68 protein-coding genes (2 of these 68 cut by a window edge) are annotated in these 54,742 nt (G+C 41.7%); 47 read left to right on the forward strand and 21 right to left on the reverse strand.

Annotated features, from left to right (window positions below):
* The 9 genes from ICN20_RS05630 to ICN20_RS05670 all read right to left on the reverse strand — a co-directional run.
* Positions 1-48: the start of a DNA-binding transcriptional regulator gene (locus tag ICN20_RS05630; RefSeq protein WP_216238672.1), read on the reverse strand. It extends 270 nt beyond the left edge of the window; only the first 48 of its 318 coding nucleotides appear in the window; it begins with the start codon at positions 46-48; its stop codon lies off the left edge, out of view.
* Positions 38-424 carry a type II toxin-antitoxin system RelE/ParE family toxin gene (locus tag ICN20_RS05635; RefSeq protein WP_216238673.1) on the reverse strand — a complete coding sequence of 129 codons (387 nt, stop codon included), beginning with the start codon at positions 422-424 and terminating at the stop codon, positions 38-40. Before ICN20_RS05635 ends, ICN20_RS05630 begins: the two co-directional genes overlap by 11 nt.
* A gap of 98 nt (positions 425-522) precedes the next feature.
* Positions 523-1,188: an adenylate kinase gene (gene adk, locus ICN20_RS05640; RefSeq protein ID WP_216238675.1), complete on the reverse strand. Its 666-nt coding sequence runs from the start codon at positions 1,186-1,188 to the stop codon at positions 523-525.
* 124 nt (positions 1,189-1,312) lie between these two features.
* Entirely contained in the window at positions 1,313-2,077 is a 765-nt protein-coding gene (gene kdsB / locus ICN20_RS05645) for a 3-deoxy-manno-octulosonate cytidylyltransferase (RefSeq protein WP_216238677.1), read from the reverse strand.
* A gap of 21 nt (positions 2,078-2,098) precedes the next feature.
* Positions 2,099-2,278 (reverse strand): Trm112 family protein, encoded by a 180-nt coding sequence (locus ICN20_RS05650; RefSeq protein ID WP_216238678.1) that lies wholly within the window; start codon positions 2,276-2,278, stop codon positions 2,099-2,101.
* Between the two features lie 52 nt (positions 2,279-2,330).
* Complete coding sequence (locus ICN20_RS05655; protein ID WP_216238680.1) at positions 2,331-2,948, reverse strand: hypothetical protein; 618 nt, start codon at positions 2,946-2,948, stop codon at positions 2,331-2,333.
* Positions 2,949-2,966: 18 nt separating this feature from the next.
* Entirely contained in the window at positions 2,967-4,058 is a 1,092-nt protein-coding gene (gene lpxK / locus ICN20_RS05660; RefSeq protein ID WP_216238682.1) for a tetraacyldisaccharide 4'-kinase, read from the reverse strand.
* Between the two features lie 25 nt (positions 4,059-4,083).
* Positions 4,084-4,575 (reverse strand): biopolymer transporter ExbD, encoded by a 492-nt coding sequence (locus ICN20_RS05665; protein ID WP_216238684.1) that lies wholly within the window; start codon positions 4,573-4,575, stop codon positions 4,084-4,086.
* Entirely contained in the window at positions 4,572-5,231 is a 660-nt protein-coding gene (locus tag ICN20_RS05670; protein WP_216238686.1) for a MotA/TolQ/ExbB proton channel family protein, read from the reverse strand. The genes ICN20_RS05665 and ICN20_RS05670 overlap by 4 nt, the downstream gene beginning before the upstream one ends.
* Before the next feature lie 313 nt (positions 5,232-5,544).
* Between ICN20_RS05670 and xseA the strand changes: the two genes are divergently transcribed.
* Positions 5,545-6,759 carry an exodeoxyribonuclease VII large subunit gene (xseA, locus tag ICN20_RS05675; protein ID WP_216238688.1) on the forward strand — a complete coding sequence of 405 codons (1,215 nt, stop codon included), beginning with the start codon at positions 5,545-5,547 and terminating at the stop codon, positions 6,757-6,759.
* A 34-nt stretch (positions 6,760-6,793) separates the two neighbouring features.
* Here xseA and murB read toward each other — a convergent pair whose 3' ends face one another.
* Entirely contained in the window at positions 6,794-7,831 is a 1,038-nt protein-coding gene (murB, locus tag ICN20_RS05680; protein WP_216238691.1) for a UDP-N-acetylmuramate dehydrogenase, read from the reverse strand.
* 137 nt (positions 7,832-7,968) lie between these two features.
* On the opposite strand from murB, the gene ICN20_RS05685 reads away from it, so the two are divergent.
* From ICN20_RS05685 to ICN20_RS05715, 7 genes are all read left to right on the forward strand, one after another.
* Positions 7,969-8,454 (forward strand): YajQ family cyclic di-GMP-binding protein, encoded by a 486-nt coding sequence (locus ICN20_RS05685; protein WP_215321476.1) that lies wholly within the window; start codon positions 7,969-7,971, stop codon positions 8,452-8,454.
* Positions 8,447-9,373 (forward strand): site-specific tyrosine recombinase XerD, encoded by a 927-nt coding sequence (gene xerD, locus ICN20_RS05690; protein WP_216238693.1) that lies wholly within the window; start codon positions 8,447-8,449, stop codon positions 9,371-9,373. Before ICN20_RS05685 ends, xerD begins: the two co-directional genes overlap by 8 nt.
* 17 nt (positions 9,374-9,390) lie before the next feature.
* A complete protein-coding gene (gene plsY, locus ICN20_RS05695) occupies positions 9,391-10,023 on the forward strand; it encodes a glycerol-3-phosphate 1-O-acyltransferase PlsY (protein ID WP_216238695.1) in 633 nt (210 codons plus the stop codon).
* A 25-nt stretch (positions 10,024-10,048) separates the two neighbouring features.
* The gene (locus ICN20_RS05700) at positions 10,049-10,420 is read left to right on the forward strand and encodes an MAPEG family protein (protein ID WP_216238697.1); all 372 of its coding nucleotides are present in this window, start codon (positions 10,049-10,051) and stop codon (positions 10,418-10,420) included.
* Positions 10,421-10,490: 70 nt separating this feature from the next.
* Positions 10,491-11,264 (forward strand): GTP cyclohydrolase I, encoded by a 774-nt coding sequence (gene folE, locus ICN20_RS05705; RefSeq protein WP_255534660.1) that lies wholly within the window; start codon positions 10,491-10,493, stop codon positions 11,262-11,264.
* 425 nt (positions 11,265-11,689) lie between these two features.
* On the forward strand, positions 11,690-11,998 hold the full coding sequence (locus ICN20_RS05710; protein ID WP_216238700.1) for a high-potential iron-sulfur protein: 309 nt from the start codon (positions 11,690-11,692) through the stop codon (positions 11,996-11,998).
* 192 nt (positions 11,999-12,190) lie between these two features.
* Positions 12,191-12,706 carry an HPP family protein gene (locus tag ICN20_RS05715; protein WP_255534661.1) on the forward strand — a complete coding sequence of 172 codons (516 nt, stop codon included), beginning with the start codon at positions 12,191-12,193 and terminating at the stop codon, positions 12,704-12,706.
* A 75-nt stretch (positions 12,707-12,781) separates the two neighbouring features.
* On the opposite strand, the gene ICN20_RS05720 is transcribed toward ICN20_RS05715, so the two are convergent.
* Entirely contained in the window at positions 12,782-12,928 is a 147-nt protein-coding gene (locus ICN20_RS05720) for a hypothetical protein (protein ID WP_216238702.1), read from the reverse strand.
* Positions 12,929-13,089: 161 nt separating this feature from the next.
* Between ICN20_RS05720 and ICN20_RS05725 the strand changes: the two genes are divergently transcribed.
* The 9 genes from ICN20_RS05725 (at position 13,090) to ICN20_RS05765 (ending at position 20,569) form a co-directional block, all read left to right on the forward strand.
* The gene (locus ICN20_RS05725; RefSeq protein ID WP_216238704.1) at positions 13,090-14,574 is read left to right on the forward strand and encodes a mannose-1-phosphate guanylyltransferase/mannose-6-phosphate isomerase; all 1,485 of its coding nucleotides are present in this window, start codon (positions 13,090-13,092) and stop codon (positions 14,572-14,574) included.
* 65 nt (positions 14,575-14,639) lie between these two features.
* Positions 14,640-15,770: a GDP-mannose 4,6-dehydratase gene (gene gmd / locus ICN20_RS05730; RefSeq protein ID WP_216238707.1), complete on the forward strand. Its 1,131-nt coding sequence runs from the start codon at positions 14,640-14,642 to the stop codon at positions 15,768-15,770.
* Between the two features lie 15 nt (positions 15,771-15,785).
* A complete protein-coding gene (locus ICN20_RS05735) occupies positions 15,786-16,760 on the forward strand; it encodes a GDP-L-fucose synthase (protein ID WP_216238708.1) in 975 nt (324 codons plus the stop codon).
* Between the two features lie 2 nt (positions 16,761-16,762).
* Complete coding sequence (locus ICN20_RS05740) at positions 16,763-17,389, forward strand: hypothetical protein (RefSeq protein WP_216238710.1); 627 nt, start codon at positions 16,763-16,765, stop codon at positions 17,387-17,389.
* On the forward strand, positions 17,382-18,014 hold the full coding sequence (locus ICN20_RS05745; RefSeq protein ID WP_216238712.1) for an HAD family phosphatase: 633 nt from the start codon (positions 17,382-17,384) through the stop codon (positions 18,012-18,014). The genes ICN20_RS05740 and ICN20_RS05745 overlap by 8 nt, the downstream gene beginning before the upstream one ends.
* Positions 18,011-18,739, forward strand: a complete 729-nt coding sequence (locus tag ICN20_RS05750) for a glycosyltransferase family 2 protein (protein ID WP_216238713.1) — start codon at positions 18,011-18,013, stop codon at positions 18,737-18,739. Before ICN20_RS05745 ends, ICN20_RS05750 begins: the two co-directional genes overlap by 4 nt.
* Complete coding sequence (locus tag ICN20_RS05755; RefSeq protein ID WP_216238714.1) at positions 18,736-19,065, forward strand: hypothetical protein; 330 nt, start codon at positions 18,736-18,738, stop codon at positions 19,063-19,065. The genes ICN20_RS05750 and ICN20_RS05755 overlap by 4 nt, the downstream gene beginning before the upstream one ends.
* 5 nt (positions 19,066-19,070) lie before the next feature.
* A complete protein-coding gene (locus ICN20_RS05760) occupies positions 19,071-19,790 on the forward strand; it encodes a glycosyltransferase family 2 protein (RefSeq protein ID WP_370624558.1) in 720 nt (239 codons plus the stop codon).
* Between the two features lie 8 nt (positions 19,791-19,798).
* Positions 19,799-20,569, forward strand: a complete 771-nt coding sequence (locus tag ICN20_RS05765) for a hypothetical protein (RefSeq protein WP_216238716.1) — start codon at positions 19,799-19,801, stop codon at positions 20,567-20,569.
* Positions 20,570-20,574: 5 nt separating this feature from the next.
* On the opposite strand, the gene ICN20_RS05770 is transcribed toward ICN20_RS05765, so the two are convergent.
* Positions 20,575-21,282 (reverse strand): DUF268 domain-containing protein, encoded by a 708-nt coding sequence (locus ICN20_RS05770; protein WP_216238717.1) that lies wholly within the window; start codon positions 21,280-21,282, stop codon positions 20,575-20,577.
* Positions 21,283-21,301: 19 nt separating this feature from the next.
* Positions 21,302-22,213: a WavE lipopolysaccharide synthesis family protein gene (locus tag ICN20_RS05775; protein WP_216238718.1), complete on the reverse strand. Its 912-nt coding sequence runs from the start codon at positions 22,211-22,213 to the stop codon at positions 21,302-21,304.
* Between the two features lie 185 nt (positions 22,214-22,398).
* Between ICN20_RS05775 and ICN20_RS05780 the strand changes: the two genes are divergently transcribed.
* The 24 genes from ICN20_RS05780 to ICN20_RS05895 all read left to right on the forward strand — a co-directional run bounded on the left by ICN20_RS05780 (position 22,399) and on the right by ICN20_RS05895 (position 43,356).
* Positions 22,399-23,787, forward strand: coding sequence for an O-antigen ligase family protein (locus tag ICN20_RS05780; protein WP_216238720.1), 1,389 nt, complete (start codon positions 22,399-22,401; stop codon positions 23,785-23,787).
* Positions 23,788-23,923: 136 nt separating this feature from the next.
* Positions 23,924-25,108, forward strand: coding sequence for a hypothetical protein (locus ICN20_RS05785; protein WP_216238722.1), 1,185 nt, complete (start codon positions 23,924-23,926; stop codon positions 25,106-25,108).
* 87 nt (positions 25,109-25,195) lie between these two features.
* Complete coding sequence (locus ICN20_RS05790; RefSeq protein ID WP_216238724.1) at positions 25,196-25,627, forward strand: bifunctional 2-polyprenyl-6-hydroxyphenol methylase/3-demethylubiquinol 3-O-methyltransferase UbiG; 432 nt, start codon at positions 25,196-25,198, stop codon at positions 25,625-25,627.
* Between the two features lie 113 nt (positions 25,628-25,740).
* On the forward strand, positions 25,741-25,947 hold the full coding sequence (locus ICN20_RS05795; RefSeq protein WP_216238727.1) for a hypothetical protein: 207 nt from the start codon (positions 25,741-25,743) through the stop codon (positions 25,945-25,947).
* 12 nt (positions 25,948-25,959) lie between these two features.
* Positions 25,960-26,541: a GNAT family N-acetyltransferase gene (locus ICN20_RS05800; protein WP_216238729.1), complete on the forward strand. Its 582-nt coding sequence runs from the start codon at positions 25,960-25,962 to the stop codon at positions 26,539-26,541.
* Between the two features lie 21 nt (positions 26,542-26,562).
* Positions 26,563-26,865, forward strand: a complete 303-nt coding sequence (locus ICN20_RS05805) for a hypothetical protein (RefSeq protein WP_216238731.1) — start codon at positions 26,563-26,565, stop codon at positions 26,863-26,865.
* Positions 26,862-27,581: an SDR family NAD(P)-dependent oxidoreductase gene (locus ICN20_RS05810; protein WP_255534662.1), complete on the forward strand. Its 720-nt coding sequence runs from the start codon at positions 26,862-26,864 to the stop codon at positions 27,579-27,581. Before ICN20_RS05805 ends, ICN20_RS05810 begins: the two co-directional genes overlap by 4 nt.
* Positions 27,582-28,253 (forward strand): MBL fold metallo-hydrolase, encoded by a 672-nt coding sequence (locus ICN20_RS05815; protein ID WP_216238733.1) that lies wholly within the window; start codon positions 27,582-27,584, stop codon positions 28,251-28,253.
* Positions 28,250-29,287, forward strand: coding sequence for a 3-oxoacyl-ACP synthase III family protein (locus ICN20_RS05820; protein WP_216238735.1), 1,038 nt, complete (start codon positions 28,250-28,252; stop codon positions 29,285-29,287). The genes ICN20_RS05815 and ICN20_RS05820 overlap by 4 nt, the downstream gene beginning before the upstream one ends.
* Positions 29,280-30,470, forward strand: a complete 1,191-nt coding sequence (locus tag ICN20_RS05825) for an SDR family oxidoreductase (RefSeq protein WP_216238736.1) — start codon at positions 29,280-29,282, stop codon at positions 30,468-30,470. The genes ICN20_RS05820 and ICN20_RS05825 overlap by 8 nt, the downstream gene beginning before the upstream one ends.
* Positions 30,467-32,248: an HAD family hydrolase gene (locus tag ICN20_RS05830; protein WP_216238737.1), complete on the forward strand. Its 1,782-nt coding sequence runs from the start codon at positions 30,467-30,469 to the stop codon at positions 32,246-32,248. The genes ICN20_RS05825 and ICN20_RS05830 overlap by 4 nt, the downstream gene beginning before the upstream one ends.
* Positions 32,238-32,480, forward strand: coding sequence for an acyl carrier protein (locus ICN20_RS05835; RefSeq protein ID WP_216238738.1), 243 nt, complete (start codon positions 32,238-32,240; stop codon positions 32,478-32,480). Before ICN20_RS05830 ends, ICN20_RS05835 begins: the two co-directional genes overlap by 11 nt.
* Before the next feature lie 4 nt (positions 32,481-32,484).
* The gene (locus tag ICN20_RS05840; protein WP_216238739.1) at positions 32,485-33,822 is read left to right on the forward strand and encodes a class I adenylate-forming enzyme family protein; all 1,338 of its coding nucleotides are present in this window, start codon (positions 32,485-32,487) and stop codon (positions 33,820-33,822) included.
* 33 nt (positions 33,823-33,855) lie between these two features.
* Positions 33,856-34,269 (forward strand): FdtA/QdtA family cupin domain-containing protein, encoded by a 414-nt coding sequence (locus ICN20_RS05845; RefSeq protein WP_216238740.1) that lies wholly within the window; start codon positions 33,856-33,858, stop codon positions 34,267-34,269.
* 2 nt (positions 34,270-34,271) lie between these two features.
* Positions 34,272-35,387, forward strand: coding sequence for a DegT/DnrJ/EryC1/StrS aminotransferase family protein (locus ICN20_RS05850; RefSeq protein WP_255534663.1), 1,116 nt, complete (start codon positions 34,272-34,274; stop codon positions 35,385-35,387).
* Positions 35,371-36,669 carry an O-antigen translocase gene (locus ICN20_RS05855; RefSeq protein WP_216238741.1) on the forward strand — a complete coding sequence of 433 codons (1,299 nt, stop codon included), beginning with the start codon at positions 35,371-35,373 and terminating at the stop codon, positions 36,667-36,669. The genes ICN20_RS05850 and ICN20_RS05855 overlap by 17 nt, the downstream gene beginning before the upstream one ends.
* Before the next feature lie 10 nt (positions 36,670-36,679).
* Entirely contained in the window at positions 36,680-37,645 is a 966-nt protein-coding gene (locus ICN20_RS05860) for a glycosyltransferase (RefSeq protein WP_216238744.1), read from the forward strand.
* A 28-nt stretch (positions 37,646-37,673) separates the two neighbouring features.
* Positions 37,674-38,777, forward strand: a complete 1,104-nt coding sequence (locus tag ICN20_RS05865) for an O-antigen polymerase (protein ID WP_216238746.1) — start codon at positions 37,674-37,676, stop codon at positions 38,775-38,777.
* Between the two features lie 79 nt (positions 38,778-38,856).
* Positions 38,857-39,786, forward strand: a complete 930-nt coding sequence (locus ICN20_RS05870; protein WP_216238747.1) for a glycosyltransferase family 2 protein — start codon at positions 38,857-38,859, stop codon at positions 39,784-39,786.
* Between the two features lies 1 nt (position 39,787).
* Positions 39,788-40,735, forward strand: a complete 948-nt coding sequence (locus ICN20_RS05875) for an NAD-dependent epimerase/dehydratase family protein (RefSeq protein ID WP_216238749.1) — start codon at positions 39,788-39,790, stop codon at positions 40,733-40,735.
* Entirely contained in the window at positions 40,735-41,358 is a 624-nt protein-coding gene (locus tag ICN20_RS05880; protein ID WP_216238751.1) for a sugar transferase, read from the forward strand. Before ICN20_RS05875 ends, ICN20_RS05880 begins: the two co-directional genes overlap by 1 nt.
* 434 nt (positions 41,359-41,792) lie before the next feature.
* The gene (locus tag ICN20_RS05885) at positions 41,793-42,050 is read left to right on the forward strand and encodes a hypothetical protein (RefSeq protein ID WP_216238753.1); all 258 of its coding nucleotides are present in this window, start codon (positions 41,793-41,795) and stop codon (positions 42,048-42,050) included.
* Positions 42,034-42,216: a hypothetical protein gene (locus ICN20_RS05890; protein WP_216238754.1), complete on the forward strand. Its 183-nt coding sequence runs from the start codon at positions 42,034-42,036 to the stop codon at positions 42,214-42,216. Before ICN20_RS05885 ends, ICN20_RS05890 begins: the two co-directional genes overlap by 17 nt.
* 192 nt (positions 42,217-42,408) lie before the next feature.
* Positions 42,409-43,356: an acyltransferase family protein gene (locus tag ICN20_RS05895; protein WP_370624559.1), complete on the forward strand. Its 948-nt coding sequence runs from the start codon at positions 42,409-42,411 to the stop codon at positions 43,354-43,356.
* 516 nt (positions 43,357-43,872) lie between these two features.
* Here ICN20_RS05895 and ICN20_RS05900 read toward each other — a convergent pair.
* Entirely contained in the window at positions 43,873-44,892 is a 1,020-nt protein-coding gene (locus tag ICN20_RS05900) for a calcium:proton antiporter (RefSeq protein WP_216860190.1), read from the reverse strand.
* A 102-nt stretch (positions 44,893-44,994) separates the two neighbouring features.
* On the opposite strand from ICN20_RS05900, the gene ICN20_RS05905 reads away from it, so the two are divergent.
* On the forward strand, positions 44,995-45,357 hold the full coding sequence (locus ICN20_RS05905; RefSeq protein WP_216238756.1) for a sirohydrochlorin chelatase: 363 nt from the start codon (positions 44,995-44,997) through the stop codon (positions 45,355-45,357).
* Here ICN20_RS05905 and cobA read toward each other — a convergent pair.
* The 3 genes from cobA to ICN20_RS05920 are packed head-to-tail and all read right to left on the reverse strand — an operon-like array spanning position 45,280 to position 48,475.
* Entirely contained in the window at positions 45,280-46,137 is an 858-nt protein-coding gene (gene cobA / locus ICN20_RS05910) for a uroporphyrinogen-III C-methyltransferase (RefSeq protein WP_216238757.1), read from the reverse strand. The genes ICN20_RS05905 and cobA overlap by 78 nt on opposite strands.
* A 20-nt stretch (positions 46,138-46,157) precedes the next feature.
* Positions 46,158-46,733, reverse strand: coding sequence for a DUF934 domain-containing protein (locus tag ICN20_RS05915; RefSeq protein WP_216238758.1), 576 nt, complete (start codon positions 46,731-46,733; stop codon positions 46,158-46,160).
* Complete coding sequence (locus ICN20_RS05920; protein WP_216240314.1) at positions 46,730-48,475, reverse strand: nitrite/sulfite reductase; 1,746 nt, start codon at positions 48,473-48,475, stop codon at positions 46,730-46,732. The genes ICN20_RS05915 and ICN20_RS05920 overlap by 4 nt, the downstream gene beginning before the upstream one ends.
* 180 nt (positions 48,476-48,655) lie before the next feature.
* Between ICN20_RS05920 and ICN20_RS05925 the strand changes: the two genes are divergently transcribed.
* The 3 genes from ICN20_RS05925 to ICN20_RS05935 all read left to right on the forward strand — a co-directional run bounded on the left by ICN20_RS05925 (position 48,656) and on the right by ICN20_RS05935 (position 50,650).
* Entirely contained in the window at positions 48,656-49,933 is a 1,278-nt protein-coding gene (locus tag ICN20_RS05925; RefSeq protein WP_216238760.1) for a serine hydrolase, read from the forward strand.
* 125 nt (positions 49,934-50,058) lie between these two features.
* The gene (locus ICN20_RS05930; protein ID WP_216238762.1) at positions 50,059-50,337 is read left to right on the forward strand and encodes a type II toxin-antitoxin system RelE/ParE family toxin; all 279 of its coding nucleotides are present in this window, start codon (positions 50,059-50,061) and stop codon (positions 50,335-50,337) included.
* A 10-nt stretch (positions 50,338-50,347) separates the two neighbouring features.
* Positions 50,348-50,650, forward strand: a complete 303-nt coding sequence (locus tag ICN20_RS05935; protein ID WP_216240317.1) for a HigA family addiction module antitoxin — start codon at positions 50,348-50,350, stop codon at positions 50,648-50,650.
* 88 nt (positions 50,651-50,738) lie between these two features.
* On the opposite strand, the gene ICN20_RS05940 is transcribed toward ICN20_RS05935, so the two are convergent.
* From ICN20_RS05940 to ICN20_RS05955, 4 genes are all read right to left on the reverse strand, one after another.
* Positions 50,739-51,110, reverse strand: coding sequence for a hypothetical protein (locus ICN20_RS05940; RefSeq protein ID WP_216238764.1), 372 nt, complete (start codon positions 51,108-51,110; stop codon positions 50,739-50,741).
* Between the two features lie 15 nt (positions 51,111-51,125).
* A complete protein-coding gene (locus ICN20_RS05945) occupies positions 51,126-51,350 on the reverse strand; it encodes a hypothetical protein (protein WP_216238766.1) in 225 nt (74 codons plus the stop codon).
* Between the two features lie 74 nt (positions 51,351-51,424).
* On the reverse strand, positions 51,425-52,252 hold the full coding sequence (locus tag ICN20_RS05950) for an amidohydrolase family protein (RefSeq protein ID WP_216238768.1): 828 nt from the start codon (positions 52,250-52,252) through the stop codon (positions 51,425-51,427).
* A 70-nt stretch (positions 52,253-52,322) separates the two neighbouring features.
* Positions 52,323-53,318 carry a tripartite tricarboxylate transporter substrate binding protein gene (locus ICN20_RS05955; RefSeq protein ID WP_216238771.1) on the reverse strand — a complete coding sequence of 332 codons (996 nt, stop codon included), beginning with the start codon at positions 53,316-53,318 and terminating at the stop codon, positions 52,323-52,325.
* A 123-nt stretch (positions 53,319-53,441) separates the two neighbouring features.
* Between ICN20_RS05955 and pcaD the strand changes: the two genes are divergently transcribed.
* Positions 53,442-54,257: a 3-oxoadipate enol-lactonase gene (gene pcaD, locus ICN20_RS05960; RefSeq protein ID WP_216238773.1), complete on the forward strand. Its 816-nt coding sequence runs from the start codon at positions 53,442-53,444 to the stop codon at positions 54,255-54,257.
* Between the two features lie 58 nt (positions 54,258-54,315).
* Positions 54,316-54,742, forward strand: the 5' portion of a protein-coding gene (locus ICN20_RS05965; RefSeq protein ID WP_216238775.1) for an HdeD family acid-resistance protein. The gene runs 152 nt beyond the window's last position; the window shows 427 of its 579 coding nt (coding positions 1-427); it begins with the start codon at positions 54,316-54,318; the stop codon falls past the right edge of the window.

Raw genomic sequence — 54,742 nt, forward strand, 5'->3', positions numbered from 1 at the left:
CGTTTCTCGCATCTCTTGAATAACTCGACTTTTCTTATTATTTTCCATCGATTTTTATTTCCTCTAATTGATTGGCATGAATGGCCGACTCTATTTCCCGGTCCGATAGATGAAGTAATATTTTTGCAGTTTGTTGTAGTGAGAGTAATTCATCACTACTAACATTTGATTTTTCATTTTTCGCAAATCCAAATATTAGGTACCATCGTTTTAAAAGTTTTGTAGCCACAATGATTCTGGCGCCACTCCTCTTGCCCATACCAGCAAGCTTTACTCGTTTTTTATAAACATTACACCCAAGGTCGGCGTCAATCAGTCCCTTCTCCATCTCATCGATTGCTTCTAGTAAATCACGATGATTTAAATTATTTTTATTCAACCATCGTGAAAAATTTTTCGTTTTAAGGATACGTTTTTTGGTCATCCAAAACTATACCACTTAGTGGTATAGACATAATAACCTATATCTTGACAATGAAAAAGGGGCTGCCGTAGCAACCCCTTTGTGAAAGGTGAAAGGTATTACTTTAATTGGGCAAAAATCGAAGCAGTAATATCTTCAACGCTACCAGTGCCGCTGACCTTGCGATAGGCTGGAGCCTTCACCTTGTCTGTTGAGTTGGCCTGTGCAGCCCATGAAGAGTAGTACTCCACTAATGGACGGGTTTGATCGTCGTAAACCTGCAAACGTTTGCGAACAGTTTCTTCTTTGTCATCGTCACGTTGAATCAGATCATCGCCAGTCACATCATCTTTACCTGCAACCTTTGGTGGGTTGTATTTGATGTGATAAGTGCGACCGGAAGCTGGGTGAACACGACGACCGCCCATACGATCGATGATGGCATCAAATGGCACATCGATTTCTAAAACGTAATCAATAGGAACGCCAGCATCTTTCATGGCTTGTGCTTGAGGAATGGTTCTTGGAAAGCCATCAAACAAATAACCTTTGCTGCAATCAGGTTGGGTCAAGCGATCTTTTACCAGGCCGATGATGATGTCATCGGAAACAAGGCCACCGGCATCCATAATTTTTTTAGCAGCAACGCCGAGTTCAGTTCCCGCTTTCACAGCAGCGCGCAACATGTCGCCAGTGGAAATTTGTGGAATAGCGAATTTTTCGCAAATGAACTGAGCTTGTGTGCCTTTTCCAGCACCTGGTGCACCGAGCAGAATCAACCGCATTGTTTTCCCCTTAGAAGAGCTGACATTGTCCCGTATTTTGTCGGGATCTTAGATACCTATTGCCTAGGATTATCCCCGAGAAACTTCGGGCTACTGATGTTTTTGCTTTTGGCTTTGGGTTAGCCTAGGGGCGAGCCAGTAACTGACGCACTCTTTCGAGGTCTTCTGGGGTATCGACCCCAGCAGGCGGAGCTTCTGGGGCGATATGAACAGCAATTCGATAGCCATTCCAGAGGGCGCGCAATTGCTCTAATGCTTCAGCTTGCTCTGGGAGTGCTGGTTCTAGGCGGGTGTAGGCCTGCAAAAAGTCAGCCCGATAGGCATAGATCCCCAAATGGCGTAAATGCTCTATTTTTTGATGAGTTTGTGGATCTCTCACAAACGGAATTAGTGCCCTTGAAAAGTAGAGAGCCTCGCCAGCGCGATTCAGAACTACTTTCACTACATTGGGATTATTAATCTCTGAGAGTTCGGTAATGGGTACGGCAACAGTGGAGATGGCGCACTCTTGATGCGCTGCCAACGTGCTAGCAACTTGATTAATAAGTTCTGGCGGAATGAGAGGCTCATCACCTTGTACATTCACAATCAATGCATTGTTGGGTAATTTAAGTAGCTGAGCTACTTCTGCAATGCGATCTGTGCCAGTAGGGTGATCTGCACTGGTCATTAAACATTCAATGCGGTGCTCATCACAAGCAGCCTGTATTTCTGGTGAGTCGGTTGCTACTACTACGCTTTGTGCAAGCGATTGCTTAGCGCGCTCTGCAACACGAATCACCATGGGCTTGCCACCAATATCCGCCAAAGGTTTGCGCGGTAAGCGTGTCGATCCTAGTCTTGCTGGAATGACAACTAAAAAATCGGGAGCTTTGGAAGATTGGCTCATTTAAGGAGTGTGCTCAATGCATCAAGCAAGTTCATCAGCGCTCATGCTGCGCGCTTCGTCTACTAGCATCACTGGAACGTCATCCCGAATAGGGTAGGCCAAGCGGTCAGCTTTGCAAATGAGCTCATGTTTCTCAGCGTCTAAATGCAGTTGGCTTTTGCACAAAGGGCAAACCAAAATATTGAGTAGTCGTTTATCCATGATCTCTTTGATGGTGTTCTAAATAGGTGATGATAGACATTATCCTAATAAGTTAGGATTTGGTGACATTTTTAACTTGGATGTGGAATATGGAATTTTTTTCCATAGAAATAAGCATATTCAGATTAGGGTAGTGCAAAATTTTTGTAGGGCCAAGGTTTTCTACAGAGGCAGGATTACCAAGGACTTCAACCACTTTCTGCTCAGAGTTATCTATATAAATTTTATTAATCGCACACGTTTCAGGCCCCACTTTAGTTCTATCAAAAATATAGCAACCAATCAGCGCCACCTTTTCGGTGATGGGATCAAATTTAATAAATACGCTGTAACCAGGCTTTTTGTATTCCCAATCATTAAACCCTTTTTCTTTTCTTGGATTTTCTTCAATTTCTTTTTTGAGCGCCATTCTGGTAATTTCAACATCACGCAAAACAGTTTTGTTTTCTAAGATGAGGTTTTCCTTTTCAGGTGGAAAGGAAACGGCGGTCGGAATTCCAAGTGCTAATTCAACCTTGTCTTTGCTCTCTCCTAAAGCAACACCCTCGTATTGAGTTATTTTTTGAGGGGATGACTGCATATACCTATAGCCTAAAAAGCCGAATCCTAAAATCACGGATAGTGCCGCCAAAAATAGGGGGTAGCGCCATTTAGTTTGATTGAAAATCATGATGAGATCTTTCTGGAGCTACAAGGTGTAGCGATAAGGGTCTGGTCTTTGTAGGATGGATTGCAGCCAGTCAGCCAAACTGTCTGGAAGGGTGAGAGTCATGGGCACGACCCAAATACGCTCGTCAGTTATCGCAGCGCATTTCACGGCATCCTTTTCTGTAATGAGGATGCACTGCGCATTGATCTTTTCAAAAAACTCAGGGATATAGGTCGCGTGATCGGGTAGGGCAATAGTCTTACCGGAAATACCCTGTTTTAATAAATCATCAAAAAAGCGTTGTGGATTGCCTAAGGCGGCAACAGCAGTAATCTTGTTCGGTAAATAACTATCAGCAAGCTGAGAAAGTGACTGCGTATTTGCAGGATTGATTAATTGATAGGCATTGCCTAGGTTGCCTAAGAGCGAGAATGCGCGACGTCCTAAAAAGTATTCATCCTGAGGACCAGGCTTAGATTCAGTCCCCTTTGTTTTTCCGGTAAATAAGGTGGCATCACGCCCACGCGTGGCAGGCTCACGCAAAGGGCCGGCAGGCAGTAAAAAGCCATTACCTTCGCCACGTCCATCACGTACTACGAATTCGATATCGCGACCACCCTCGCGAGCAGGCCAGCGGGCTAAGCCACTATGTTGGAGACCATCATCACTAATGATGACATTCACGTCTGGTGAATGCTTGAGTAAAGAACGAATACTTTTTTGGCGCTTTGGAAACACCCAGATCGGAAATTGATCATGAGTACGTTTTGCAATGAGTACAGGCTCATCACCCACCAAGGATGGATCAGAATGACTGCTGACTTGCAATGGAGAAGTTTGTGTAGAGGAGCCATAGCCTCTACTGATAATGCCGGGTCTCCAGCCAAGTTGTTGTAAGCGTTCTGCCAAAGCAATCACGATAGGTGTTTTGCCTGTGCCACCTACACGAATATTACCCACAATAATGACGGGTACTGGAGCAGGCTTTTGTTTGATTAAGCCCGTATCTAAAATTAATTTACGTAAACGCACCACCAAGCTATATAGCCAAGAAAGTGGCCATAGTAATAAGCTAGTAGGGCCACGTTGTTCCCAAAACTTGGGTGCTTTACGGAAAAAAGAAAATGACATGAAGAATAGTTTCTTTGTTTAGAAATTATTTCTTGGCTTGGTTATTAATTTGACTGCTAAAGACGATATTAGAGAGGTTGGCGTCACGCGCTGCCTCTAACGCGCTCATGACGGCCTGATGAGGTGCCCTGGCATCTGCATCAATATTGACTTGTAATGAGCTGGCGCCATCCTTCTGGGCGCTTTGTCCATTTAGCTGGGTTAAGGTATTGCTAAGTTGCGAACGATCGGTGACTTTGCCATTAATTGCAAAGCGACCATCGCGACTAACCGCAATATGAATCTGTTTTACCTCTGCTTGGCTTTCGCTGCCATTAGCGGTGGGTAAGGTAATGGCTAATTCCTGATAACGCGTGAAGGTTGTGGAGATCATTAAAAAGATCAACACCACTAACAGCACATCAATAAATGGAATGAGATTAATTTCTGGTTCTACTGATGCAGCACTAGGGCCACTAACGCCTCCCCCCAGAGAAAATCTTCTCTTAGCTTGTGGGTGCGTATCTAGCCAACTCATTTTGAAGTGTCAGCCTCGTCGTTTGGAACGCTTGGGTAAAGTTTCTTAAACAGTTGACGCGTAAATTCTTCACACTCGCGTTGACGTTGATTTGCCATTGCGCGCAGACCTCTCCATGCAGCAAGTGCTGGAATAGCAATTAACAATCCAAATGCAGTGTTATACAAAGCCACTGAAATACCGTGTGCCAGTTGTTGCGGGCTACCCGCTGCGCCATTAATAGCACCTTGGCTGCCAAAGATCTCAATCATGCCAACCACTGTGCCAAATAAACCCAATAGCGGAGCAACAGTGGCGATCGTAGCTAGTGCGCCTAGGTAGCGATCTAATTTTTGCCAAGTTGCTTGCGCGCTAGCCTGCAACTCTTCTAAAGCGGCTGCAGCGCTACTGCCGGATAACTTTTCTTTTAGTGCACATGCCAATAAGGGGCTTGCTGGGGAGAGGCTGGCCAATTGGGCAATCTGCTGTTCAGAAATGGTGGATTTGCTGCTAACAATCTGATTTGCAAGAGAAAACACGCTCTCTAGGCAGTTTTTAGGAAAAATATGGGTTTGACGTAGATACCAGGTCCGCTCTAAGGCAATAGCCAGGCCCAGTATGGAGATAATCAAGAGGGGCCAAATGGGCCAACCAGCGGATAGTAAGATGGAGTACATAAGCTCAGTACTTTAGCTGAATTAAAAAGCCTGTTTCAGAAAGCTAGCCTGTGGATAACTCTGTGCAAAACTTTTTGAGATTGGCGCTGTAAGTCCTTGATTGATGGTGAGCTCGCTTGTAAATTGATTTAATTGCAGTTTTGGGCTTGAATTAATTATGATATGAATCAATGACTTAGTATTGTCTTGTTGGATTTATGAGACGTTTTGGGTCAGTAATTACTTACTTATGTGCATTAAACCTAGGGCGAATGGGTATCTGTGGATATGTAATGACTGCCAAGCCTAATGGTTGTGAGATTAAAGAGAAAAAATGTCGGAAATATCAAGGGAAATTCTGAGTGTTGGCGATCTAAACCGCGCCATTGCTGCCTCGTTGGAGGACCGTTTCGATACCGTCTGGGTCAGCGGGGAGATTTCGAACTTCAAAGCCTACGATAGTGGGCATTGGTATTTCTCTTTGAAAGATGAAGAAGGCCAGATTCGCTGTGTCATGTTCCGCGGTCGTAATGGCCAGGTTGGGTTTATGCCGCAATCCGGGGATTTGGTAGAAGTAAGTGCCAGTCTGGGCATGTATGTTCCTCGAGGAGATATTCAGCTCACCATTCAGACTTTGCGTCGCGCTGGTATGGGTGGCCTATATGAAGCGTTCTTAAAGCTCAAAGCCAAACTCGCTAAAGAAGGTTTGTTTGATGATGAGCGCAAACGTGAGATTCCAACGCATCCCAGATCCATCGGCATCATCACATCGCCACAAGCGGCTGCACTCAAAGATGTCTTAAGTACTTTGGCAAGAAGAGCGCCACATATTCCGATTGTGATTTATCCAACCTTGGTTCAGGGTCCCGATGCACCTGGTGGAATTATTGCAGCGCTTAAAGCGGCTAATAAAGAAAAAGCAGTAGATGTCATCTTGTTAGTACGCGGTGGTGGCAGCATTGAGGATCTCTGGGCATTTAATGATGAACAACTCGCTTATGCGATTGCAGATTCATCCATTCCAGTCGTAAGCGGCGTTGGACATGAAACCGATTTCACCATTGCCGACTTTGTTTCTGACCTGCGTGCACCAACTCCGACGGGCGCGGCAGAGCTTGCTGCGCCACGCCGAGATCAAATGTTGCAAGAGCTTGATACCATCATGCAGGCCTTGCTTCAGCGCATCAGCCAACGAGTTGAGCGCGAGGCACAAACTTTAGATCAATTGGCTCTGAGACTCAGCCATGCCTTGCCTAACCCAGATCGCATGCGTGAACAAATTAATAGCTGGCAACAACGATTAAACCAAGCGTGGTCAGTACGTATGGAAAACTGGAAGCGTAATCAAGTGCACTATCAGTCTCAGTTAGAAATGCTCAATCCGCAGAGAACATTGGAACGTGGTTATGCAGTGATACTGAGCAAAAATAAAGAAGAGTTGCATGCAGTGCGCAAACCAGGTGAGCTGGTCACAGATCAAGAATATGAAATACAGGTTGCCGAAGGTGGTGTCACGGTGGAGTTAGCTAAAGTCACTCCTGGGAAGTAAGCCAGTGTTCATCTGCCTGCATCTGGAGGGATGACTAGAGGATGTTCGGTTCAATCTGCAGGCTGACGCCAAATTTGTCGTGTACTTTTTCTTGAATGCATTTGGCTAAGCCCAAAATATCTTGAGCGGTACCGCCGCCATGATTAACCAAGACAAGCGCTTGATTTTCATAAACACCAACCGAACCCATGCGTTGACCCTTAAAGCCACATTGATCAATTAACCAACCAGCTGCGAGTTTGCGTTTCCCTGCTGCATCTGGATAGGAAACAAGATCAGCATAGATCTTTAAAAGAGTCTCAAACTGTTCGTTGGGAATGATGGGGTTCTGAAAGAAGCTGCCAGCATTACCGATCACTTTAGGGTCAGGCAGCTTGTGGGTGCGCACCTTACATACTGCCAAGAAGATGTCTTCGGGACTCGGGTTAGAGTTCTCAGAAAATTGCTTTGCAAGATCTGCGTAGTGGATACGCGCCTGCCAAGCTTTAGGTAGTTTAAAAAAGACCTTTGTCACGATAAAGCGGTGGGGATTTTGCTTGAAGTAGCTATCGCGGTAAGCAAAGTGGCATGCCTCATTCTGGAGGGTGACAAAGGCATGGTCTTTTACATCAAAGGCTTCGATGCTATCAATGTAGTCTGCGATTTCAACACCATAGGCGCCGATGTTTTGAATGGGTGCTGCCCCAACTGTCCCGGGAATGAGTGCTAAGTTTTCTAAACCGGGTAAATCATTCTCGAGCGTCCATGCAACGAGTTCATGCCAGTTAACACCGCCACCGACTGCTAGATAGCTTGCCTTTTCATCGGAGGAAATAATTTCTTGCCCGGCGATATTCATGAGGAGGGTGGCACCTGGTAATGCGCTTGGCAGAATGACATTGCTGCCTCCGCCTAAAACCCGCCATGGCAGTTTTTTTTCAGCAACTTCTGCAATGACTCCCGGAATTTGCTCGGGCGCGGTAATTTCGTAGGCCAGTTCCGCGCTAGCGTCAAAGCCAAAGGTGTTGCGGTGCTTCAACCCCAAGTTTGGGATCAATTTTGCGGGTTGGGGCGCATTTTGAGCACGGTTCATGCCACAATCTTATTCGTAAAAGGATCTGGAGCATATTTTTTGGCAGCATAGGAAGCAAGAAATCTGTGATGGACGCCAAAATAGCTGGAAAATGTAAAGATTACGAAAGTAATTACGAGAAAACATAGGGAGTAACAATGCCAACATTTGACGTAGTTTGTGAGCCTGATATGGTTGAGCTCAAAAATGCCATCGAGCAATCTAATAAAGAAATTACCAATCGTTTTGACTTCAAAGGCTCTGATAGCCGTGTTGAGCAAAAAGATGAGGCGCTAATCTTATTTGGTGATGACGACTTTAAGTTGGGTCAAGTGCGTGATGTCTTGATTAACAAAATGGCTAAGCGCAATGTGGATGTGCGCTATCTCAAAGATGAGAAAACCGAAACCATTGGCAGTGATAAGCGTAAGCAAACGATGAAGATTCAAAAAGGGATCACTTCGGATTTGGCAAAAAAAGTTGTGCGAATCATTAAAGATAGCAAGCTTAAAGTGCAAGCCAGTATTCAGGGTGATGCAGTGCGTGTCACTGGCGCAAAGCGTGATGACTTACAAGAAACAATGGCCTTGCTTAAAAAAGAAGTAACAGAAGCGCCATTGGGCTTTAATAATTTCCGTGACTAATGTTGCAACACCAGCAATAGCTCCAGCAAGCCAAGAGGCCATTGAGCGCTTCTGCGATGCTTGCTGGCTAGAGGATGGGTTAGCTCAAAATAGCTTGTCTGCATACCGTAGAGACTTGTTGTTATTGGCCCAGTGGTTATATAAGGACTCTGGCGCTGATCTGTACGGCGTTACTGAAAAAGATCTTACAGCCTACATAGCACATCGACGTGCCGACAAGGCAACTACTGCTAATCGACGCTTGACGGTATTCAAGCGCTTCTATCGTCATGCACTCCGCATCAATTTAGTGAAGAGCGATCCTTGTATTGGTTTGCGCGCTGCTAAACAAGCACTGCGTTTTCCAAAGACGCTGAGTGAAGATCAAGTCACCGCATTACTCAATGCACCTGATATTGAAACCTCATTGGGACTGCGCGATCGCACCATGTTGGAATTAATGTACGCCAGTGGTTTGCGCGTGTCTGAAATTGTTTCTTTAAAAACAGTTGCCTTAGGTTTGAATGAGGGCGTAGTAAGAGTGGTTAATGGTAAGGGTGGCAAAGAGCGTTTAGTGCCATTCGGGGGTGAAGCAGGGCAGTGGTTAAGGCGTTACCTAGCGGAGGCACGTACCCCTTTGCTGGAAGGTAAAACAACGGATGCCGTGTTTGTGGGGCGCCACACCGGCACCGGTTTAACTCGCCAGGCATTTTGGGCGTTGATTAAACGCTACGCAACAGTGGCAAATATTCCAGTGGCTCTATCACCCCACACCCTGCGTCATGCTTTTGCTACCCATTTGCTTAATCATGGGGCGGATTTAAGGGTGGTGCAGCTCCTTTTGGGGCATGCTGATATTTCTACCACCCAGATCTATACCCATGTGGCCAGAGAAAGACTGAAATCCATCCATCAGCAGCACCATCCCCGGGGTTCATAAGTGTTTAAGATAGCGGTATGGAATTGACTCTTGATCTCTTGCTTATCCCGATTGCCTATTTAATAGGCTCCATTTCATTTGCGGTAGTGGTGAGTAAGTGCATGCGCTTACCCGATCCCCACTCCTACGGCTCTGGCAATCCTGGTGCTACCAACGTGCTGCGCACTGGTAATAAGTTAGCCGCTGTCTTAACGCTGATTGGTGATGCGCTGAAAGGTTATTTTGCGGTCATGTTGGCGCGAGTATTGCTTGGAGATGAATCTCTGACATCCACGATGAACTCATGGCTTTTGTGTGGCGTTGTGCTCGCCGTATTTTTAGGCCATCTCTTTCCTATATTCCATGGATTTAAAGGTGGCAAAGGTGTTGCTACTGCTTGCGGTATTTTGTTTGGCATTAATTGGATTTTGGGGTTAGCTACGCTGAGTACTTGGATTATTGTGGCGATGTTTATGCGCTATTCCTCTTTAGCAGCATTGGCTGCTGCAATTTTTGGCCCCATCTATTTTGTTTTCTTATTCGGCTTTCAGCCGATGGGCATTGCCCTGTTGATCGTTTGCTTACTCTTAATTTGGCGCCATCGTAGCAATATTCAAAATTTGCTTAATGGCAAAGAAAGTCGCATTGGCTCCAAAAAGACTCCAACATAACCAATAATAACCAACGGTATTTCTTATGACTATTGCTTACGCTTGCATTCTCTTTATGGGTCTTTTGCCTTATGTGGCAGCAGGCATCGCTAAAAAAGGCTTTGAAGGTTATGACAATGCCATGCCAAGACAATGGCTAGCAAAGCAAACTGGTTTTAGAGCTAGAGCCAATGCTGCACAAGCCAATCTATTTGAATCCTTGCCGCTTTTCTTTGCGGCAGTGATCGTTGCTTCAGTTGCCAATGCTCCACAAGACAGAATTGATTTGCTGGCAATGGGATTTGTGCTTGCGCGTATCGCCTATCTTATTTGTTATATCGCCAATTGGCCAACAACGAGATCAATCGTCTGGTTGTTTGGGATCATTTGTGTAGTGGCATTATTTTTCCAGATCTAAGCAATACGACACAACCCAACGCTATCAATCAACATAACTAGAACTATTAAAACTGAGACAAATATTTTTTATGCCAGCTAAAAAACCAGTGGTAACAAAAAAGCCAGCGGCCAAGACAGCAGCCAAAAAGGTAGTGGCCATCAAAAAAGGATCTACAAAAGATGATTCTGGCTTGCCATTATCAGTAGTGATTCGCCGCCGCATTGAAGCCCAGAAGGCTCGCTTTCATGCAAATGACAATATCTCAGAATTTATTAAGCCAGGTGAGTTAGAAGGCTTGGTGGATGAAGTTGCGGAGAAGATGCAGGCTGTCTTAGAGAGTCTTGTTATAGACACAAAAAATGACCACAACACTCAAAATACGAGTCGTCGCGTAGCGAAGATGTACGTCCAGGAGGTTTTTAATGGGCGCTATGTAGAGCAGCCGACCTTAACGAAATTTCCGAATGTGAGTCGCTTAAACGAACTCATGATTATTGGGCCTATTACCGTTCGTAGCGCTTGTTCGCACCATTTATGCCCCATCATGGGCCGTATTTGGATCGGTGTATTGCCAAGCAAAGACTCTGCGTTGATTGGTCTCTCAAAATACTCCAGACTCACTGAGTGGGTCATGTGTCGTCCACAGATTCAGGAAGAAGCTGTGGTGGAGTTGGCAGATATGCTTGAGAAAAAGATTAAGCCGATTGGTGTGGCAGTAGTGATGGATGCCGATCACTTTTGTATGCAATGGCGTGGTGTTAAAGATCGCGACTCTAAGATGATCAATAGTGTGATGCGTGGCGCCTTCTTAAAAGACTCTAACTTGCGTAGAGAATTCTTGGCTCTGATTGACCGCAAGTAAGTTAGGGTACGCATTGAACACAAAGATATTTCGAATCAGATATAGGATTTCACTGCTTCTAATTTCGTTGAGTGTTGCCGCTTGCTCATCTTTTCCATCAGAAAATCAAGATCCTTCAAAAAATAACAAATTAAATTACAACAAGGATCTCAAAGAATGCAAAGAGGATTACCCTGAATCTGGTTCAGGCGTTCACATCCGCCAGTGGATTGGTTGCATGAAACTGAAGGGCTGGAATTAATCGGTGTTTCCAGTATGAAATTTGATGAGAACAATTCTCATCAATATTCCTATATAAATCATTGACTTAGGTGCTAGCTGGCGTACCTAAATCTTCTCCACTATGATCACACTTAGTTTTCAAAGTTGCGCATTATTACTTGATGCGCTTGCAAGTTAATTACTGATTTATTTTTGGAGAATCCATGAAAAATAGTCGTCGCCAATTTATGATTTTGTCTGCTGCTGGTGCCTGTACATTGGCATTGAACGGTAAAGTTCAAGCTCAAGCAATGGTTGCTGAAACTGATCCACAAGCTGCTGCATTGGGCTACAAGGCAGTTGCAACTGCTGTAGATAAAGCGAAGTTTCCTAAGTATGCTGCTGGTCAAGAGTGCGACAACTGCGCATTGTTCCAGGGTAAAGTTGGCGCAGCTGCTGGTGGTTGCTCATTGTTTGCTGGCAAGCAAGTTGCTGGTAAAGGCTGGTGCTCTGCTTACGCTAAGAAGGCGTAATTAGATATCAAGCAGTTGTAATAGATTGTTTTGATGCCCCAGTGTTTATGGGGCAATAAAAGCCACCCTAGGGTGGCTTTTATATTTTGATGACTAATTTATATTAGGCCGGGCTATCCTGATTGAGGCGTGTATCCTTTTCATAAAAGCCATCTTAGGAGATTTACTCTGAAAGCCCGTATCAAAAAGAATTTGCAGCGCTACGCTTTTTATTTTGGTGGCGACCAGCCGCCAGTAGCCATATTGGAGCGATTGCGCTCTGGTTTTGGGGCTTTCATTGGTCTTATGTTAGTACTCACTACCGCCAAGTACCTTGGGGAGCTGCGCGGCATTGATGAATGGCTTATGGCATCCCTAGGCGCTAGCGCTTTACTGGTTTTTGCCTTACCAGGCAGTCCAATGGCCCAGCCTTGGGCTGTGATCGCTGGCAACACCTTGTCCGCATTGGTTGGAATTTGTGTTGTCCATTTAGTGGATGAGCCTTTGATAGCTATGCCCTTAGCAGCTAGCCTATCTATTTTGGGAATGTTTTTTCTTCGCTGTTTGCATCCTCCAGCAGCCGCAGTGTCTTTGATCGTGGTGCTGGGGCATATTTTGCACTTCCGCTATGCTTTTTTCCCGGTAATGATCGACTCGATTCTGTTGGTGCTGGCTGGAGCGGCTTATAGCAATCTCACTGGTAAGCGCTATCCCAATAGGCCGAACTAAGATCGTAATGAGTCTGCTCCTAAGGAGCGAGGAGCAAAAAAAGGGGCAATAGCCTCTTTTTAAATCGCATAAGGGTTATTTGATGCGCCCGGCTGCAATAGAGGCCTTGCAGTCTTTAATTGCATAGTTTTGGTATTTGCCCGCATTTTCTTTGCGAATGGACTGGCCACACTCTGTTAATGAGTTACGAAGCTTAATCTTTGGAATATTCCCTGTTGTCATATTGACTCCTTATTAATAGTTTTAAATACCGGCGCGTAATAGCGTCTCCTATTGTGCGCCTGAACAATAAATAAATAATTGGCGGTTTGTAGCAAACTGCTTATAGCAAACTAAACCCTATAAAATGGGATTACTCAAATTTAAAGGCTTTCGATAGACAAATGGCTTTAGTTATCCCAGTCATTCTTTGTGGTGGGTCAGGCACTAGACTTTGGCCTTTATCGCGTTCTGGGTTCCCTAAGCAGTTTCTAGTTTTATCGGGTGACGGCTCTTCTCAGAGCTTATTTCAGCAAGCGGTAGAGCGAATCAATTCTGTAGGCAATAAGAGCAACGCCAAGATCAGATTAGGTGACACTCTGGTGGTCACTAACGAAGATCATCGATTTTTGGTTTTGGATCAATTGCGCGAACTGCAATCTATCAAAGCTAAATTGATACTTGAGCCAGTCGGTAAAAATACTGCACCTGCTTTGAGTATGGCGTCACTTTGTGCGCAGCAATTATCAAATGCTGAAGATCCCATCTTGATCATTACGCCTGCAGATCAAACCATTAAAAATCAAAAAGTTTTTACTAAAGCCCTGCAAGATTGTATTCAGTCTGTAGAAGCTACATCAAACTCAATTGCAATTTTGGGTATCACTCCAACTGCACCAGAAACTGGTTATGGATATATTCAACGCGCAAGTAGCAAAGACCAAAATAATGCTTATGAGGTAAAGCGTTTCGTGGAGAAGCCTGATAGCAAGACTGCTCAGGCTTATCTAGCTGAAGGCTCCTACCTCTGGAATAGCGGCATGTTCGTTTTGAAAGCAAGCACCTGGCTGGCAGCTTTAACAGAATTTAGACCTGACATTAGTCAGGCATCAAAAAAGGCTTGGCAGTCAAAATCGGATGATGCTTCTGATGGTGTAGGCTTTATTCGCCCCGGCAAAGAGGAATTTAAAGCCATTCCAAGCGAGTCAATTGACTATGCTGTGATTGAGAAATGTCCTCAATCGCAATTTCCCATCAAAATGGTTGAGCTTGATGCTGGCTGGAATGATCTAGGCGCATGGGATGCCGTCTGGCAAGTGGGGCAACAAGATAAAGATGGCAATGTGACTAGTGGCGATACTTTAATCACGAATTCTAAAAACTCATTAGTCTATGGCAGCAGTAGATTGGTCAGCGTTGTTGGGGTTGAAAATCTGGTGATTGTCGAGACAGCTGATGCGGTATTAATTGCTGATAGAAAAAATAGCCAAGATGTTAAAAATATTGTGACGCAGTTAGAGGCCCAGGGTAGAGAAGAGAAGAATCTACACCGCAAAGTGGCAAGACCCTGGGGCTGGTATGACAGTGTTGATGAAGGTGAGCGCTTTAAAGTAAAACGTATTCAGGTAAAGCCAGGAGCAAGCCTTTCATTGCAAATGCATCACCACAGAGCGGAGCATTGGATTGTGGTTAAGGGTGAGGCAGAAATTACCAACGGCAACCAAGTCATTACTCTGACTGAAAATCAGAGCACCTATATTCCTCAGGGACAAACCCATCGCTTAGCTAATCCTGGTAAAACACCCCTAGAGATTATTGAGGTTCAGTCGGGTAGCTATTTGGGCGAAGATGATATCGTTCGCTTTGAAGATACCTACGGGCGTAATTAAATTCTATTAGAAACTACAAGTAAAATTACGGTTTTAAGTTAAATAGCAAAAAAAGCGAGAAGAGCATGGGCGCATCAAAAAAAGTAGCCTTAATCACCGGCATTACCGGCCAAGATGGCTCTTATCTTGCAGAGCTTCTATTGGAAAAAGGCTACATCGTTCACGGCATTAAGCGTCGCGCCTCTTCTTTTAATACTGAGCGTATTGATCACCTCTATCAAGATCCGCATGTGAATCATCCAGATTTGATTTTGCATTACGGTGACTTAACCGATACCAGCAATCTGGTGCGGATCATTCAGGAGTGTCAACCTGATGAGATTTATAACTTGGGCGCACAGTCTCACGTTGCAGTTTCTTTTGAATCCCCTGAATACACGGCAGACGTTGATGCTATGGGTCCCTTGCGAATGTTAGAAGCTATTCGCATCTTAGGTCTTGAAAAGAAAACTCGCTTTTATCAGGCCTCTACTTCTGAGCTCTATGGTTTGGTACAAGAAATTCCGCAAAAAGAAACTACACCTTTCTATCCTAGAAGCCCATATGCAGTTGCCAAGATGTATGCCTACTGGATTACGGTGAACTATCGTGAAGCTTATGGAATTTATGCATGTAATGGCATTCTCTTCAATCATGAGTCCAAACGTCGTGGCGAAACTTTTGTTACACGTAAAGTGACTCGTGGCCTCGCCAATATTGCTCAAGGCCTTGAGCAATGTCTTTATATGGGTAACATTGACGCCCTGCGTGATTGGGGTCACGCTAAGGACTATGTACGCATGCAATGGTTGATGCTTCAACAAGATAAGCCAGAAGATTTTGTAATTGCTACTGGCGTGCAGTTTACCGTTCGTGAATTTATTACTCGCAGTGCCAAGCAGCTAGGCATCATCCTGAAGTTTGAGGGTAAGGAAGAAAATGAAAAGGCAATTGTTGCAGCGATCGAAGGTGATAAGGCCCCGGCTCTTAAAGTGGGTGATGTTATCGTCCAAATCGATCCACGCTACTATCGTCCCACGGAGGTAGAGACTCTCTTGGGTGACCCAAGCAAAGCAAAAGCGAAATTAGGTTGGGTTCCAGAAATTACTCTCGATGAAATGATCGTGGAGATGGTGGTCAATGATCTTGAGCAAGCTAAGCAACATGCCCTACTGAGTAAGCATGGTTACTCGGTTGCAGTTGGTAAAGAGAATTAAAGAGAAGATTAATACATGCCTTCAGATTTAAACCAAAAGATTTATGTAGCTGGGCATCGCGGTATGGTCGGTTCAGCAATTGTGCGTAATCTGCAAGCTAAGGGCTATACCAATATAGTCACCAGAACTCATGCTGAACTTGATCTAACGAATCAAGCTGCCGTAAAAGCCTTTTTTGAACAAGGGAAGCTTGATCAAGTGTATTTGGCAGCTGCTAGGGTGGGAGGTATTCATGCGAACAATACCTTTCCCGCAGAATTTATTTATCAAAACCTCATGATGGAGGCAAATGTCATCCATCAGGCTTTTAGCAGTGGCGTAAAAAAATTATTGTTTTTAGGATCAAGCTGCATCTATCCTAAGTTGGCTCCTCAGCCGATGAGTGAGGACGCTTTGCTAATGGGTAAGTTGGAACCTACTAATGAGCCTTATGCGATTGCCAAAATTGCTGGCATCAAGATGTGCGAGAGTTTTAACCGTCAATATGGTCAAAGCCATGGGGTGGACTACCGCTCGGTTATGCCAACCAATCTATATGGCCCCGGTGATAATTACCACCTAGAAAATAGTCATGTGATTCCGGCTCTAATCAGGCGTTTTCATGAGGCGAAAGTAACCAATAGTTCTGAAGTGATCATTTGGGGAACGGGTACTCCTAAGCGTGAGTTCCTCTATGTAGATGATATGGCAGCTGCCTCTGTCTTCGTGATGAACATAGATAAGTCTACTTATGACCAACATACTGAGCCAATGCAAAGTCATATTAATGTGGGATTTGGTAGCGATGTGACGATTTCAGAATTAGCAAATGCAGTGGGTCAAGCGGTGGGATACCAGGGAAAGATTGGTTTTGATGCAACCAAACCTGATGGTGCACCACGCAAATGGATGGACTCTTCCAAGTTAAACCAACTGGGATGGACGCCTGAGATTCATTTACCTTTGGGGCTTATAAAAGCATACGATTCATTTTTAATGATGCAGCGCTAACGATGAAAATCATTGCTCATCGGGGTATGTGGCTTAAGCCTGAGGAAAAAAATACAATGCCAGCCTTTGAGAGGGCGTTACAAAATGGCTTTGGAATTGAGACTGACTTTAGGGATTTTAATGGTGAGCTAGTAATCAGTCACGATCCGGCGGGTCCCAGATCAATTAAAGCAAAATCTTTTTTTGATTTATGTAGCCATTACCACAGCGTTGATCCGCACGCAATTAACATTAAATCAGATGGATTACAAAAGCTATTAAATCCATACTTGGTTAAGTGGTCTACACAGGATTACTTTGTATTTGATATGTCAGTCCCCGATTCCTTGGGATATATTAAATCAAAGATAAATACGTTCACTAGGGTGAGTGAATACGAGAGCTATCAGGATTTTGATAACCATGCGACTGGTATCTGGTTAGATGCATTTAAAAGTGAGTGGTACTCTGAGCAGGTTATTAGAGACTTTTCTTTTCTTGGTAAGAGAATCGCAATTGTGTCCCCAGAGCTGCATGGACGTGAACACAAGGCTTTGTGGAGCATGCTTAAATCTTTATCCACATCAGGTATTAATATGATGCTTTGTACTGATCTGCCGCTAGAAGCGAAGAGATATTTCTATGACTAAAATTAAGTGCATCATTTTCGATATGGATGGCGTCTTAATAGATGCTACGGATTGGCACTATGAGGCACTGAATAAAGCGCTAGCTATTTTTGGGTTTCAAATTTCAAGGCATGATCACTTGGTAACTTACGACGGTTTGCCTACGAAGAAAAAACTAGAAATTCTCAGCTCGCATTCGCAATTGCCAAAGCAATTGCATAGTTTTATTAATGACCTGAAGCAAGTCTTTACAATGGATATTACGATGACAAAATGTGCCCCTACATTTTGTCATGAGTATGCTATTTCAAGGTTAAAGAGGGATGCGTATCGGATGGCGGTTTGCTCAAACTCGATTCGAGATACCATTACCTCGATGCTATCTAAAGCAGCCTTAATTGATTACTTTGATTTTTATTTATCAAATCAAGATGTAGGTAAATCCAAACCCGACCCTGAAATCTATTTAAAAGCAATCGAACGTTTTGGGGTTCTTCCAAGTGAATGTTTGGTCTTGGAAGATAACGAAAATGGTATTCGAGCTGCTACTGATGCTGGAGCTCATGTGATGCAGATTGATCAAGTAACCGATGTGAATTACGCCAATATTGTGGAATATATTCAAAAGATTGAGGCAGCCTCATGATCAATGTACTCATTCCACTCAGCGGTGGCTCCAAGTTCTTTGATGCTGAAGAGTATTTCTATCCAAAAATGCTGATTGAAATCATGGGTAAGCCCATGATTCAGCATGCTATTGAAAATCTTCAGGCAATGCAGCAAGATTTGCAGTTCATTTTTGTTGTTAAAAAAAGTGACTGTATCAAATTTCATTTAGACGACACTCTACGTCTTTTGACCGATGGGAAGTGCAGGATTATTGTTCTTGATGAAGAGACTAAGGGTGCCGCCTGTAGTGCGCTTATGGCAGTAGATGCAATCAATAACGAACACCCTTTAGTGATCGCCAACTTTGATCAAGTGATTGATTGCAGTCTTTCTGAGTTATATGATCAATTTCATGGTTCGGGAAGTGATGCAGGGTGCTTAGTTTTTAGTACCACTCATCCACGATGGTCATTTGTCTTGCTAGGCGAGAATGACTATGTTCTAGAGACTGCAGAAAAGAGGCCTTTGAGCCGAAATGCGATTGCCGGCTTTTATTACTACAAGCAAGGCAAAGATTTTGTTGGAGCCGCCAAGTCTATGATTTTGAAATCTTGTTCTAATGCGGATATTTTCTATATCTCCACAACTTTTAATGAATTGATTCTACAAAACAAGAGCATCAAGGCTTTACGCATCCCAAACGATAGATATCATAGCTTCTATACACCTCAAAAAATTGAAGAGTACGAGAAGGGTTTATGAAAAAGTATCAACTAAATGATATGACTAAGGGGTGGTTTGTAGGTGACTTCTCCCCAACTATTATTAAAACTCAAGAGGTTGAGGTGGGTGTTAAGCAGTATCGCAAGAACGAATATGAAGAAACGCACCACCATAAAATTGCCACTGAAATTACGGTAATTGTCTCTGGAAAAGTTCGTATGAATGGAGAGCTTTATGGTGTCGGCGATATCATCGTCATTGAGCCAGGAGAGGCTACTGACTTTGAAGTTTTGGAAGATGCCACTACGGTGGTTGTGAAATATCCCGGTGCACAAAATGATAAATATATGGGTGAAGCAAGTTGAATATTGTGATTCCAATGGCAGGACTAGGTTCTCGCTTTGCTAGCGCTGGATATAAGGTGCCAAAGCCACTTATTGACGTTGCTGGCAAGCCAATGATTGTTCATGTGATGGAGAATTTGTATCAACCTGGGGCTAAATTTACACTGCTTGCTCGAAAAGAACATATTGAAAGCAATTTAGAGTTAGTCACCCAGATACAATTACAATTTAATGCTGTATTTGTTCCCATCGACATGCTAACCGAAGGAACAGCCTGCACTGTTCTATTTGCTAGGTCATATCTCGCTCCTGGCGAGGAAGTGGTGATTGCCAACTCAGACCAAATTATTGATGAGTGCTTTACTCAGTTTTTGGCGGATGCTAAGGTAAGGGATCTTGATGGGTCTATTTTGACTTTTATTGATGCAGAATTAAACCCTAAATGGTCTTTTGCAAAAATTGACGCTGAGGGTTTGGTTATTGAAGTGCAAGAAAAAAAAGCGATCTCAGAATTTGCCACTGTGGGTATTTATTACTTCAAGCGCGCTGATGAGCTAGTTGATGGCATTATTCAGATGATCATTGAGAACGATCGCGTTAATAATGAATTCTATACATGCCCCATCTACAACTATCTTATTCGTCTGGGCAAAAAGGTAGGAATTTTTAACATAGAACAATCCCAAATGCATGGAATTGGCACTCCAGAAGACTTAAACACCTATCTAAAGTTAATTCAGAAGTAATATCCCCTATGGGCGCTGTTTCATCCTTCCTTAAGCCGCTTAAAGAATATATTAAATATCGTCTACGGTGGCGATATCTATGGAAAGAATGGTTCTTGGGGCGGCATGCTTGTCTTGGTTATGATGTTCTTAAGCATTTTGATAATTTACCTACAGAGGTTAACTTTCAAAAAGGCCGGGTAGATCTCTTATTGAGTTATTGGGGTGATAGATCACTTTTGCCAAAAAGTAGCCTTATAGCTAGATTTATGGCAAGAAAAGATGTGTTGCCACTCATTCGTCAGCTTGAATTTTTTGACTGCCTACCTAGGCGTGCCCCAAAATTTATCTTTATGGATTCTTTTGCCGAGCTAACAGATCAACTATTTTTCAATAAGTTAGATAAATGGCAATTTTGTTGTGGGTATAGTGATCTGGCACATTCTGAAGTGTTTTCTGAGCAATATGAATGTTCGGGGCATATGCCATCTGGAAGGTTGAAGTCCGCATACACTTCCTTATTTGACTTATTTGAACGTCGCTGGGGTAAAGTACCAATTTATTTTTTGCACTTTCCAATTGCATTGGAAACCCGGCCAATCTATATTGAGCGCTATCATGCGATAGCCCTGGCAATTCAAGAAATTTCCAAGACCAGATCTAATGTATTCTCAGTCGAAGTTGATGGTTCTAAGGTGCACTGGCCAAGTGATGCACCTGAAAATATTAGATCGTTTCCTTATCACTATGAAGGGAAAACCTATCTCATGTTTAAGGAAAATATTGGAAGAATTCTTTAGGCACTTTATTTTTTAAAACAAAAGCAGCCACAGCCATAGATTTGTCCAATAGCATCCTGAGGGCTAGAACTCTCAATATATTGCCCAGCATCATTAATATAAGAAAAATTGACCAGTTGCAGGCCGGCAAAGTAATTCAAAATTTGCTCATATGTATAAATCCGATGAGCATTGTATTGAATAATCGATTTTTCGCCCAAAGGCACAGCAAATAATAGATGCCCATCAATCGCTAGTACGCGCTTCAATTCTTCAATGGCTTTTAGATCACCTTCAGGATCAAAGAGATCACCATAGCGCTCCAGTCCTATATGCTCAATGACGTGCATGCATGATAGTGATTCAACGGAGTTATTTTCGAAAGGCAGGTTCATTAGGTCTGCCTGGCTAGACTGAAGTCCAGATAGATTTAGCTGGGCTGGACGGTAGTCATAAAAGTGGATGGGAATAAACGCTGATACAAGCGAAACAAATCTAAGGCATGATGAAATATCTATGTGAAGACTCGGTTTATTTTTAGCCAATATGCGGGCCGCCCAAGCAGTATGAAAAAGATAGTGCGAGTCAAAACCCGTGTTTGATGTTGCGTCATTAAGGCAGGGGTATCGATCATTCCACTCCATTGAAAATCGACTATTTTCTAAGGAATTCCGTTTAATTCTAAAATTCTTAGCAAACTTTGCTTTTCTGAAATATTTCTTTAAAAGACCCATCTAAATCTACCTTCTTAAATTAGAGTGATACATTAGAAAATGAATCGAGCCAAATTTTTTCCTGGCATTTAAGTTCATTTTGAATTTTATAGTTTGAAATTTTTTTCTTCAGCTTTGAGAGTGGCCCGCTCGATTGATACCCGCAAGGATAAATACGAGCATTATGTTGTTGCCAATTTTTCTCGGTCCACCATGGATGCTCCCATGCCTGTCCGATGCTCCTGAATCCTGATTGAGGGCCAAACCACAGAATCCCAAGGCGGCGATGATCTATCAGCCTAAAGTAGTTTTCTGCCACCAGCTTATGACGTAGAGCTTGATTACATGTCTCAACTAACTTCGATCTATAAAGTGCATATAGCTCTGCTTCAGCACAATATAGGTCTGCTAGTGCCGGTGAGTTTAAATATTGAGGGTTAAGTATGCCGGCGTCATATGCTGACATATTGAAGTTTTGAGTGTAATCAAAATCATCATCACCCCACAGTTTTTCCATCTCTTCCATGTGTCCAAATGAGAATAGATCTGGCATGGTTGAAAAAGTATCGGGGGTGATTGAGATATTTCGAAATGCTGGAACAACAATCCTGGATTTAGTCCCCTTAGGTGAAGAGAATTGAGCCCAATCCAATAATTGCGCAATACTTATCTGGGTCGGCAGCATATCTGTACGCCACTTGAGAACATAGTCGCATCCGGCAGCTTTTGCTGCCTCTAGACCTCTTGCTGTGGAGAAGCGCTGATAATTTCGGTTGGTAAAGCCTGGAGCCGCTGGCTTTGGGCTTCTAATGAGATCAAAATTACCTTTTGGAGTTTCCTGACCGTCATCCCATGTGGATAAGACTGTATAGTCAAAGAGCTGTGGGAGCAAATCAAGAATAAGGCTACTGCCTCTGCGAATGTCGCCCTGAATGATGCAGCCAACTTTCATTGCTAACCCATTCTCCTTACTTAATCGAAATATTCTAACATTTGCCCCATTGTGGCCATTAAGCGCATAGTCCAATTGAGCTTAAAAAAAAGGGGGTGTGGCTAGCTTCCAGTATCAAGGAGTTTAAGATCGAAAATTTAGACTATTGCGTATTAAAATAAGCTCAATAAACAAAAGCAAAGAATATGTTCAAAAATCCCAGGCTGGCGCTAATAAATTGCTTAGGATTATCTATTGCCATTTTATGTGCTGTGTTACTAGCAATTTGGGCAATGCAGCACACTATTGCATTGCGAAATATCCTTTTGAGTCTAGGGTGCCTACTATCAATTGCCTATATTTACCTGACGCACAGAATCGCACCACTTTCAATTGAGTGGCGCAATATCACCCCACTATTTTTTATCGGCTGCCTCTTTATCTGGGTTCTGATACATTATTTTTTATTTTCTCAAGATGAGCAATTACAGCTAAAAGAGCTTAAGTCTATTTGGTTTAGGGGTTTGGAGGCGTCGCTTTTGGGATGGGCATGCGGCTTAGTGATTGCTCAAAAGCCTTCTAGAATTAACTTGCTAGGTTATGGACTTATTGGAGGTTTTGTAATCCTTTATTTTCAATACCTCCCAAGGGTATGGGCTAGTCACCAATTATTTCACCCCGATTATTTAAATTATGTTTTTTATGGAAAAATTAATGGGGTGCTAATTGGTACCCTTTTAATTGCGGGTGCAGGTGGCCGACTGATCGATCTTCTATCTAGTGGGTCTGGCAGCCAAAGGGGGGGTGCCATAAATGTAGCACTGACTATATTTGCTATTGCACTCCCTTTATATGCCTACGTCTATATATTTGACGCTAAAAATGGTATTGGTTTGGCAATTATTCTCGCTATTGCTTGGGGATTATGGGGGGTAAAACGATTTTTGGGGTCTAAATCCCACGAAGAAACTTGGAAGAGTAAATTAATTTTGATTGCTGCGATTCTGCTGCTTTTGGTTCTGATTGCAGGATTTGGAAGGCTTCAACTTAAGCAAAATCCAAGTTGGCAATACCTTATGGAGGATGTTCGGGAAAGCGTTCAGATTGATAAATATCCTCAATGGAAAAGCCCCTCCACCTTAGGTTATCCAACCCTTCCGTCTGGAAGAGTTATCACCCCAAATGTGTTTGAAAGGGTTTCTTGGGCAACGGCTGGGCTGATATTGATTCCCTCCAATCCTTGGGGTAATGGCATCCTCCAGTATCCACTTGAACGCACGCTAACCAAGGCGTATCCAAATCTTCCACCAAATTCATTGCCGAGATCAACTCACAGTGGATGGATAGATATTGCCTTGTCATTTGGTTTTCCTGCTCTGATATGCATTTGGGGGGCTTTAGCATCTATTTTGTACGGGTCAATAAGATGTTTGACGTCCACTAGAGGGGTGCTAATTAGTCTGGTAATGGCAATTATTTGCCTATATACGTTTGGGGAGCTAAGCAATCATCATGCAGTGGAGATACTGCTTTTTACCATGGCATTACTTGCAGCCCTAAATCTTCGTCCAAAACCGTATATTAGAGGCAATTAGCAGAAATAAGCAATTCAACGCAGTTATAATTAGTAATAAATTCTAGATAAGCTTTAATTGAGGGTAATACTTATAGCTTCTAGTTGTTACTACTAAATTCAAACAACTTTCATTTCAGTATAAATTGAGTAATCAGATGATGCCTGACGGCTTAAATCAAGGTGCCGAGGAAATTTCTCTTCGAGATATTGTCAACTTCCTGATCGAATCTTGGAAAAAGCTGGCTATTGCAGCCATGATTGGGGCGTTATTGGGCCTGGGTGGCTGGTTACTATTGGGCAGCTATTCTGCCGAATACATCCTCCTCAATAACACCAGTACCAACACCAACACCAGCACCAACACATACGGACTCGATCTATTATCCTGGAAGGCAATTCAAAAAAGCCTGCCTAATTTAGCTGCTCAAATATTGGAGGAGGGCAAGGTACCCGAGGGTCAGACTGACCTATACCGAGATTTTTCTAGTGATCAATGGTGGCAGAAAAATGCAATACCGACTTATGCTCTTTCGAAGGCCGACACCAAGGACCTAGCGGGTATAAGCAAAGAATTTGATGGTGCTAGCACGACGATCTTGAGTGTTGCTGTTAGCGCTAAAGGCTCCAGCAAAGGGGGTGCAATAGATGCTGTCAGAGTGGCCGCCCAGTTCTTGCGATCTGGAGGAGCTTACCTACAGTTACGCGGTATGCTAAATTCTTATGAGGGCGAGGTCATTAGTGCTGCAGGAGAAATTCAAAGAAAAATCACGGGCACTCAAATTGAGATGGGTTATCAACAGAAACGAGCGAAATCTTTAGAAGAGTTATATAAGCGATACCCTAGTAGCTCTTCGACCAGTCAGCAAGTGATTGATCCTAAAGAATCTGGCGCCAAGTACCTTTCAATTACCACACAAATTATTGCGGCTAATAATGATATCAACCAGTCCAAGGAGACATTAAGTAGGATGGATGATCGCTTGGGTCAGCTCGCTTTAACCAAATTATTTCTTGATGAAGCGCTTCCTAAAATAGAAACCACCTTTGACGGCTTAGTTTTGGATAAGGAGCTTCTTGCAATTGAGGCAAAGCTACGTGACAAGATTGGTAAAGATGATCCCAAACAAAAAGAAATCTTAGATCAAATCCGCTCGCAAATTTTAATGATTCAAGCTCGGTTTACTAAGGGATTGGAGGCAAATACCGCCCCCACGAGTAGTAGTAAGAGTGGCATGATCAAAAGCTCCTTGGGCGGATTAGCTGGCGGATTTTTCTTGGTGCTTTTATTGCTCTTAGGTCAACGCCTTTGGTCTAGAGTCAAAAGTAGCAATGCTATTTGATAATTAAGGTGCATTTGAACTAACTAGAGCGGATATTATCGGGCTTGAGTAGATTAAGAATTAACTTTTTTAAAGTGAAATTTCCAAATGGAAAATAAAATAAGTAAAAAGATTGAACAGTTTGCTGCGAACATTTATCTTGAGGATAAGACCGGTGAAAATTTCATAGAAAACATTATTCATGCTGAGAACCTACCTCGGCTACTGAGTAGGGTAAAAGAACATAAAATCGACGAACCGGTTTTGGAGATGGGTTTTGGTGAGGGCACAATTACCGAGCCCTTGGTTAAGGCTGGCTATAAAGTTGAAATTATAGAGGGCTCCTCCAAATTATGTGAGGATGCCGTTAAGCGTTTTGACACAAAGCTTGCTGCCGTTCATTGCTCATATTTCGAAAATTTCTCCCCTGTTAATTTATATGAAACAGTGTTGGCTTTGCATGTTCTCGAACATGTTGATAATCTAGATGAGGTCTGTAAGTGTATCTTTAGTTGGCTTAAGCCAGGCGCATTTGCATAGCCGTTGTCCCTAACGCAGAGTCTTTGCATCGGCAATTATCTGTGATGATGGGGATCCAGGAAAAGCTAGACACGCTTTCTGGGCGAGATTTAATCGTTGGGCATCAAAGGGTCTTGACCCTTAACCAATTGACAGCTTATTTTCGGAATGCAGGTTTTGAGATTAAAGACGAGTTTGGATATTTTTTAAAGACCGTTCCTAATAGCATGATGACTGAATGGTCTCCTGAGTTGATTAAAGCCTTAACTAATATTTCTAATGTGTTGCCCCCAAATTTAATGGCAAATATTGGAGTAGTGGTAAGGCGCCCTGAAATCTAAATAGGAATGATCATGGGCGATATTGGCGAAAAAAAACTAAGTAACGAAGAAGGTAGATGGATTAATCTACGTTTAATCAAAGAATCTGATGCTTCGATTACGTTAAAATGGCGCCTGAAGGATAGGGCTAGATTTTTAAATTCTGGCTCATCCACTGAGAAAGAGCAAGCAGATTGGATTAAATCTAGACCTTCAACTGAGTTTAATTACATTATTGAGCTTAAGACTGGCGCACCTGTTGGCATGCTTTCGTTAATTGATGTTGATACTAAAAATCTTCATGCTCAGACGGCACGTTTTTTAATTGGCGAGGAAGATTTAGTTAAGGGAATTCCTGTCGCTGTTGAGGCCATGAAGCTTTTATATCAGGTCGCTTTTGATAGGCTCAAATTAAAGCGCTTATACGGAACAGTCGCTTCTAAAAATAAGTTAATGATTAAGTGGCAAAAATATCTAGGCATGAAAGAAGAGGGTGTTCTTCGTCAACATTATTTCATTAATAATGAATGGCAGGATGCCATAGCTCTAGGCCTCCTTGATGGTGAATACTTCGAGGAAGCTTTACCCAAAATGAACAGATTGATTAACGCATAAAAATATTACTACGGATAGAAAATGATTCAAGAAACAGCAGTTTTAGAAGTGATCTTTAAGGCGCTCAATAATTTGAATGATGAGTTGGAGGATGGCGATAAATTTGGAGTAAATGAAAACACTTGTTTATTTGGCGCGGAAGCAGAATTAGATTCTTTGTCTTTGGTATCAGTCATTGTTGACGTTGAGGGAGATATTTCTGATTTGCTAGGCCACTCCATTAGCCTTACCGATGATCGTGCGATGAGTCAGGAAATTTCGCCCTTCTCCAACGTTAAATCTTTGCTCGCCTACATTATGGTTTTGGCCGCAGAGGGTGCATGATGAATGCAAAAATATATCAGGATAAAGTTGTATTGGTTACCGGCAGTAGGCGCGGCGTAGGAAAAGCAATTGCTGAGCATTTTTTATTAAATGGCGCTACGGTTTTAGGGTTTGCGCGCCAGGAGGCAACAATTAAGCATCCTCAGTACCATCATTTTATGGTAGATGTTGGTGATCCAGATTCTGTTGTGCGTGGATTTGCAGCTTTAAAAAAAGTCACAGACTCTATACAAATTGTTGTTAACAATGCAGCAGTTTTAACTTCTCAGTACTCAATGATCATGCCGCCTGCGGCTGCCCAAGCTATGGTCAATGTAAATTTAATGGGCCCCTTCATGGTTTCTAGGGAGGCGGCTAAGCTTATGAGAAAGCGTAAATGGGGTCGGATTATTAATATTGGTTCGATGGCCGCTAGTTTGGAGCCCATTGGAGATTCTATGTACGCAGCCTGTAAAGCTGGTTTAAGCACATTAGCGAATGTGATGGCCAAAGAGTTTGCGTCGATGAATGTAACTTGCAACACACTTGGTATTAATGCGATCGAGAGCGATATGCTCTCGCAATTACCAAGAGATAAAATTGAAGAAATTATTTCCAGTCTACCTATCGCAAGATTTTCAGTCTCAGACGATATATTAAATGTTATTGATTTTTATGCTGCGGAGCGCAGCTCTTCGATTACTGCGCAAACAGTCTTTTTGGGCGGCGTAAATTAGATGGCTGAATTGGTGGGAGATTGGGGTGGTGGTGAGGTTTGGCGTATTACCAGTGGCTCCTTTCCATCCAATTCTTATATTTGTTTAAATCGAGAGGCTGGTGGAGCGCTATTGGTAGATGGCGGTCTTGATCCAATTGCTATTGATGCAGTTATTAAAGAGTTGGGCGTAATTCCATCATTAGTTTGCTGTACTCATGGTCATTTTGATCATGCAGGTAGTGCGGAATATTTTCAGATTAAGTATGGCGCTTCGGTTTTTATGCACAAGGCGGATGTGAAGACATATAAGATGTCTAATTTTCTTTTAATGGCCTTTGGATTTAGTGAGCGCATTAAGTTTGCTTCAATTACGCAGACTAGCGATGAAGAGCGGATATGTATAGGTGGTTTTGATGTCACATTTATTCCAACGCCTGGGCATACTCCTGGTTCTTGCTTGCTTTCTTTAGGGAATGCATTGTTTACTGGTGATACTCTTTATGCTCAAGGGGTGGGCTTATCAGATCTACCTGGAGAGAAGCCTGAATTACTTAAAAAGAGTATTTTAAGTGTTTGGGACGCATTAACATCAAACCTATGGATTTTTCCAGGGCACGGCAAGGCGATTGAGGGGGATAGGTTAAAGCGCGAAAATGCGGATCTTCTAAGATTTTTGGGTTTAATTACATGACGATATTAAATAATCAATTGGGTACAGGGGTATGTGTTGCTGGGGTTGGGCACCATTTACCGGATCGATTTGAAGATAATGATGAGCTCTGTGAAAAATTGACAGTTGATCCCTCATGGATTTTAGAAAAAACGGGTATTAAAAGACGTTATTTAGCCGGGCCTGAAGATACGGCTACTGGCTTTGCAACTTTGGCGGCAGAAAAGGCGTTAAAAGATGCTGGCGTGACGCCGGATCAAATTGATTTGATTATTGTTTGCACTTTTTCAGGGGATTACATATTCCCACCGGTTTCCGCTAAGGTTCAGTCAAATTTAGCTGCAAAAAATGCGCAAATATTTGATGTGCAGGCTAATTGTTGTGGTTTTGTGACTGGGCTTACTGTTGCATCCGACAGGATGAAGGTCGACTCTGAGGTACGCAATGCCTTGGTTATCGGCGTGGAGATGAATTCTCGTTATATTGATCGCTCCGATGTGAATACATCTATTTATATGAGTGATGGGGCTAGCGCAGTTGTTTTAACAAAGGCTCCTCAGGCAGAGGGAATCTTAGCATCCTATTTTTTTACTGATAGCTCAAATTATGAGGCTGTCAGAATGCGCGGAGGGGGCTCTAGTTTTCGTTCGCAGGAAACGCCATTTGACTCAGCTGCAGATTTTATGGAGATGAATGGAATTGCGACCTGGAAGCAGGCTATTACCCATTTGCCCAAAGTCATTCGAAAAGCGTGTGAGAAAAGTCAAATTACTTTGACTGATGTTGATTTTTTAATTTTTCATCAAGCAAATCTTAATATGATTGAATACGTTGTTCGTAAATTAGGTTTTGATATGAGTAAAACCTATACCAATGTTCAGGAAATTGGAAATACAGGTTCCGCTTCAGTTGGCATTGCTTTAAGCGAATGCGTTTCTAAATCCTTAATAAAGGATGGGCAAATTGTTGTAATGGCGGCTGTAGGTGCTGGATTTAATTTTGGGGCTTCCGTATGGCGCTGGCACACCCCAAAAATTGGAGTGGAAAATGTTTAAAGACTTTTCGGAAATTCAGGTTGGCGACAGCGAATCAATAAGCAAAACAATTACCGAATCCGATGTCCGAAGGTTTGTGGAAATGACTGGGGATGACAACCCATTACATGTAGATGCAGCATATGCTGAATCTACAGCGTTTAAAGATATCGTAGTTCATGGAATGCTTGGTGCCTCCTATATTTCAACCGTAATTGGTACCAGACTGCCGGGCACTGGCGCGCTTTGGGTGTCTCAAAATTTTGATTTTTTGCTTCCAGTAAGGCTTGGTGATGAATTATCAATATCATGTACAGTCCTCAAGAAGTTTGAGCGCGAGAGGCTGTTGGAATTAGAGACCAAAATTGTTAATCAACATCAGCAAACAGTTTTGACGGGCACCGGGAAGGTTAAGGTTCTTTCCCCCTCACTGCCTAAGGAAATTGCTGAGGAAAAATCTGCCCTTCGCGTGGCGGTGGTTACTGGTGGATCGGGCGGGATTGGTAAGGCTATTTCGCTACGTCTAGCTAACGACGGATTTGCTGTGGTGATTGCGTATCGTGGTAGGGTGGATCGCGCCAATACGGTAGTTAAGGAAATTTACTCAAATAATGGCAAAGCTATTGCCGTATGTGCAGATATTTCCACAAAAGAAGGCGTGGAATTGCTGTACAAATCAGCAGTTAAAGAATTCGGTGGTGTAAGTGTGCTGGTAAATAATGCATCCTCCGCAATTAATCCAAAGTCTTTCGAGTTGATGGACTGGGAAGATGTTCAAAATCAATTAAATACTCAACTTAAAGGTAGTTTTCTGCTCTGCCAATCCTGTATTCCTAAAATGATCGAGAGGGGGTGGGGAAGAATAGTCAATATTACCTCTCAGGTTGTTGAGGGTGAGCCAACTTCCGGCTGGACCTCTTACGCTATTGCAAAAGCAAGTTTAGCCAAATTTTCTAGTTATCTAGCGGCTCACTTAGGCTCAAATGGAATTACTGTAAACTGCGTATCCCCTGGAATGAGTGAGACCGGATTAATTGGAAGTATTTCTGAGAAAGTGCAATTAATGATTGCGCGTCAGACTCCGACCCGAAGATTAACAAAACCCGAGGATGTAGCAGCGGCCGTTGCCTATCTTGTTTCAAGTGATGCATCTCAAGTTACTGGGCAAACAATTTTAGTTAATGGTGGGATTGTGACCTCATGAGTACTCAAGACAATAATGCGATTAAACTTTTGGAAAACGCAAGCTCCTTAAGCGAGCTTATGAGGGCGGTTGATGCGCTTGAAAAAAATGACATCTCAAGGGAGTTAAATTGGGGGATTTCATCATCGGTTACGGTGAGTCAATTTGGATTGTATTTGCGTAAATACGGGCTTCTGTCAAATACCAAGATAAATGTTTTATATGGTAACTATGATGATCCGCTCGGAGATATCGATTTATTCTTAAAAAATAAGGTTGATCATGCGATTCTTCTACCATTTTTTGATAATTTAATGCCTTCTTTTGAGGCTCAGCTTGTATGTATTTCAGAGGACCTGATTGCATCCAAGGAGGCAGAATTGAGGAGTCGATATAGGCTTGCCTTGCAAAAGGGTGAGTCGATGAAGGAGATATTTTTAGGCACACTTCATTCAATGAGCCCTCTTATTGATTTTTCTGGCAACGATGTTTCTAGAGTCATTTTAAATCGATTTAATTTGGCCCTCAGGGAGGAATCGAGACAATTTCCCAATGTCAGAATTATTGATGCTGAAGACATTCTGGGCTTTATTGGGTATCAGCGAGCATTTGATAGTCGTTTTTACTTTCGAAGTAAAGCGCCTTATACATCGGCATTTTTTGATGAGTTGGCGAAAAGAATATCCCTAGCAACCCGTGGATTTGGATCTCATTTTTATAAAGCGCTAATTTTAGATTGTGATAATACCTTGTGGGGAGGTGTTATTGGCGAAGATCTATTGTCAGGAATTGGGCTGGATAAGCATGATTACCCCGGAAATATCTTTTGGAAAATTCAAAATGAGATCCTAGCCTTAGAAAAAAGTGGTGTTTTACTTTGCTTATGCTCTAAAAATAATCTTGCAGATGTGAATGAGGTCTTAGAAAAGCATCCTAGCATGGTGATCCGAGAAGATCATATAGCCGTAAAAAAAGTAAACTGGGAAGATAAAGCTTCCAATATTAGATCCTTGGCCCAAGAATTGAATATTGGGCTGGATAGTATGGTCTTTCTGGATGATTCATCTTTTGAGTGCGAGGCTGTTCGTCAACAACTGCCGATGGTAAAAACTTTTCAGGTTCCAAAAAATCTCCCGGACTATCCGGGTTTGTTTTCTGAAATCAAGAAATTATTCTTAGCTGGTGGGGTTACTGAAGAAAGTAAGTCGAAAACGCAACAGTATCGGCAGCGATCTGAAGCGGAAGCGCTCAAGGCTCAGTTTGAAAATCAAGATGAGTATTTAGCTTCCTTGGGTTTAAAGGTTGAATTGAGTCTCAATTTGCGCTCTAGCATTTCACGAATTAGCGAGCTTTCAATGAAGTCAAATCAATTTAATCTAACGACAACTCGCTACAGTGAGGCTGAAATTTTATCTATGATGGACCACGATAATTTTGCAGTTTACTCATTAGTTGTTTCAGATAAGTTCGGTAATGCTGGATTAACTGGGGTGGTAATTGTTAAATATGAGGGCGATAAAGCTGTAGTGGATAATTTTTATATGAGTTGCCGTGTAATTGGCCGTGGAGTTGAAATGGTAATTTGGCATCAAATTATTGCTAATGCTATTAATAGGGGATATACACAGCTTTATGCTAAGTATCTAAACTCTGATAAAAATTCACTTGTAAATGACTTTTATGATCGTCTGGGCCTTTCGGTTGTAGATCAATTTGATACTGGTAGGGAATATAGTATTTCTCTAACGGATTTTTCCCCTCCACCAACTTCATGGATTACCACTAAATATGTTGAATGAAAATAAATTAAAGCAAGTAATGGCAGTAGTGTTGAAAGTTGACCCTTCATCGATCAACGAAGCATCTAGTATGGATAATATAAAAACTTGGGATTCCTTGGGGCACATGAATCTCATCCTTGCCCTCGAAGATGAATTTAAAATCACCATTCCAGATGAGGATGCCGGAAATATTAGCTCTTATAGGCTAATTAAAGTTGTGCTCGGAGAATTATTGGATGGAGTAGCTTGATTTTATGCAATGGCTAATAGATCGCTTTAAAGAGGCCCAAGATAAAACCGCATTCATCCACGAAGGCAGGCATGTAAGCTATGGTCAAGTGGTCGAAAAAGTTGATAATTTTGAGAAAATATTTTTTGAGCTTGGAGTACAGCAAGGCCACACAGTGGTTTTGGTTGGGGATTACTCGCCAGAAGTTTTTTGCGCTATTTTAGCCTTGGCTCTTTGTGGTGGAATTGTTATACCGTTAACTACAAATTCAGTTATAGAGGAATCAACCGTTTTAGAGATCTCCGGGTGCGATTGGTATGTCAAATTTGATCTTAATGGTGAAGCTTTTATTTCGGATAAAAGGGGGGTAAAGAGTGGTAACCAGCTACTTGAGGAATTTATTCAAAAAAAATCTCCAGGTTTGGTTCTTTTTTCATCCGGATCTACTGGAAAGCCCAAGGGGATCTTGCATGATTTTGTCCGGATAGCGGAAAAATTTAGAACTAAGCGTCCGCCTGTTATCGCCATCCCATTTTTAATGATTGATCATTTTGGTGGGATTAATACCATTTTGGCCATTACCTCAGGACTCGGTACAGTGGTTACGGTTTCTGATCGCTCCGTCGCTAAAATTTGCGAAGCAATATCAACTTTTAAAGTTGAATTATTGCCTGCTACACCATCCTTCCTGAATCTTCTTATCGCATCAAAGATGTATGAGAATTTTGATCTTTCGTCTTTAAAGCGAATTACTTATGGGACTGAGGTTATGCCACAATCAACGCTTGATCGAATGCATCAGACTTTCCCACAAGTTAAGCTGCTCCAAACTTATGGACTCTCAGAGGTTGGTGTTCTACATTCGCAGTCTAGAGGTGATGGCTCCACTTGGGTGAGGGTGGGCGGAGATGGCTTTCAGACAAGAGTAATTAATGGGATTCTCTGGATTAAATCTTCGTATGCGATGATCGGTTATTTGAATGCGCCTTCTGATTTTGACGAAGATGGTTGGTTTAATACCCACGATCAAGTTGAGGTAGATGGAGACTATTTCAGGATATTGGGGCGCGAGACGGATTTAATCAACATTGGCGGTCAAAAAGTTTACCCTGCAGAAATCGAAAGCGTTATTCTTGAATTGGAAAATATTGAAGATGTTGCAATTTTCGGTGAAAAACATGCACTTCTCGGGCAGATTGTTGTTGCAAAAGTTCTTTTGCAATCCACTGAGTCTGTAGAGAGTGTAAAGAAGAGAATCAGGGCAGCATGCATCGCAAAGCTCAATGCATTTAAGATTCCATCAAAGGTCATTCTGGTAGATGCTCAGTTGCACAATGCAAGGCAAAAGAAAATCCGTAGATAGCAATTGAATTAAAAATTCTTTTTAGGTAGAGATATGTCAATAGATGACTGTAGAATTATTGAGTTACCAAAAATTACAGACCTGCGTGGCAATTTGTCTGTAATTGAAGGCGGGGTACAAATCCCATTTGATATTAAAAGAGTCTATTATTTATATGATGTTCCAGGAGGTTCCTCGCGTGCAGGTCATGGACATAAAGAGCTACAGCAATTAATAGTTGCCATGTCGGGTAGTTTTGATGTGATCGTTGATGATGGGTTTAAAAGAAGAAAATTTCAACTCAATAGGTCATATTTTGGACTATATATTCCCAAGGGCATGTGGAGGGAGGTAGAAAATTTTTCATCAGGTGGAGTTTGTTTGGTTCTTGCTTCCACTATTTATGATCCACTTGATTATTTTCATGATTACGAAGATTTCAGGGATTTTGTTCGCTCAGGGAAATAATTTTGAATATAAACAAGATTCCATTTCTTGACTTAAAGGCCATTAATCTAAGGCTTAAATCCGAGTTAATGGAGGCGATAAATAAAGTGGTTGATTCGGGTTGGTATATCAATGGCAACCATGTTACAACCTTTGAAAATGAATTCTCGACTTACTGTGGATCCAAATATTGTGTAGGTGTTGCTAATGGTTTGGACGCGTTAACCCTCACCTTAAGGGCGTGGAAAGTGATGGGAAAATTGGAGGATGGCGATGAAGTGATCGTCCCAGCCAATACATATATTGCTAGTATCTTGGCAATTACTGAAAATAATTTGACTCCAATATTTATTGAACCTAGCGAGTTAACATTAAATCTAGATATTGAAAAAATTGAAGGGCTAATTTCGCCTCGAACTAAGGCTATTCTTCCCGTCCATTTATATGGACGATTAGTGGAGATGCCATTACTTCTAGATATAGCAAAAAAACATCATCTTCTAGTGCTGGAGGACTCGGCACAAGCCCATGGTGCAATCCTAAATCATCAAAGAGCAGGGAGTTGGGGTGATGCATCTGGTTTCAGCTTTTACCCTGGGAAAAATCTTGGCGCACTTGGTGATGGCGGGGCAATTACCACCGATGACCTCGAACTATTTAGTACGCTCAAGGCATTGCGAAATTATGGCTCCGAAGAGAGATATAGGAATATTATCCTAGGGGTTAATAGTAGGCTGGATGAAATCCAAGCATCAATGCTATCGGTAAAGCTGAAATATCTAGATTCAGATACGCAAAGGCGGCAAGAAATAGCAACATCATATTTGGCGGGGATTAAAAACAAAAATATTTTGTTACCTTTAACTCCCATAAATGGCCAGCATGTATGGCATTTGTTTGTAGTTCGCACTAAATATCGCGATGAATTACAAAAGTATTTACTGGGCAGGGGAGTTGAAACATTAATTCACTACCCAATTCCGCCACATAAGCAGCTTGCATACACAAAATATTCAAATTTAGAGCTGAATCTCACAGACAAGATACATGCTGAAGTGCTCAGCATCCCTATTGGTCCGACTATGAGTGATGAGCAGGTGGCCTATGTAATTGAAGCTTGTAATGATTTTAAAAATTAAGAGTATTTTCCAGGTCGAGCTAGTAAAAGTTGGAATACTAAATTCAATCGCAGTTGGATTTAAAATGGCTGCAATGTTTGGTATAAACAAAATACTAGCCATCTATGTTGGGCCCTCGGGGTATGCTCTGATTGGGCAATTCCAAAATTTTATTCAGATTATCACCACGTTTGGCGGTGGAGCAATAAATACAGGTGTCACTAAGTACACAGCAGAATATAACAGTAACAAAAGACAGCAACAACGCTTATGGTCTACCGCCTTAGCCCTATCTATTTTGGGCTCAATTTTAATGATGTTAATCATCATTTATTTTAGGAATGAAGCTTCAATTTGGCTTCTGCATGATGAAATATATTCCAATGTTTTTATTTGGCTGGGATTTAGTTTTATATTTTTAGTATTGAATACACTGTTTTTAGCAATACTGAATGGTAAAGAGAGCATTAAGTTATATGTTCTAGCAAATATATTTGGAAGCATTATTGCTTTTGTCACAATACTAATTTTTTCAAGCCAAAAAGGACTATGGGGCGCTTTAGTTGCACTTTCCATTTATCAGGCGTTAGCATTTTTCAGTACTATAGCGATTCTAAAAAAAACTAATTGGTTCAGGGTTGAAAACTTCATCCAGAAATTAGATTATGTGATGGCTAGAAATCTTTTCAAATACATTCTAATGGCCTTTACAACTGCGTTGTGCGCGCCCTTGGCGCAAATGATCGTAAGGAATTTCCTTCTCGATAGGTTTGGCATCTATCCAGCTAGCTACTGGGATGCAATGAATAGGTTAAGTGCTGGTTATTTACTAATTTTCACCTCAGCATTGACGGTATATTTTTTACCAAAATTTTCTAAATTAGAGGATTCAAAAGAATTGAAATTGGAGATTTTTAACGGCTATAAGATCGTATTACCCGTGGTAGCAATATGCTCAGTATGTGTATTCATTTTTAGAGACAATGTGATATCTGTGCTATTCACAAAAGAATTTCTACCTATGGGAGAATTATTTTCATGGTTTATGTTTGGGGATGTATTGAAGGTAGGAAGTTGGATAGCATCTTTTCTATTGCTTAGCAAAGCCATGACTAAAACTTTTATTTTATTAGAAATAACATTTACATTAATTTATATAGCTTTAAACTTAATATTAATTGATATGTACGGAATTAAAGGAGCTGCAATTGCGTATGCAGTTACATATTTACTCTATTGGTTAATCATGTATTTAACAGTCCATAAGCTAATTTTAATAGTAGACTATTCAAAAAATAGTTAATAAATAAATTATGATTAAATTAAACCAAGAAGAGTTTCCCTTAGTTAGCATTATCATCCCCTGCTTTAATCATGAAAAATATATAGAGGAATGCTTGGAGAGTATTAAAAAGGATTCTTATCCAAATATAGAGGTATTGATAATGGATGATGGTTCAGTTGATAAAACTCTTGAGGTGGCAAATAAATGGCGTTTGGAAAATAATTCATGTTTCAAGAGCTTCTCATTAGGTAGTCAGGAAAATAGGGGCTTGGCCGTTACTATTAATGATTTAATAAAAAATTCTTTAGGGAAATTTATTATTCCTCTTGCAAGTGATGATAAATTAATTCCAGGCGCATTGATGGAGAGGGTAAATTATTGCAAAGAGAAAAGTAAATGTTTAGCTTTAATTTCAGATTGCAAGATAATAGATGAGAATTCTAAAGAGATATCTCCGAGTGGGTTATTTGACTTTAGGAAATCTGATAAATATGCCTATTGTTCTCATAAAAAAATAGCTAATGAGCTGCTGATGAATTGGGTTTTGCCTGGGCCAGTAGTCATATTTAAAAGAGAAATTTTTTTTGGTGAACATAGTCTTGGTTTGTATACAGAAACTGGGGCTACCGAAGACAGAGAAATTTTTTTGCGAATCATCCTAGAAGATGCTTTTGATTTTTTGCCCATAAAAGTATCGGAATATAGAATTCATTCTAGTAACTCGTGCAGACCTATTTCTAAAGTCCACAAGGCAATGCACTACAAGATGAGGTTAAAAGCTGAAATTTTGCATCTCAATTCCTTTAATGGAGTGCAAAAGATTTTTTTAACACTTTCGTGTCTTAGGTATAAGATTTTAATTAATCGCTTGGAAAAAAACAAAAAAGAATTATTCCCTTTGGAAATAATGATTGGAGGTTTTATGAGATCAATTTACCATATATATAGGATTAATAATTATCTGTCCTATTATTTTCATAAAATATTGAAATAACTGTATGCTTGCTTCATTTACATATTCGTTGACATGGTTAATTGCCATTTCTCTTGAGTTTATTTTTGATACAAATATAACCCTTCAGCCAAATATTACATTCATAATTTTGTTGTTGTTATCAATGATTATTTTTATATTTATTGATAATCTATATTGCATAAAATACGATAGATACCGATTTCCAAAAATAGATAAGTTAATTTCCTCAAATAGAGAAATTATTATTTTAGTCATATTTCTGATTGGCTTTATTTTTTCATCTTTTTACTTCAAATTTGAATACCCGTTTTTAAAGATTTTCGGATTACCATACTTAGAATACAATGATTATGGAATAAAAGGTTTGCAAGGCTTAATTAATGCATGTTATTTGAGTTTATCAACTATATTTCTATATAAGATCATTTTTAATGATCAAAAATTGAGACATTCCAGATTAGCTTTAATTTTAATATTTACATATCCATTTATTCTTCTTTCAAGACAGCTATTATTTTCATTGGGTATTCAAATATTTCTGACTTGGATTCTATTAAGTAAAAAGTCAAAGTTAAAATTAGGATCAATATCAATATTGATGCTTTTAATTGGGCTATTATTTTTCTGGGTCATGGGTAATCTTCGAACGGGTGACGAAATAATTACATCATTTATTGATGCTGATGCTGACCCTTCCTATGCCTTTTTGTACTGGCCATATATTTATGTAGTATCTCCATTAAGTAATTTGCTATTGAACATAAATTATTCAATCCCTAACGGTGACGTCTTTACCTTTTTATCGCAACTAGTTCCCTCATTCATTAAATCATATTATGAAATTTATGCTGAATTCAATGGATTTGAGGAGGTGCAATTAATTAATCCAAATTTGAACATGGGAACGTACTTCTTAGCTGGTTATATGTCTTTTGGGTGGCTTGGAATGTTTATTTCATTTTCAATCCTTTTGTTTTTGTATGCATATATCAAAAAAATTTCTGGCAATAATATATATAATTTCTTTTGCTACATTGTAATATTCCAAGTGGTTGCTCTATCTTTCTTCACCAATTTATTATTTTATCTACCAGTGGTATTCCAAATTTTTATATTTATTTATCTTGGGGGTGATAAATCAAAAATATAATTAATAGAATTTTTTAATTCTCTATTTATTATTTTGATGATAAAATATTTAATATTTTTGAAAATAATTTTGGTGCCTCTTGACCTATAGTTTCGCTCTTTGTATTCCAACTCTTAACCCTGGGCCTTTTGCTGCCAGGTTGGTGGAGTCTATTGCTTCACAGACCATTCGGCCTGATCATATTTTAATTATTGACTCGGGCTCAACCGATGGTTCTGTTGAACAATTTAGAAATGCCAATATTGAGGTGTTGGAAATTCCAGGGTTAGAATTTGATCATGGTGGGACAAGAAATATCGCTTTCCAAAAATTTCAGACTGATTTTTATATATTCTTGACTCAAGATGCGATTCCGATTAACCAATACTCTTTTGAAAATTTATTGTCTCCGATATTGGAAAGCCCTAGGTGTGGTGCTTGCTATGGTCGTCAAGTAGCATCACAAGGGGCTAGTGCATTTGCGGCGCATGCTAGGCTATTTAATTATCCTCCAGGTGATAAATTCATACTCAAGGGTCAAGCTAATATCGATCAATACGGAATAAAAACTATTTTTTGTTCTAATTCCTTTGCTGTTTATAGGCGTAGTGCTATGGAGGAGATTGGGTTCTTTCCTAATGGAACTTTATTTGCCGAAGATAGTTTGGCTGTGGCCAGAATGGTTGATTTGGGATGGTTGGTTGCATATTCTCCCGTTGCGGAGGTAGTTCACTCTCATAACTACTCTGCTTCACAGGAATTTTCTCGATATTTTGATGTTGGGGCGTTTCATAGTTTTAATCTTTGGTTGCTTGACAAATACAAGGGTGCAAACGGAGAGGGTTTAAGATTTGTTTTTTCAGAATACAGCTATTTAAAAAGTCTTAATCATAGGTTCCCCTTTCCGGCCGTTGTTTTTAAGAACTTTATTCGTTATTTTGCCTATCAAGTTGGTCGCATGCAGCGATTTATCCCCAAATTTTTAAAGCTTAGAATGACAACCAATAAGTCTTATTGGATCAAGAGCTAATATGAATATTCTTGTACTCGGTGGTAGTGGTTTTCTGGGCGGACATCTTATCGATGAGCTAATAAGTGAAGGACATTCCGTTACATCAATTGATGTTGCAAAAGAGCGGTATCGGAATACCCCCTCGGCAATTCATTTTATTGAGGCGGATTTCGGAAATCGTGGTGAATTGACCAGCATTTTTGAAGAAAAAGAAATAGATGTGGTGATCCATTTGGTTTCCACTACACTGCCAGGTACGTCAAATATTGACCCATTGTTCGACATCACAACTAATTTAATTGAGTCTGTGGCGTTACTAGACTTATGTGTCCGTTTTAATGTCAAAAAATTTATCTATTTTTCATCGGGTGGTACTGTATATGGTGAATCAAATGAACCATTAATATCAGAGGAGCATCCCACATTCCCAATTTGTTCTTATGGAATAGTAAAGCTAGCTTTTGAAAAATACATTCAAATGTATTGGCGATTACATGGCCTGAATTATTCAATTTTAAGAATTTCTAATCCCTATGGACCAAGACAAGATCCTCGAAAGATGCAGGGTGCTATTGGAGTATTTATGCACAAGATGCTGACAAATGACAAAATTGTTATTTGGGGGGATGGCTCCGTTATTAGAGATTATGTTTATGTAGGTGATGTTGTAAAGGCGGCATTACTTGCAATAAAATCTGAACAGTCAAGCCTAGTCAATATCGGCAGTGGTGTCGGCATATCTCTGAGGGAGCTGCTTAAAAAATTAGAAAGTTTGCTTGGGGTTTCTGCAAATATCGAGTACAGGCCTGGTAGAAAGTTTGATATTGATAGGATGGTTTTGGATTGCAGCCGTGCTCAAAGCTTGCTTGGCTGGACTGCAACAACTAAACTCGAACATGGCTTGGAGTCTATGAGACTCTGGCTAGCAGAGTTCAGTAAAATTAAGTTCGAAAATAAAGAAAATTAATGAAACAGGACACATTGCTTTATAAATTTACGAAGCGGCTATTTGATTTAATTTTTGGCATTTTATTATTTCTTATTTCGCTCCCGATAATAATCATTGCAATTTTTGCCATTCGCATAGATTCCCCAGGAAGTCCTATATTTTTTCAAAAAAGGGTGGGGCATAATGGCAAATTATTTACCATGATTAAACTGCGAGGGATGTATTCTAATTCCCGGAAACTATTCCCTAGGTTGTATGACTACTCCGGTCAAAATGATTTAAATTTTCATTTTCATTTTGCCGAGGATCCAAGGGTTACTAAAGTAGGGAGATTTACTAGGAAGACAAGCATCGACGAGCTACCTAATTTTTTAAATGTAGTTATGGGCAGTATGTCACTTGTTGGACCTCGACCAGAAATACCCGAAGTCATGAATTTATATGGCCCTTATAGGGATGAATATCTATCTGTTAAGCCTGGCATTACTTGCTGGTCTAAATGCACTGGCCGCGACACTCTAACAAAGGAAGAGACAATTCTATTGGATTTGGGCTATGTTCGATCTCGCTCCATCATGATAGATTTTAAAATTTTATATAAAACCTTTTTAAACGTACTGGGCATTAAAAACGTTTTTTAAAATTTCCTTATAAAATAGTTAGATCAAAAATCTTCTATTTTATTATTCTTAAATCATTTATTTGCTAGCCGTGGAGAGCGTTAGCAAATGTAATCGCATGGAGTAGGCTCTCTGGATTCGTTCATGGTTGCGATACTTGAATGATAGATTCGCCACCTATTTAGTGTTACAGATGCATAGCACCCAACAAAAACCCTTGAAGATAAAAGTCTTCAGGGGTTTTTTGCATTCTGTAGCTAACAATGGGAGATGTGAGTAATATGGATTGAATGTGTATTTATGTAAAAGAGGATAGAAAAGTGCCGATGTTATACGGGGGGCGAAAAGAGGGTTGATTGAGGCTGGCTTTATTTATGAAACAGTCAAAGGGCATAGACCAAATAAAGCAAGCTGGTATGCAATTGCTTGGAAGGATTTGGATAAGCATCTCAATTATGATGCTGGTTCTTTTGAAGGTTGCAGAGATGCTAGAAGCGGATACGAATAAAGGGGGGCTCAAGATTGAGGTTTTTATTCAGCCTCAAGATTTTATCAATGGGTTGATTAATCCTTCTAGCGTAGTAGAGACCGCCTCACTTACTCCACCTAATGGAACTATCAAGATCACTTTTGTATCTTCATTTACTCAGTCTAACGAAAACCATCTAGAGATACCATCTATTAAGTGGGTTGGTAATGTCTCCCAAAGATAAGAAAGAAATACAAATTAGTCTTCCTCAAAATAGGGGTGCCTACATAGAGCGAGAGGCTACCGAATATATGCTGGATGCCAAGACTATGGGTGCCATGGTCATTGATGGCTATTCTATTGCGGTGTGTACGCAAATAGATATGGAATACGCAAGAGGGGTTATTTGAGAGTCTGTTCAGGCTATTAAGAAGGGGGGGCTTATCCAAGCTAGAGGAAATGCTTTATGCCCAAGAGATAGCACTTAACTTAATGTTCGCCTCCTTATCCAGAAGAGCATCTATTCAAACTAATGAAGCTATTCGTTCATTAATTACAAACCTTACTTTGAAATCACAAAATCAAAGTAAAAATATGATTAAATCACTTATGAACCGCTTGTCAATTTTTGGCTAAGGCGTTGGTTTAGAGCTCTACCAAGCTATTTTCTTGTGCTTATATTTTTAATATTTGCATGGAGATATACGGCCGGACCATTGCCAAAAGGTTGGCCGGAGTACCTTTACTTTTGTCAAAATTTTATGAGTCCACAAATATATTTTTTCTCAGAGTCCTGGAGTCTCTCAGTGGAGGAGTGGTTCTATTTAATTGTTCCGCTATTACTTTACTTTTTGTTGGGGAGTACAAAATTTAGCGCTAAAAAAGTAACAATAATCGTGATTGTGTCTTTAATAGCTCTCGTTACATTTACTCGCTGGTACCACGCTTATAAATTTGGATATTCTGATATTAATAATTGGGATGTAAATTTCAGAAAATTAGTAGTTACTAGGATGGACAGCATTATGTATGGGGTTCTTGGGGCATTTTTGAGTCTCTACTATCCATCGATCTGGAAAAAACACCCATTAAAATTATTGCTAATAGGGTTCTTAATTTTTTCTTTTGATAAGTATTACTATGAACCAACACACGGAATCTATCTCAATTATTTTTATCTCACTATTACACCTATAGCAACACTTATGCTTTTACCGGCTTTATCTCAAATGAAAATTCAGGGAGGCATCATTGTTAAATCAATCACATTCATCAGTGTTATTTCTTATTCAATGTATTTATTAAATTTAAGCCCAGTTCAGGGTTACATTCTTCCAATTGTTGTTGACTTTAGCTCTGCTTTTTTTGGTAAGCAATTATTTCAATCTGGTTATGCAATCTATGCTCTTTATTGGGTGCTTACCATTTCCCTTTCTTTTTTACTCACAAGTTTTTTTGAGCAACCAATAACTTCTTTGAGGGATAGGTTTACTTTCTCGGCTCAAAAATTAGATACTGCTTTTAAGGCTGCTGGCGAGTCAAAACCCTAATTCCGTTTTTCTTTAACCTATTGTTGGAAAATCCTACTGATTATTTCCTGGGAAAATTCCCTTTGTCGGGCAATTTAAGTGGTTGTGAGTGGTTGTGAGTAATAATTTAATCGGTGAGTCAAAAACTCATATAAATAAGTTAGTGACAAACTCTATATCAATGTCTGATTCTTTTCTGAATTTGAGCGCGTCATGAGTTTTCTTGAAGACTTTTTTGGATATCTTAGGACTGTCCTATATTCGTTTGGTAAATTCGATCAACGTGAAAAAATACCCAATAAATTCGAAGCAGTTTAAGTCATTGAGAGTGCCGCTTTATATTTCTATTTTCTCAATGGCCTGTCATCCATTACATCGCCGATTGAAACATTCAAAACTCTAAGTGAGTGAAAAAATACTTTAAACAGAATGACCATCATTTAACTGCCTATGAGTCAATTCAAATTACAGATGATGTGTGAAGCAAAGCTACCTATGCATTCTAGATGACTTTGATCTCTCTTAGCTAATTTCTTATTATGGTACCAAGCTTAAGAACAGGTATTCTAAAAAGATGATGATATGAACTACACCTTGTAAGAGGGTCGTTCTACCAATTGCAAGCGTTAACGCCCCAATAAAGAATGACAAATACATCAGCGTCATATTGAGATCGCTTATCCCTAAACTCAGGGGCAGATTAAAGAAGATCGCAATAGCTGCCACCGTAGGGATAGTTAGGCCGATACTAGCCAAAGCCGAACCTAGAGCTAAGTTCAAGCTACTTTGTAATCGATTGGCCTTAGCGGCTCTAACGGCTGCAAAGCCTTCTGGCAGAAGCACCAAAAGAGCAATGGCAATGCCAACAATGGTTTTAGGTGCACCAGCAGCCTCAACGCCCCTCTCAATTGCGGGGCTTAGTAACTCTGCAAGACCTACTACCGTAACAAGAGAAAGCAAAAGCAATAGCGCGCTAATTGCTGTCTTTGAATTACTTGGCTTTAGTGCATGAAAATTAATGTCTGTTTTCTTATCTTCTGCAGTTGGTAGGTAATAGTCGCGATGACTGACTGTCTGGAAGAAGAGGAATGCAATATAGAGGGCAAATGAGGCAATTCCTGCAAATGCTAGCTGGCTCTTAGTGAAATCTGGCCCGGGCGTACTTATAGTAACAATTGGCATGACCAAAATAAAGGTTGCAAGAGCAGTTAGTACTGCCAATGCTGAATTGGTACCTTCATTGCGAAAGGTCATCTCGTGATGAGTGAGTCCACCAACAAAGATGCACAGCCCAATCACGCCATTAATCACAATCATCACAGTTGCAAATACAGCATCACGTGCAATAAATTGAGAGCCTTCATGGCCAGTCAGCATCATGGAGATAATGAGGGAAACCTCAATAATCGTGACGCTGATAGAGAGCACTAGGGTGCCATAGGGTTCACCCGTTCTATGAGCAATGACTTCTGCATGATGAACTGCAGCAAGAACGGCTCCAATAAGCGTGACACTCATCAGGGCGATAAACCAAGTTTGGCTAAGTAAGGCAGTCATAGATGCAATCTTGAAAATAAGGTTAAGCTAGCAGGTGAATTCACCCTAAAACTATTGATTATTGATTTTTAACTATTCATTACTGAGAGTTTATAGCCATCCATGAAAGCCATTATCTTATTTGGGCACGGAGCAAGAGATAGCCGCTGGCGTGAGCCTTTTGATCGCTTGGCTGGATTGTGGCGTGCTCAGCATGCTGATATCCCAGTGGAGCTTGCTTTCTTAGAAATGATGCAGCCATCATTAGAAGAGGCGGTAGCTTCTTTGGCGGGCGGTGGCGCCACTCAAATTACTGTAGTGCCCGTTTTCTTTGGTCAGGGTGGTCATCTACGAAATGATTTTCCAGTACTCCTGGAAGAATGCCGGGGTAAATTTCCCGACATACAATTAAGCGCGACGCCTGCCGTTGGTGAGGATTTGGCCGTCCTGCAAGCGATTGTCGACTTCGGAGCTGGGGCGCTCTGAGTTCTCGGCTCTTTGCGCTTTTTCTCCTAGAGCCTCGCCAATCATGATGAGCGCAGGCGAGCTACTGTCAAACCATTGATCTGCTTTTCCTGCAGCTAATTCCTCTAGGGTGCTAGTCCATAAGCGCTCACGTGGGGTGCTTACAGCCTCCAATATTTGTACTGGAGTGTTGCTATTTTGATTGAGGCTTTTCTCAATTAATTGCTGAGCAATGAGTGCTGCATCTTTGCGGCCCATGTAATACACCAGAGTGTCTGCATTCGGATTCGATAGTGGCTGTAGGGCTTGTCCTGGAGTGATATTTTCAGTACCTTGCGCAAGAGTAATAAAGGCCACGCTCCGTGATACACCGCGTAAGGTTAGTGACTGTTGAATGCTGGCTGCACCAGCCAATGCTGCAGTAATTCCGGGCACTACTTCAACTGCAATGCCGGCATCCTTAAGACTCTGAATTTCCTCATCAGCACGACCAAAGAGCATCGGGTCGCCACCTTTGAGACGCACAATCACTTGGTGTTTCTGAGCGGCATCTACTAAGCGCTTGTTAATGAACTGCTGCGCAGAAGAGAGTTTGCCGCAGCGTTTACCAACAGCTACCTGAATTGCTTGTGGGCATAGCTCTAACATCTCTGGGTCAACCAAGGCATCGTAGAAAACAATGTCTGCTTTCTCTAAAAGCTTGGCACCCCGAACGGTGATCAAATCCACTGCACCAGGCCCAGCGCCAACTAAATACACCTTTCCAGGGGTATTAGTTGTCTTATTTATTGTCTGGGTCATGATATTTACTTTTTGGGCGCTTAAGCGCTGAGTTTTGTGCGTGTGGTTCTGATGCCGCGCCAACTATTCTGAGTTGTAACTGTGAACAAATCAAACTGCTTCAAAGCGACGTCTAAGTTTTGATCAGGGCGTAAAGCAAAGCTATCAAAACCAACACGAGCGCCTTGTAAAAGCTGGTCAATTAATACGTCACCAATGGCACGAATCCCCCCTTCCCAAGCAAAGCGATTTCTTAGTAGGGCTGCGGTACTAAAACTGCGGCCATCTCTAAAGATGGGAAAGTGCGCTGCCACGAGAGGCCAGATCTTTTTACCAGCCTCAATTACATCAGCATGTTTCAGAATGTCATCATCAGTAGCAAACCAAACACCAATTTGACCATTATTAGCAAGACCTTGGATATCGGCTTCATGGTGATGCTCTAGCCACCAAGTAAATGGCACTAAAACCTTATGAGCACCATGCTCTAGATCTGGCAAGCCACCCTCATCCTGGCTCCCACTCCAAACTTGCCATTCATTAGGGGCAAAGGTAGGCTTTCCGTCTTTAGGAAAATGCAAAATTTCTGAATGGGATGCAATATTCAGTTGACTCATGCCGCACCCCCGTCGTTTGCTTTCTCGGCCTGCTCTTTTTTCTTAGCAGCTTCGTTTTTATCTTTGCCTTTATCTTTATAGGCCGCTTCTTTAAATGGAGTAACTCCTAAACGGCGATAGGTCTCAATAAAAGATTCATTCTCATTGCGCTGTGCCACGTAGGTGTTGATCACATTGGTGATGACATCTGGGATTTCATCAGCATAGAAAGAAGGGCCAATAACCTTACCAATAGAGGCATCATTACCTTGCTCACCACCTAAGGTGATTTGATACCACTCTTCACCGTCTTTATCGACACCGAGTACGCCGATATTACCAACGTGATGGTGGCCGCAGGAGTTAATGCATCCAGAGATGTTCAGGCTAATGTCGCCTAAATCAAATAAGTAATCCAAATCATCAAAGCGCTCTTGAATCGCTTTGGCAATAGGCAAAGATTTAGCATTTGCCAATGAGCAGAAATCACCACCAGGACACGCAATGATGTCAGTCAGCAAACCTACGTTTGGTAGAGCTACTTTTTGCTTCTTGGCCTCTTGCCAGAGCTCATATAGCTTAGCTTGCTCAACATCAGCAAGTACCAAGTTTTGTTCATGAGTAGCACGTAATTCACCAAAACTATACTGATCGGATAAATCTGCAATCGCAAGCATTTGCGCAGTCGTAGCATCACCAGGAGCAACTGTACCGTGCGGCTTGAGCGATAGAATCACGCTTGCATAACCAGGTACTTGATGTGGTTTGACATTACGCTCTAGCCAACGAGCAAATGCTGCTTGCTCAGTTTGGGCGGCAGTATGAATGACTTCTTCGTTACTTAATGCAGGTAATGTTTTGTAAGCTGGCTTTGTAAAATGCTTAGCAACGCGATCCCACTCCGCTTGTGTAAAGTTGTCATCGCTATTTTGAATATGAGCCCATTCACCTTCAACTTGGCGAGCAAACTCTTCTGGACCCAAGGCTTTTACTAAGATCTTGATGCGAGCTTTATAGAGGTTATCTCTTCTGCCAAAGCGGTTATATACGCGCAGTAGGGCAGTAAGGTAGCTAGGCAGAACATTCCATGGTAAATCTTGCTTAATGAGTGAGCCTAGGATTGGCGTACGACCCATACCACCACCAGCATAGATGTCCGCAGTTAATTCTCCATTATTAACATTGGGATTTTTCTTTAGCTCAATACCGACGTCATGACAAAGCAATACAGTGCGATCTTCTTTAGCGCCATTCACTGCAAACTTAAACTTACGTGGCAGGTGTGCAAACTCTGGATGAAGGGTTGACCACTGACGTAGTAGCTCGCAAATCGGACGAGTATCAACATATTCATCACCAGCTACACCAGCAAAGGCATCGCTCGTAATATTACGAATGCAGTTGCCTGAAGTTTGAATGGCATGCATTTCTACTTTGGCAAGTTCGGCCAAAATATCTGGAGTCTCTTCTAGTGTTACCCAGTTGTATTGAATATTCTGACGTGTAGTGAAGTGGCCATAACCACGGTCATACTTTTCAGAGATGAGTGCCAAGGTGCGTAATTGCTTTGCACTAAATAAACCATAGGGAATGGCAACGCGCAGCATGTAGGCATGGCGTTGGTGATACAAGCCATTTTGCAGTCTTAGGGGGCGGAATTCTTCCTCAGCCAAGCTGCCATCCAAGCGCCGGGCAACCTGGTCCCTAAATTGGGCAACCCGTTGATCTACAAGGGTTTGGTCGATAGAGTCATATTTATACATAGCCATCGATTGTCATGTATTTTCAATATTCCATCAAATACTCAAAAATCAATTCTATATATCAAAAATCATATAAAAGAGCCCAAAATTACTTATTTTGTGAAAACTCTGCTTCAATAGCTGCAGAGGAAGCCAAATTCCCAAGAATCACCATATAAAACAATAAAAAGTGGAGACAGTATGAGAAAAACGCAGGCAACCAGCCTTATTGCTGGTTTATTGGTTAGTGCAAGTCTATTTGCGGCCGATACATCAAAAGCGCCCTTGCCATTGAGTGCTACGCCAGGACAAGGATTTAGCCAAGAGGGTTTAAAAAGAATTGATGCTTTCTTTGCTGATCAGATTGCAGCAAACAATATGGCTGGTGCTGTTCTAGCAGTTTCCAAAAACGGCAAGCTGACCATTTTTAAACCTTACGGGTATTTAGATAAAGAAAACAACAAGCCGATGACTACGGATGCCATTTTCAATCTGGCATCGATGACTAAGGTTATGGCATCGGTAAGTGCGCTCACTTTTTATGAAGAGGGCAAGCTTCCATTAAATGCGCCGATCTCCAATTGGTTGCCACAATTTAAGGATATGAAAGTCGGTCAAGTTGATGCCGACGGAAAGCTCAATCTAGTTCCTGCAAAAAATCCAATCACCATCCAAGACTTGATGCGCCATACCAATGGCCTTACTTATGGTGGTCGTGGCGCCACTCCAGTTCACAAGACGTATCCGGCAGGTTCTGCACCAGCGGCGGTGCAATACACTGCCCAAGAATTTATCGACAAGCTAGCCAGTAACCCCTTGCTCTATGAGCCAGGAACTGCTTGGGACTATGGTTTTGGTCTAGATGTGCTCGGCATTATTGAGGAAAAGATAGCAGGCAAATCCCTTGGTGCTGTAATGCAGGAGCGCATCTGGAATAAGGTCGGAATGCCAAATACCACTTTTGACCTCGCCGAAAAAGATCGTCCTCGTTTAGCGCAACCATTACCAATAGATCCATTGACTGGTAAACCACAGAAGGTCGATATTCATACGCAAAAAGTTAAGTTTGATTGTGGCGGATCGTGCGCATACTCAACGGCTGGTGATTACATTCGCTTTGGTCAAATGTTGCTTAATGGTGGAAGTCTCGACGGCAAGAAAGTGCTGGGACCTCAAACGGTTGCCTTTATGACATCAAACCATCTCAACAAGGACATCAAGAACAATGTCAGTGGCACTGAGCCAGGTCGTATGGGCTATGGATTCGGTTTGGGTGTTGCAGTTCGTACAGATAGAGGCTTATCTGCTATCAACGGTAACGTTGGCGACTTCACATGGAATGGCGCCTATGGAACGATCTTCTGGGCTGATCCAAAAGAGCAGATGGTGGTTGTCATGATGGGTGTTGCCCCGGGAGAAATTCGTAAGGTGCATCGTGAGCAACTCAATGCAGTGATTTATGGAGCCTTAGAGAAGTAATTTATCTCAAGCTTATGCAAAAAGCCCCGACAGTTCGGGGCTTTTTGCATAAGGGGAATAGAAGGGTAGTAAAAAGTGATAAATATTCCATTTGACAGATTCTGTTTAACAGAATATGATAGGGGATGATCCGCTCATTCTCTTGTGAACTCACTAAGGACTTATTCGAAAGCAAGGTTGTCAAAAGGTTCGTGAATATTGAGAGGGTGGCGCGTCGCAAGTTGTTGCAATTAAATGCCGTTATTAGCTTGCTTGATTTGAGAATACCTCCGGGCAATATGCTTGAGTCATTAAGTGGAAGTCGAAAAGGGCAACACAGTATTCGAATTAATGGGCAATGGCGTATTTGTTTTGTATGGCGTGAAGACGGAGCATATAACGTGGAGATTGTGGATTACCACTGAAGATAAGATGATGAAAAAATTACTTGATGAAATTCATCCCGGTGAAATACTGCTTGAGGACTTTATGAAGCCGATGAGCATTACTGCCCGACAGCTGGCTGCCGATATAGATGTCTCCCCCAGTCGCATTAGTGAGATTGTGAATGGCGCACGCCCTATTACAGCTGATACTGCTTTGCGGCTTGGCCTGTTTTTTTCGATGGAGCCTAGATTTTGGCTAAATCTACAATCAGAATACGATATGAGAATTGCAAAAAGAACTCTACAAAACGAAATTGAATCCAGAATTCGAGTTTTTAAAATGGCTGCTTAATTGCTAATTAATGCTTGAAGAAATAAAAAGCCCCGGCAGTTCGGGGCTTTTTATTTGAATCACTCGTTCGGAAAACTAAGGCTCGCTCTTACAGCCCGTTCTCGCGATAGTGTCTATATAGATTGGCAATGGAGGCAAAGCCAAGAACCACAATCAGCACTGCAAATAAGTACTCTGTGGTGAGGTAAGTAAAGATACCCATCTGAATCAATACGACTGCGCCAATAAAGGCTGCGATCGCACCAAATACAACGAGTTTGAAATTAGGGATGAAGGCACCCAAAGTAATTGCAATAAATACTAAGTAAAGGTCTGATACCAATTGATCAGCTGTGACAAAAATGCCATTAGTCAGTTCTGGATTAGTAAATTTCCCCAACACGGCAATCACCAAGATAGCAGCTAAGATCGCAAAGTTGAGCTTTGCCTTAAGGAGAATGGTTTTAAATTGATCACTCATGCTGATATTGATGTTCTATGAAGCGCTACCGTTAAATACGAGGCTCATACCAATCCACAAAATAATAAATGCAACTAAAACAGTTGAACCAATCTTTTTGAGGAAATACTCTAAGGTATCCATATAGGCCTCATCGCCTCTACCAAAGTAATGATCGAAACGTTTCCAGAAAAGACGCCCTACAACGAGGGGCAGGAGTATTGCAACGATTCCTAAAATAACGGTGAGCGTGTTATCCATAATGATTTCTGATCTCTCTTACTAAATTCATAAATGTGGACCTGCCTCTTATATATCTTGGGGATTTAGGTCCTCTAGCTTTTGAGGGCTGGAAAGTCATACAGGATACAGGGGTTATCGACCAATATCGAATTTCTGAGGCTGGAGTCTTGAACCCAAGAGCCTAAGAGGTCACATAGGTCCGCATCGTGTGGCATTTGCTTCTTGACCATGACGTGTGGCCAGTCACTTCCCCAGATCAAGCGATTGGGATTTGCCTCAATGACAGCATCATTAAATGGGCGCATATCCACATAGGGAAGATCGCCATCACAGATGCGATAAGGCCCTGTCATCTTGACCCAAGCACGCTGGTGTTTCATTAAATCTAGAAGACCCTGAAACCCTTTATCGGCAACACCATGCTTTGCATGGGTATATCCAAAGTGGCCAAACACTAAATCCACCGGAAAATCTTCGAAGGTCTTAGCAAGATCGGGGTATTCATTTACGTGCATCAATAATTCTAGATGCCAGCCAAATCCTTGAATCCGTTTTGCTAGATTTCGCAATTGCTCAATAGGAAGGCCGGCGGATTTATCAGCGATGTCAACAATATTGCAACGCAGTCCTCTTACTCCGGCCGCATGCAAGTCAGCAAGCTCCTGATCGCTTACTGCATTAGGGTCACTAGAGATAACTGCAACACCCCTCAATTGATGAGGGTTCGATTTCAGGGCAGCCAGCATCGCGCTGTTATCGGTGCCATACACGCTAGGCTGTACTAAAACCGCACGATCTATTCCTAACATCTTTAAGAGCGCTTGATAGCTTTCAAGGGCGGCATCAGGCGGTGTGTATATGCGCTCTTGTGCGTACGGAAATTGCGTAGCAGGACCGCATACATGGGCATGACAGTCCACAGCCCCTGCCGGGAATTTGGTCAGGGGCGAGCGGACTTCACTGCTCGGAGCTTGGCATAGAGGCGCCAAATTACTGGGGTTCAATGGCTGCTTCTTTAGCGATCTTTTGGTATTTGCCCATTTCTTCACGAACAAACTTCGTAAACTCCGCAGGACTCATTGGGGTTGCCTTGATGCCTTTGCTTTCATAAGCAGTTTTGACTTCAGGGTCTTGCATTGCTTGATTAATATCTTGATTAATTTTTTTCACGATTGCAGGAGGAGTGGCTGCTGGTGCCCACACACCAAACCACAAACCAATTTCAAAATTAGCATAGCCTTGTTCGGCAACACTCGGAATATCTGGAACGGCAGCATTGCGAGTTTTGCTAGTAACCCCCAAAGCGCGTACTTTGCCGCCTTTGAGTTGACCAATAGCAGTATCTAAAGGGGCCATGTAAAAAGCGGTGCGTCCAGACATCGTGTCCTGAATGGCTTCAGGCGATCCTTTGTAAGGAACGTGAATGAGTTTGATGCCCATGACTTGATTGAAATACTCAGCGGCTAGGTGAGTTGAACTACCAACACCAGCAGAGGCAAAAGTAATTTCATTGGGTTTGGATTTGGCTGCAATGACAAGGTCGCGGATAGATTGATAGGGGCCATCTGCGGCAGTAATCATCACATAAGGTGTCTGTCCCAAAATAGCGACATCGACCAAACTCTTTAGCGGGTCGTATGGCAGCTTTTTATAGATTGCAGGATTGGCAGCATAGGAGGCTGATTGAACTAATAAGGTGTATCCGTCGGGTTCAGAGTTCACAACCACGCCAGTGCCAATGAGTCCGCCAGCACCAGGCCGGTTTTCAATAATGACGGGTTGTTTCCAGGTTTCAGTGAGGCTTTTTGCTACAACCCGACCGGCAATATCGGCACCTGAGCCTGTGGTTAAGGGAACAATCATTTTGACCGTACGGTTAGGGTAGCTTTGTGCGTAAGCAAGGCTTACCCCAAAAGCAAGGCCAAACGCCAGGATAAGACTATTTAGCTTATGGGTAGCTCGCCCCCGTTTAGGTATTGTCAACATCTTGTCTCCTTAGTATTTTTATAGTTTCGTTGGATAATCTAACATGCTCTGACAAATAGATAAATAGAAGTTAAATAGACATTAAAGAGAAGATGAGCAGAACTTGATATAGGGTGGAGATAAATGACTCAAATGCAGGATCAGAAAATTATTAAGGTAAATGGCGTCGATATTGCCTATCGTTTTGATGGACCCCAAGACGGACCTGTTTTATTGGTTGCCAATAGTTTGATGGCTAGTAGCAGCATGTGGGATGGTAATGTCCCGGCATTAGCAGATCGCTATCGCATATTGCGCTATGACAAAAGAGGGCATGGCGGCTCTGGTCTTAGCGCTGGTCCTTACACTATTGCTCAATTGGCGGATGATGCTATTGGGTTGCTAGATGCTCTTGGCATTCAGAAAGCGCACTTCATGGGTTTATCGATTGGCGGCATGATTGGTCAGCAACTGGGAGCTCGCTTTCCTGATCGCATCCTCTCCTTGTCACTTTGTAATACCGCCTCAGAAATGCCACCACGCAGTTTGTGGGAAGAGCGTTTTGAAATTGCGCGTTCACAAGGTATTTCTGGATTGGTGGAGGGTACGATTAAGCGCTGGTTTACTGCACCATTCATTGAACGCGCTCCTCAAGAAATTGAGAAAGTGCGTCAAATGATTTTGGGTACTAGCGTTGACGGCTACATGGCGTGCGGTAGCGCGGTACGCGATATGGCGCAAAGTACAATGTTGCTAAAGGTTAAGACTCCCACCCTAGTGCTGTCAGGGCGCGATGATCCAGCATGTACCGTTGATCAAGGCATTGTTTTACATCGCTTAATAGATCACTCCAAAATGGTGATACTGGAGGAAGCAGCGCACTTATCGAATATTGAGCAGCCAGAAGCCTTTAATAAGACAGTGCGTCAATTTATAGATTCTGTTCAAGACACTTTGTAATTTATTGGCATCAAGTTGATTTTATTAACAGTATTCATTTAGAAAAGAAGGTACCTTCATGGCCGAACTATCAAACGCTCAGATTCAAGAGCTCCGTACAAAAGTGTTGGGCGCAGCTGCCAAAATTCCTGGTGCTTTAATTGGACTTGGAATTTTATTCATCGTATTGGGCATGATTGGCATCGCAGGGCAAACCTTGTTTTCTTTTATCTCAGTCAATGTCTTGGGAATTTTCTTATTTGCTGGTGGCTTATTGCAAGGTGCACACGCTCTCAAATCACAAGGTTGGAAAAGCGTAGGCGTACAGCTGATCTTGGCAGTGCTTTATATTGCTGCGGCGATCTTTACCTGGGCGTTTCCAATTCCAGCGCTTGAGGCAATTACTCTATGGCTAGCCGCAATCTTTTTTGTGACTGGTGTACTGCGCCTGATCTCAGCATTTCAGCATCGTCATTTTCGCGAATGGTTTTGGTTGGTTCTGTCTT

Source organism: Polynucleobacter sp. JS-Polo-80-F4 (genome assembly GCF_018881965.1).
Lineage (GTDB): Bacteria > Pseudomonadota > Gammaproteobacteria > Burkholderiales > Burkholderiaceae > Polynucleobacter.

What these genes read in the sequence shown, in the direction of transcription:
- ICN20_RS05710 (WP_216238700.1), top strand. Translation starts at nt 11,690, where the DNA reads ATGAAAAATAGTCGTCGCCAATTTATGATTTTGTCTGCTGCTGGTGCC.
- ICN20_RS05845 (WP_216238740.1), top strand. Translation starts at nt 33,856, where the DNA reads ATGTCAATAGATGACTGTAGAATTATTGAGTTACCAAAAATTACAGAC.
- ICN20_RS05855 (WP_216238741.1), top strand. Translation starts at nt 35,371, where the DNA reads ATGATTTTAAAAATTAAGAGTATTTTCCAGGTCGAGCTAGTAAAAGTT.
- ICN20_RS05770 (WP_216238717.1), bottom strand. Translation starts at nt 21,282, where the DNA reads ATGGGTCTTTTAAAGAAATATTTCAGAAAAGCAAAGTTTGCTAAGAAT.
- ICN20_RS05875 (WP_216238749.1), top strand. Translation starts at nt 39,788, where the DNA reads ATGAATATTCTTGTACTCGGTGGTAGTGGTTTTCTGGGCGGACATCTT.
- ICN20_RS05945 (WP_216238766.1), bottom strand. Translation starts at nt 51,350, where the DNA reads ATGGATAACACGCTCACCGTTATTTTAGGAATCGTTGCAATACTCCTG.
- ICN20_RS05900 (WP_216860190.1), bottom strand. Translation starts at nt 44,892, where the DNA reads ATGACTGCCTTACTTAGCCAAACTTGGTTTATCGCCCTGATGAGTGTC.
- ICN20_RS05650 (WP_216238678.1), bottom strand. Translation starts at nt 2,278, where the DNA reads ATGGATAAACGACTACTCAATATTTTGGTTTGCCCTTTGTGCAAAAGC.
- ICN20_RS05740 (WP_216238710.1), top strand. Translation starts at nt 16,763, where the DNA reads ATGAAAATCATTGCTCATCGGGGTATGTGGCTTAAGCCTGAGGAAAAA.
- ICN20_RS05935 (WP_216240317.1), top strand. Translation starts at nt 50,348, where the DNA reads ATGAAAAAATTACTTGATGAAATTCATCCCGGTGAAATACTGCTTGAG.
- ICN20_RS05655 (WP_216238680.1), bottom strand. Translation starts at nt 2,948, where the DNA reads ATGATTTTCAATCAAACTAAATGGCGCTACCCCCTATTTTTGGCGGCA.
- pcaD (WP_216238773.1), top strand. Translation starts at nt 53,442, where the DNA reads ATGACTCAAATGCAGGATCAGAAAATTATTAAGGTAAATGGCGTCGAT.
- ICN20_RS05755 (WP_216238714.1), top strand. Translation starts at nt 18,736, where the DNA reads ATGAAAAAGTATCAACTAAATGATATGACTAAGGGGTGGTTTGTAGGT.
- plsY (WP_216238695.1), top strand. Translation starts at nt 9,391, where the DNA reads ATGGAATTGACTCTTGATCTCTTGCTTATCCCGATTGCCTATTTAATA.
- ICN20_RS05860 (WP_216238744.1), top strand. Translation starts at nt 36,680, where the DNA reads ATGATTAAATTAAACCAAGAAGAGTTTCCCTTAGTTAGCATTATCATC.
- ICN20_RS05800 (WP_216238729.1), top strand. Translation starts at nt 25,960, where the DNA reads ATGGGCGATATTGGCGAAAAAAAACTAAGTAACGAAGAAGGTAGATGG.
- ICN20_RS05750 (WP_216238713.1), top strand. Translation starts at nt 18,011, where the DNA reads ATGATCAATGTACTCATTCCACTCAGCGGTGGCTCCAAGTTCTTTGAT.
- ICN20_RS05785 (WP_216238722.1), top strand. Translation starts at nt 23,924, where the DNA reads ATGATGCCTGACGGCTTAAATCAAGGTGCCGAGGAAATTTCTCTTCGA.
- ICN20_RS05685 (WP_215321476.1), top strand. Translation starts at nt 7,969, where the DNA reads ATGCCAACATTTGACGTAGTTTGTGAGCCTGATATGGTTGAGCTCAAA.
- ICN20_RS05635 (WP_216238673.1), bottom strand. Translation starts at nt 424, where the DNA reads ATGACCAAAAAACGTATCCTTAAAACGAAAAATTTTTCACGATGGTTG.
- ICN20_RS05925 (WP_216238760.1), top strand. Translation starts at nt 48,656, where the DNA reads ATGAGAAAAACGCAGGCAACCAGCCTTATTGCTGGTTTATTGGTTAGT.
- lpxK (WP_216238682.1), bottom strand. Translation starts at nt 4,058, where the DNA reads ATGTCATTTTCTTTTTTCCGTAAAGCACCCAAGTTTTGGGAACAACGT.
- ICN20_RS05790 (WP_216238724.1), top strand. Translation starts at nt 25,196, where the DNA reads ATGGAAAATAAAATAAGTAAAAAGATTGAACAGTTTGCTGCGAACATT.
- ICN20_RS05805 (WP_216238731.1), top strand. Translation starts at nt 26,563, where the DNA reads ATGATTCAAGAAACAGCAGTTTTAGAAGTGATCTTTAAGGCGCTCAAT.
- ICN20_RS05930 (WP_216238762.1), top strand. Translation starts at nt 50,059, where the DNA reads ATGATCCGCTCATTCTCTTGTGAACTCACTAAGGACTTATTCGAAAGC.
- ICN20_RS05720 (WP_216238702.1), bottom strand. Translation starts at nt 12,928, where the DNA reads ATGACAACAGGGAATATTCCAAAGATTAAGCTTCGTAACTCATTAACA.
- ICN20_RS05665 (WP_216238684.1), bottom strand. Translation starts at nt 4,575, where the DNA reads ATGAGTTGGCTAGATACGCACCCACAAGCTAAGAGAAGATTTTCTCTG.
- gmd (WP_216238707.1), top strand. Translation starts at nt 14,640, where the DNA reads ATGGGCGCATCAAAAAAAGTAGCCTTAATCACCGGCATTACCGGCCAA.
- ICN20_RS05820 (WP_216238735.1), top strand. Translation starts at nt 28,250, where the DNA reads ATGACGATATTAAATAATCAATTGGGTACAGGGGTATGTGTTGCTGGG.
- ICN20_RS05780 (WP_216238720.1), top strand. Translation starts at nt 22,399, where the DNA reads ATGTTCAAAAATCCCAGGCTGGCGCTAATAAATTGCTTAGGATTATCT.
- ICN20_RS05830 (WP_216238737.1), top strand. Translation starts at nt 30,467, where the DNA reads ATGAGTACTCAAGACAATAATGCGATTAAACTTTTGGAAAACGCAAGC.
- ICN20_RS05915 (WP_216238758.1), bottom strand. Translation starts at nt 46,733, where the DNA reads ATGAGTCAACTGAATATTGCATCCCATTCAGAAATTTTGCATTTTCCT.
- ICN20_RS05920 (WP_216240314.1), bottom strand. Translation starts at nt 48,475, where the DNA reads ATGTATAAATATGACTCTATCGACCAAACCCTTGTAGATCAACGGGTT.
- xseA (WP_216238688.1), top strand. Translation starts at nt 5,545, where the DNA reads ATGTCGGAAATATCAAGGGAAATTCTGAGTGTTGGCGATCTAAACCGC.
- ICN20_RS05835 (WP_216238738.1), top strand. Translation starts at nt 32,238, where the DNA reads ATGTTGAATGAAAATAAATTAAAGCAAGTAATGGCAGTAGTGTTGAAA.
- ICN20_RS05735 (WP_216238708.1), top strand. Translation starts at nt 15,786, where the DNA reads ATGCCTTCAGATTTAAACCAAAAGATTTATGTAGCTGGGCATCGCGGT.
- ICN20_RS05885 (WP_216238753.1), top strand. Translation starts at nt 41,793, where the DNA reads ATGATGCTGGTTCTTTTGAAGGTTGCAGAGATGCTAGAAGCGGATACG.
- ICN20_RS05825 (WP_216238736.1), top strand. Translation starts at nt 29,280, where the DNA reads ATGTTTAAAGACTTTTCGGAAATTCAGGTTGGCGACAGCGAATCAATA.
- ICN20_RS05840 (WP_216238739.1), top strand. Translation starts at nt 32,485, where the DNA reads ATGCAATGGCTAATAGATCGCTTTAAAGAGGCCCAAGATAAAACCGCA.
- ICN20_RS05745 (WP_216238712.1), top strand. Translation starts at nt 17,382, where the DNA reads ATGACTAAAATTAAGTGCATCATTTTCGATATGGATGGCGTCTTAATA.
- ICN20_RS05890 (WP_216238754.1), top strand. Translation starts at nt 42,034, where the DNA reads ATGTCTCCCAAAGATAAGAAAGAAATACAAATTAGTCTTCCTCAAAAT.
- adk (WP_216238675.1), bottom strand. Translation starts at nt 1,188, where the DNA reads ATGCGGTTGATTCTGCTCGGTGCACCAGGTGCTGGAAAAGGCACACAA.
- cobA (WP_216238757.1), bottom strand. Translation starts at nt 46,137, where the DNA reads ATGACCCAGACAATAAATAAGACAACTAATACCCCTGGAAAGGTGTAT.
- ICN20_RS05955 (WP_216238771.1), bottom strand. Translation starts at nt 53,318, where the DNA reads ATGTTGACAATACCTAAACGGGGGCGAGCTACCCATAAGCTAAATAGT.
- ICN20_RS05765 (WP_216238716.1), top strand. Translation starts at nt 19,799, where the DNA reads ATGGGCGCTGTTTCATCCTTCCTTAAGCCGCTTAAAGAATATATTAAA.
- ICN20_RS05700 (WP_216238697.1), top strand. Translation starts at nt 10,049, where the DNA reads ATGACTATTGCTTACGCTTGCATTCTCTTTATGGGTCTTTTGCCTTAT.
- folE (WP_255534660.1), top strand. Translation starts at nt 10,491, where the DNA reads ATGCCAGCTAAAAAACCAGTGGTAACAAAAAAGCCAGCGGCCAAGACA.
- kdsB (WP_216238677.1), bottom strand. Translation starts at nt 2,077, where the DNA reads ATGAGCCAATCTTCCAAAGCTCCCGATTTTTTAGTTGTCATTCCAGCA.
- ICN20_RS05880 (WP_216238751.1), top strand. Translation starts at nt 40,735, where the DNA reads ATGAAACAGGACACATTGCTTTATAAATTTACGAAGCGGCTATTTGAT.
- ICN20_RS05775 (WP_216238718.1), bottom strand. Translation starts at nt 22,213, where the DNA reads ATGAAAGTTGGCTGCATCATTCAGGGCGACATTCGCAGAGGCAGTAGC.
- ICN20_RS05905 (WP_216238756.1), top strand. Translation starts at nt 44,995, where the DNA reads ATGAAAGCCATTATCTTATTTGGGCACGGAGCAAGAGATAGCCGCTGG.
- ICN20_RS05815 (WP_216238733.1), top strand. Translation starts at nt 27,582, where the DNA reads ATGGCTGAATTGGTGGGAGATTGGGGTGGTGGTGAGGTTTGGCGTATT.
- ICN20_RS05810 (WP_255534662.1), top strand. Translation starts at nt 26,862, where the DNA reads ATGATGAATGCAAAAATATATCAGGATAAAGTTGTATTGGTTACCGGC.
- ICN20_RS05940 (WP_216238764.1), bottom strand. Translation starts at nt 51,110, where the DNA reads ATGAGTGATCAATTTAAAACCATTCTCCTTAAGGCAAAGCTCAACTTT.
- ICN20_RS05670 (WP_216238686.1), bottom strand. Translation starts at nt 5,231, where the DNA reads ATGTACTCCATCTTACTATCCGCTGGTTGGCCCATTTGGCCCCTCTTG.
- murB (WP_216238691.1), bottom strand. Translation starts at nt 7,831, where the DNA reads ATGAACCGTGCTCAAAATGCGCCCCAACCCGCAAAATTGATCCCAAAC.
- ICN20_RS05725 (WP_216238704.1), top strand. Translation starts at nt 13,090, where the DNA reads ATGGCTTTAGTTATCCCAGTCATTCTTTGTGGTGGGTCAGGCACTAGA.